This window comes from Acinetobacter sp. MF4642, assembly GCF_002018925.1.
Taxonomy (GTDB): domain Bacteria; phylum Pseudomonadota; class Gammaproteobacteria; order Pseudomonadales; family Moraxellaceae; genus Acinetobacter; species Acinetobacter johnsonii.
Map to the genome: position 1 here is coordinate 57,672 of NZ_MVON01000010.1, position 54,311 is coordinate 111,982.

The following is a 54,311-nucleotide window of genomic DNA, read 5'->3' on the forward strand; positions in this document are numbered from 1 at the left end:
TCTCCATCATGGAGTTGTATTCTTCTCCACGTAAGGTGCCTTGCTGCATGCTCTGGATAAATTGCTGCGTAAATGCTTCACTTGCTTGTGCAGACACACCACTGATTTGAATTGCTTGATTAATGGTTTTGGTTAAATCAAGGGAATTCTGTTGGGTCATTCCCAAGTCTTTGCCAACAGCATTTAATCTCGTGAACAAGTCACCTGTTGCACTCAAGCTTGAGTTTGTCATCAAAGCAACTTGGTGCACGCCAGCCATTGCTGACTTAAAGTCTCCACCATCCTTAGTTGCAATGTTGATTCTTGCAGAAAGGTTGGTGTAGGTATCAGCTACTTGGCTTAATTCACGAATACCAAGCCCAACGCCCAGTGCTGCTATAGCACTAGCAAGTGTATTTACCGCATACTTTGCACCATTCAATCCTTTCTGTGCGGTTTGTGCTGCTGAGTCTGTATCTTTCAGACTATTGTTGGCCTTACCAACCTCTCTATGAAATTCGAAAAACGCTGTTTCAGCCTGTTGAACTTCTCTCTCAAGTTGGTCTACTTGCTTCTGTGCAATCTCAATATCTGCAGGTGTAGCTTTTGTTTTTGAAAAGGCCTCAAGTCTGCTCTTCGCTCTTTCTAAATCTGATTTTAAGAATGCTAAGGATTTAACGGATTGATTGCCAGAATCAGTAAAATTCTTAGCCATATTTTTAGCATTGTCACCCGCATCACGAATGGTCTGCGTTGCGCTAGTTAGTGACTTTGTTAAAGCATCTGCTAATTCTCTACTTTTTGCAGGGACAATATTCTCTAAAGCTTTTGCAGTTTCAGCACTTGTCTGCTTCAACTGATCAGCTTCAGCTTTGATACTATCAAAAACTTTCTTGGTTACTGTTTCAGATTGCTTTGCAGCAGCGACAAGACCTTTGCTGTCACCATCCATGATGAGTTTAAAAGTTAGATTTTTTGACATTGACACCTCAAATTTCGGGCATTAAAAAACCGACCTCGTATTGGGTCGGCTTAGGATTTGATTGCTGATACTAATTCAGGGGACTTCCATGCGATTATCATCACTATGATGATAAATGTTACTTTCCAGAAACCATATTTATCCATGATTGCCTCTACAAATTTAATAATCACTGTTATACTTTCAGGCATAGATACTTTTCCTCTTTGCTTGCACTGTGAACTGGAAAAACAAAACCCCGATGCTTCCAACACCGGGGTTTTTCTTTGGGTGTAAAAAAACCACTCCGAAGAATGGTTGGTTTGGTTCTCTCTTATAAGTGTAGCTCTATTAAAAAAGCACCCTAGGGTGCTTTATTCAATCGACTCAGTAGTTTATTCAACTCATACTTATCAGAGAGTTGATCGGTTAACCCCGCTTCAACAACGTCTCTCGCTTTGGTTAAATACTTATCCTTTGTTGACTGCCTTTTAACAGTGTCACTCTTCCTGATATGCACATTAAAAATGTTTGTGTAAACACAGGTATGCGCCTTCTTAAACTCTACGATAAGCTTTGAGGTTATTGCCTCAAATGTTGTTTTATCAAAAATAAAAGCCTGCTGTCTGATTATCTCCAATTTGTTGCGCGCTAGGTCTAATCTACTTTGAGCAGTATCCAAATGGTGTGTATCCTTTACCACATCTAAACTCTCAACAATAATTTGCAACTCTCGTAAACAATAGTCCTTGATGGCATCACTATCTGAATAAAAATTTTCAGGATTATATAAGTGGTAATACGGAAATCTACCAAAAGCTAAATCGTAAGCTACCTGAATAAAAGTCTTCATATTCCGCTTCGCTTCCATTAACTCGTGGCTGAACCTTGCCCTGAGGTTTTTAGATAAAACATACTGACCTTTAGAAATCTTATCCCTAACATTTGATTCAGTTAAGCTTATTAAGCAACAACGACACCCTCGCTTTATTGTCATCCAGTGATCGACTGAGTGCTCTATAAATTCCTCATCAAGAACATGATAAATCATATTTTTATGCAGCAAACACTCCTTTGGGCAATGCATATCATCACAAGGACTCCATAAAACATATACTCTATCAAATTTAGACCCACTATTATTAAGTGCTGTTTCTTTTGCTTTTTTTTGATCCTCTAAAAAGCAATGTCTATTAAAAAACCACGCAGCATAGTAATGATCCTCTTTTAGCAACTCTCGATCTATTTGAGAGTGCAGAAACCTGGGGTTAATCTGAATGTACCTATCCACAAACTTCTCATATAAACTCGGGTATTTTTTAAGTTTATAATTTTTAATGTCAAATGCTATATCCAATATTTCAAACTTAAAAAAGTTATGATCAGCCTTGCATTCAACACCAATGCTGGATAAAAGGTTGATTTCCTCACCTGTAAATGAGCTATTAAACCAGTTTTTATAAGCAAACCTGCCGGCGCTATTGCTCATCAACCATACTTCCGCAATGTTTACACTTCCTTGCATCAAACCTAATTAATTCACGACAGTCTGGGCAATTGATTTGCTTAACTTCGTTTGAGCTATCGGCAATCGCTTTAGGCTGAAAAACATCACCCTGAACAACCTTGGTGCGCCTACCGTTGTAAGGGATGACAGCATCGCTTGAGCAAAACTTACAAACACCAATCCCACCCCGACGCCAAATCATATAAATAATGCCTGGTATCATCGCGAAGAACCAAAACAACACAAATGAGATTAAAGTGCTCCCTTTAAGTTTTGACTCTCCCACATTGTTACAATTTTTACACTCAACAACTTGCTTACCCATACCCACCTCAACGCCCACTACGAATAGTAGTAACTTTGCCATCTTCAATTACAACAGTAAAAGTTTTGCTGCCATCTACATAGTTTAGTTCACGTACTGAAACGTCTTTACCACCCACGTTTTTAACGTAGTCATAATGAGACGTTGGCTGGCCTGCGGCTGCAACGACTTCGCCATAGCTTTGACCTTTACGAACTTGTTTACCGTTAATGCTTGCCCCTGCCAAATTCGCATTTGCTAATGTAAAAACAGACATCAAAGCAGCTGTAATTATTAATTTTTTCATGAATTTACCCCTCGTTATAATTGGATAAATCATAACCTGCTAAAATTCACAGCACAATGTGAATGTTACTGGTCTTTCTCAAGACTCTTAATGAATTCATTGAACTTCTTATTGATAGCATTCTGCGCCCGAGTTGCAATCGCTAAATTACGCATCTTCATACGCTCAGCTTTTTGAGCCGCTTTGAGGTAGTGTCGGAATGAACCGTAGCTCATTTGCATGATGCTTTCATGTGAGTGTCCATTGGATACGAGAAGCTGAAATACATCAAACCAACTACTCTTTTTACGCGGATCTACATCGTCCCGGTATTTAGGTTTTGGCTCGGAAAAGAATGCGTCATTCACTTTAATGACAGCATCCAATAACAGGACATTGAGTTCATCCTGTTTCTTGAATAGATCGATGACCTGCTCAATACTGTGTTGCAAACAATGGGCTATCAATTGCGTCGATTCAAATGGATGAGTATCAAAGATCATTTGTGTGGTTTCATCTGGATGATTATTCAAAAAGTCTTTGATGACTTGCGCTGCACCCGACCACTCATCAAAGTTATGCATCTGCAGCTGGTACACCAATAGATCGCCAACTTTGACAGGTCGATTTGAAGCTATAAAAAAATCATTCATGATGAAATCTCAAAAAGTACAGGCACAAAAAAGATGCCTAATGCATCCTTATTTAAGTGCCTGTAGTGGGTTTATGCAGCTTTAGGGATTTGGGTGTAATAGCCGTATAAGCCAAGCGCACCATCTTTGTCTTTGGTCAGATCACCTAAGGCATCACCACTGATTTCGTATGAACCAAATTCTTCATGAATTAGGCCAAAGCTCGAATCGGGCGATTTAATTGTACGGTGCAAAGCTAAGAACACTTTGTCTTTGCTGATCTTATCAATGCCTTCAAAGAACAATGCATATTCAGCACCGAAATCAGATGCGATCGTAGTATGTGTCACGGCGCCAGTGGTATAACCAATCACAACTTTTGGCAAATCATCAAGAAACTCAATCGTGCCATAAACCGCATCTAGCTTATATTTCGTTGATTCAATAGGAACTGGTATTGATGCTCCATCAGTCACTGTTGGTAGAGTTAGATTAAAACCATCCAGTTTAATCTTCTGACCTTTGGTGACTGCACCTAAATCAAGATCAGCTACGGTTTTGGTCGCTACAGCTACATTTTTACCTGACAGGATATATGCCAGGTTATCAGCATCAACTTGCTCAAGTGTGCCACTGAACGAAACCGCAGTGGTGTTGTATAGCACCAAATCAGTCGTATCATCACCTGACATTGACTCGGTATGCTCAATCTTGTCAGCGGTGATTTCAAGCGTAAAGTCAGGAATGTTGCCAAGTTCACGCATGGCACCAACAACGCCTTCAACAATTGGGGCAAGGGAGAACTTACCACGCAATGAAATGTACTTCTTAGCCATTCGCAGGCACCTCTTTTGATTTTGGTTTGGCTTCTGCTTTTACGTCTGGTTTGATTGATTCAATCACACCATCTTCTAAAAGCTGTTTAATTTTTTCTTGTGGTAGATCACCCACAATTTGACCTTTCACCCATGGACCAATCGGCTTTAAGGCTTTGTATTGCATTTTCATAAGGTTCCTTAATCAGGTTCGGTTTGAATGAATAGCTCAGACTCTAAAACCACAGTTGAGTAGACACAGCTTTTAGAAATGTCTTCCTCTGTATTTATATAAATCAGTGGTTCAGCACTGGATTCAGGCTCCCAGCCACTCAGTTTTTTAATGATCTTAATGGTTAGATCACCAGCCATATCGAATGCTTTAGAACCATCTGTCACCTGAGATGCTGCATGCTTGCAACAAGCTGTCACTTCCCAGACCACCTTCAGCTTAAGTGCATCCCCCTTACTCACCACTCCTGCACTTTTGGTACGGCGGAAATTCACTTGAATGTTGGGTGTGGTTTGGGACAGTTCAGTCGTCATACCTAGATTTTTAGGGGTATAGATTTTCTTTACACCCCACTCATCCATGAATTGCTCGAGGCGCGCTACGATCTCATCTCGTACCGCATATAGATTTTCATCACTCATCTAGCACAACATCCTCAACAATGGTTAATAGATCCTGCTCGTCATCTACAGTTAAACCCAACCAAGCACGTGCAGGCATTTTCACGGTATAAGCACCAACGGTCACGTCTTGAGCAAAGTTAGATCGTGTTTGACGTACAAAACGATTACCGACAACACCGGTCTTTTGGTTCTGTCGGAAGTAAACCGTGCTTTGACGAGCCTCATGTTTGATCTCACCGCCAAAGTGATGGATCGCACCATACTCAACGTCTGTACCAACCTCAAAACCATTGCTGATGTTGTTGTTGGTGATAGAGTTCATTAGTCGCGATGTGTCACGAAGCGTGGTACCGCCTTGGCGCATCACCCTTACGGATAATGGCCACTTGCCGTATAAACCCTCTCCACGAGACCAGCGTTCGCGGATATTCTCCACCAAGGCTGCACCCATGCGCTCATAAAGTCTGGACTGACGCTCTTCAATGTCAGCATACAAACTTAAAGCCTTAGAGATCGCAGAGTCACCATCAGCGCGGATTTCAATAACTGCACCTGGCATCCATCACCTCACTTAATGCTCGGCATTTTTCCAAGGACATCGTCACCAAAAACACCACCTGTATAAGTCGTGCCTATTGGTGCTGTAGATGGTTTGTTTTTGGGTGTGTCATCTACAATCTGGTTAGTTTCCACATTTTGAATTTGCAAATGTGCTTTATTGGTAGCAACCAGCTTTAAGAAATTGACTGCTTCCTCATAAAGCTTGGTGATATGTTCAAGAGGCTCTTCAGTGTAAAGACGATAACGTGCGATATCACACACTATACGTTTTAAGTTGGAAGGTACGCTTGCAAGTGGTAAAGAATAACGGCTACCGATGTAGCCGTTAATTTCTTCCTCAGCATCCTGCAATGCGACTTGCACAACATCGACAGGATCTGCCCCACCTTCACGCCCCAACTTAAGCTCTTCAATCACCTGTGCACCAAACCGTGTTTTTAAATCAGCTTCAGTCGCGTACATAGATCACCTTACTTTTCAGCTGCAGCTTTCTTGGCTTCGGTGGTGGCTTTCTTTAAAGCAGCCTCAGAAGTAGCTAAAGCCTTTTCAAGATCAGCAACTTTTGCACTGAGCCCATCATTTACCTGATCACACTTGGCTTTCTCTTCAGTCATGATCTTGATAGTTCCTGCTTGTTCAGCATTTTCCTTTTCAAGTTCAGCTAAATGTTCAGCAGTACCATCGGCCTTAGGTTGTTCTGGAGCTTTTTCTTCTTCAATTGCTCCAGATGCTAAAAGGGCCTGAAGTTGTTTGTCTTCAAGCCCTTTAACTTCTTGCCCTGGTCGGAAGTGACCGAGGGACTGTTTTGCAATGTACTTTGGCATGATTTATTCCTTATACAAATCCACGACCACCAACAAGACCGTTCTTGTTGTTAGGGACTGCGAGCGGTGATGATTCAGCTAGCATTTGAATGCTAGATGGGTTCTTTTCCTGCCATTGGCTTAGGTAAAATTCTAAAGCTTGGCCAAACGCTTCTACGTTCTGCAATGCACAATGTGCAATCCAACCATTCGCATCTGAGATTAAGCCAAAGAAGTCTTCAGGAATGAATCGCTCTGATTGACCACCACCAATGCTGTGCTTAACGTCATACGTCCAGAATTCAATATTATCAACAGTGCCACGGAACTGAGGTTTATCAATCTGATCAAATGTTGGTGTGAGTGGTACGTTAATACCAGCATACGGTGCAATAAACTTTTCTTTAAACTCTGGGTCTTTAATCAAGGTGTTGTACACCTTCGATGTCGTCAGAGCCATACTTGGTGATGTGCCTGAATGCTCCACAGACAAATCAATCATAGATTGAATATCTTTGACTGGTGTAGCACCAGCTTGCCCCCACTTGATTAATGGAGCGAAATTACAAGCAGCGTTGCGCTCGTAATCTACTTCATACATTGGAAAGTCTGCAGAAGCGAAAGTTGTCTTGCCATAAAGCAAAACATCACGCGCAATCAGCAATTTACGGTTTTCAATAGACTGACGCAGATATACAGCCTTTTGTGCTTGGTCAATCAAAAGAAGATCAGCGTCACTTAAACGATTTGAACCAGTTGCAATGACACCGAATTTTCGCAATTGACTAATCAAAGCAGTGTTTTGTACTTCACTCGGCATAACCGTCATCATTGGCTTTAAGTATGCAGGTTTAACGAAGTTCACTTTGCCTGATTCCCCAACTTTAATCTGTCGACCTGCAGCCGTCGGGGTCACAAATGGTGCTAATGGAGTAGCTGTATTTAATTCACCAACTGGCACTTCTTGTTTCGTGTACGAAACACGTTGTGGGAAGAAGCGATCCATTAGCCATGTATCAACTTTCTGGGTTGTATCAGTAAGAAGTACCAACTGTGGTACATCCAACAATTCCACAGGTGCATTTTGAAATGTAAATGTCTGACTCATGAATTAATTCCCTGATACTTTACGAAGTTCGATTTTGTTGACCAACGCCTGTGCACGCACAGCATCGTACTGACCAACTGTTAATGGGGTACCGTTTACAGTCACTACAGCAATATCAAATGCACCTTGCACATAGATCGGCATTTCTAGACCATTCGCTGCATGGTAGGTTGCTTGCTCTACAGTCATATCTGTATTTGCAATCGCATTCCAATCACCTACCGATCCTTCTGTGACTGTAGGGTGATCCGCTAAGTTATTTGTTCCAATCTTGAGCAGATCACCGCGCTTATACGCTGTGCCCGTTTTTACTTTTGCATTTTCTGTGCGAACACCATCCCCAACTACAAGTTGTGTTGTGGTGATTGTTTGAGTAATTGTGCTCATTAATTTTTTGCTCCTTGTTGAGCTGCAGCAAATTGGTTAAATGCCTGATCTAGTGCTGAACCTTGATCGCCACCACCTTGCCCTTGCCCACCCTGACCACCTGTGGCTTGGTGAGTGAATAAATGCTGAAAGTGTGATGGAATTTGTTGCTGCTGCTGTTGACCAGCTGGTGGCTGAGTACCTGCTGAAAATTGACGAAGTTGTTTAGCTGAAAATGCAAATGCAGAATCATCTAGCGCTTTCATTTCAGTAATATCTTCCGCACTAAACTCTTTACCAAGGTCTTTACCTAAAGCGGTAATTTCTGCTTCACGCTTTGCTGCTGCAAACTGCTTGTTTTGGGTTTCAAGCTCAGAGTTTTTAGTCTCCAGCTCTTGAATACGGGCTTGCGCCTTTTCTAATTCGGTCACGTCTGTGTCCTCTGGTTGATTAAAGTTTTTAGGTGCGTGACTTGCTGCCACGGCGTTTGTATTGTCATCTGCACCCAAGGCACAAAAAGACACTTCACGGATGCGGCCGCCACGGAATACAGTGATTGGCCCTTGATGACTTTTCCCATTTACCGAGACTGATGAGCCCGCTTGAATTTCTTCAATGGCTGAGGGGTCGATACGCACCGACATTTGCCATGGAAAACCATCATCGGAGTCTTGAGCAACCTGAGTACCAAATTCATTACTCATCAAGTCACCTGAAACCGTTAAACCAGTTTGATGACTAATTGAATGCGTATTGATTGCACCTGCTCGTTGGCTTGATCGATGTTCGAGTAAAGCAGGTATACGACCTTTCAATTGCATTGAGTCCAAATCAAAAATAATTCGATCCCAATACCAGTGATCAGTAATGACCTCACCGCTATACGCAGTTCCTGAAAATGTGCGTTTCTTTTTACCCTCTTGTTCTGCATCAACACTTAGTTGCCCAAGCTGAAAACAGTACTGATTAGGATTATTGTCCTCTTCTGGCATTTTCATGCTCCATAAAAAAACCACCTACTAAGGTGGTTTTAAATGCTTTGAATTAAGGCTAAAAGTTTTCCTTCAGCCTCTTTTGTGTGTGGGTATATCATTGGCTCATTCCGTTGAATCGTGCTTGATAGTGTTTCGATAATTCGTAACTTCTCTTCGACAGAATAATCTAGCTTAAGGATGCCTTGTGAAGTATCGCCATCCGCTAATGAGTTACTCCCATTGGGCTTCATACCCAAAGCCACATTTCCATTTGACACATCTGGATTTTGACTCAAAGCATTTGAGCCAAAGTCATGACCTAATGCATGACAACCACGCTCATCTACTTTTAATGCACTCGTTAAAAGCATTCGAAGTTCTGCCCGATCTTCTTTAGATTCCGCGACAATTGAACCGATGTTCATTCCAGTTAATGACATGCCATTTTTATATAAGACACTCATTCCATTTTTTAAAATAAGCTTCATCTAATTCACCAATGCTTTAAGTGTGTAAATCATCTTGCCATTCAGTGTTTCAATCGAAACCACTTCACACGACAAGCCTATTGGCATTAATACGCCAAGACCAGCATTCAACTCGTTTAGATTAATGCCTAGACCTTTCGCATTCTCAATTTGCAACACCACATCGGAAGCATTCTCAGCTAACAGTAACGGCGAATTAAATTGAATCGTTTGTCCAATTTCATAAGCCACCACATGCTGCAAGGTCACACCGCCTGTCACGATTGCAGCAGAATTACTTGCCACGGCGTTTAAGGCTTGCATGTCCTGCCTGAGCCACTGCTTTAAAACATCGTCCGCTTTCGAGCTCACAGACGCATTTAGGTAGTTCGTGATTGCTGCATCATTTCCCTGCACGTAATCCAAGAAAGTCTTAATCGCACTTGGCCTAATGGATGGATCTAGTGGAATAACCGTATTAGCCACCGTGTTAAATAAATCTCTCGATCTATCATCCATCGGGGCTAAAAGACTGATGAGCTTTTTAGATGCAGTCCATTCAGCTTTGATCGCTTCTTTCTGCTCCAGTAGATACTCCTTATCCAGTAATGACTTAGAAATCTTCTGATCCACCAATGCCTCAAACTCTCCAAATTGCAAAGGATGTGAGCTCCAATCCAATGCCTCTGCAACTTCGGGCAACTTATCATCAGGTGTAATGCCGTATTTAAGCGCCTGTTTCTCTGTGAGTGCGATGACAGTACAACGACAACGAAAACCCAATGGAGGGTAATGTGTTAACCAAAACGGATGATCAATCGGTAATACAATTCGATTCAATGCCAAATGTGCAGGACGCACACGTGAGTCATTGATAGCCGAATACATCAGATACTGACGTTTGTCTTTATTCCGTTGCTGTTGCTGCCAACGTCCATGACCATATGCGCTTTGGATATTGGTCCGAAATACATTGTCTAGATAATGCTTGGGTAAAATGATTTCAGACTCAGCTACAAGCTTCTGAAAATCGTTAAAGGTGCCACCTGATGCTAAGGTTTTGTTAAGTGACTTAATCACTGACTCAGCTTGTTCAAGACTCGACAGAAAACTAACTGTAGTCGCCATTTGCCGTGTCTTAAGATCCATTGAATAAAACTCATCAGGCAGCACCACTTTCTTACTATGCGCATACTGCAGCGCTTCAAGAAACGTGACTGGTTGCATCTATTTCCCCTTAGCAGCTGTTGCGTACCCAAATACATCGGCGGCATATAAAGCCTGATCCAAATGCGCTGTAAATTGCGACTGTGTTGCACCAGGTATTAATCGAGACAAATTGAATAGCAAAGCCTCCGGTGTCTCAGACTCAGCTGCCAATTGTCTAATCTGCTCATTGGTCAATAGCTCAAGTTGATCTTGGGCATCGGTCAGTTCATCCACCTCTTGCTGCTCAGGTGACGGCTTTTGCACTGATGCCTTAAAGCTGAATGCTTGATAAGGTAATGCCGAAAATTGCTTAGGTGGGATCTGAGCAGATTCAGCAATATCACCTTCCTCCAAACCATATTCACGCTGGAAGTATTGAGGGGTGAAGTTTGCACCGGCATTCTTTAACTTTACATCTCGATCTGCCTTAGGGCCTTCTAGTGACTTTTCCTCACCAATAATGATTCGATGGCGTTCCCATCTATTTAAGTCACACAAAGCATTTAGAATTGCTTGAATGGTCGGTAGGATCATGCGGATATCAGCTTTATATTTGCTGTTTTGCACTTCCATATGCACATCGCCTAGTGCACGACTACCCGCTCCATCCGTCCCACTGGTCAATGTTTGCCCTAAGACAACCTTTTGAATGCGACGTTCTAAGTTCTTGTCGAACGTGTCGTATGTCCCGCTTGCATTACCCGAGTTGACACCTGATGCAGTCACTTCGATGGTATCCGATGCACTCACTGCCAAAACTCGACTTGCATGAGCACGTAATAATGCATCTCGCATATCATCATTCTTACCAATTGATGACTTACCTACGAGCATAGGCATACCAAACTGCTCTACGAACTTGGCCCACATCTTGAAGCCATTGTTCTTAAAGAACCAAACCCAATAAAGTCGGCTCAGTAAAGCCTCTCCATATGGGTTTTCGTATGTAGGTTTGCAGCGCGTTAAAAAGTGCTTGAAATGCTGATTACACTCCTCATCAAGCCGAGACTTACTGAAGTTCCGCAATAAAATTAAACGGCCGTCATTTTTAGGCTCATACCACTGCATTGGCTTTTCACCAATCCACTCAAGACCTATAAACGGAGTAATGGTATCGCCATTCACGTGGAGTGCATTCTCGTTATAAACAGCCTCCAATACTGAATAACCATACCAACGAGCATTTTGAGCACCTAGAACGATATCTGACCACCATTCTCGCAAATGATCATTCAGGATCTGAGCTGCAGTTGTATCGGCTGGCTCCAATCGCCACGGCGCTGATTCAAGCTTATCCTGTCGCTTTTCAACACACTGATAAATTTCATCGTCATACATCATGACTTTAAGGCGGTGACGGGTTATTCCTGCTTTGCGCAGTACTTCATCACCATCAGGCATCTTGGTCAAATAATTAATCAGCGCCAATTCAGCTTCATGTAAAAACAATCCACCAGATTCAGGCTTACTTTCAGATTTAGATTTGTTTTGTTTCTTCTTGGCCATAAATTTACCTATGCAGCTGGAGGGCTGTAATTTGCGATCAGAACTGCCTCTTCAATGGCATCAATTAAGGTATCAACCTGGTCATCATGATCGTGTGTCATCTGTGCTGTGAAGGCCTCACACTCATCTAAAAATTCCTGTTTCCAGATGGCTTCACGTGGCAACATCACAAATCGATTTTGATTCTCCGGGTAGACTTCAAAGTTGTTCTCAATATGTGGTGCAACGTCCATAAAGCGTGTGAGCTTATCTTTCTCACGCTGTACGGGAATGATTGGGATACCGCCATACTTCTGCCAACCTTGGACCAGTTGGGTACCATGCGCCTTGTCTTCAACTTTCATGTATCGAATAGGCTTGGTTCTCCAGTCATAAGCTTTATGCTTATCAATAAACTGTTTGGCCATTTCATTCATTTTTGGCGCTTCCCATTTCCCGCGCAAAATATCAATGACATACAACTTCCCATCTACCCCCATTCCCACAAGTGTGAATACAGTAAAGTCGTTTTGCTCTTTGATCTTTTGGGCCGTATCAACAAAGACAGCACGCCACAATAGATCTGGTAATTCGTGATATTCACCAAACCACTCAGCCTTGATCAGATCACCACCGAGCTTTTTAGGCTCCTGCTGATACTGGCTGCTGAATGTGTAACGCGATACCGTAGCACCGTCTTTGTCCTGTCCACCTTTCTCTAACTGCAGCAGTGACTGCAGTGATTCTTTCAGTGGCCAATAGCTTTGACGGCCCTTTTCATCACGCTCGACATCTAATGGCACTTTCTTGCGGATATGCTCAGGCAGACGCTCGATATAATCGTCATCTATCAATGCTGGTATAGAGATTTGATGCCATTTACCAGGCACGTTGCCCGTCATCACAAAGTTAGTCGGATCCTCAACGTGTAAGCGCTGCATGATCAAAATAATTGGTGTTGATGACTTAGCCTTACGTGAGTTGACCGTGTTTAAGATTTTACGATTAGCCTTGTTACGTGCCGTCTTACTAAATGCATCCTCAGGCTTGAGCGGATCGTCTAGGATGATTGCACCTGTGAACCCATTATCAGCCAATGTACCTGCACGGCGGCCCGTAACCTGACCACCCATCGAAGCAGAATAAACATGCCCTGCTTCATAGCCATCTACAGTCGTTTTCCAACTGGCCTTAGCATCGGTATTGGTTGAGATCTTCACTGGCCATAAGCCTTGAAAATCTGCCGATTTAACGATGTTTCGTGCTGTAGATGACACATCCTCAACAAGCGATTGAGAGAATGATAAATATAAGAATCTTGAACGCTGGTTCCGTGCGATACCTCGCGGGATTAAGTTGGTCAGCAGTTCGGTTTTACCTGAACCAGGAGGAACGTTAATTACGAGGTTTTCAATCCGCCCAGCAATAACCTCATCAATCGCCCAAGCCATATACTCATGGTGCCAATTGACTGAGAACTTAAATCCCATACGGGGCTTAAAGAATGCACGTGTAAAAAACAGGTGCTCATCCTCACACTTCATGCGCTTTGCTTTGAGTTTTACAGGATCAATATTCACTCTCGAGTTCATTTATTGCCTGCCTTATTTGCTCATTAGTAGCGGTCACAGGAGTAACGTTTTCACTCTGCAATGGGCCACCATCTGCTCCAGTAATTTCTTTACGGTTGGTATAGAGTCCACCCACTTCTTTTGCAGCTTGCTCCAATAGATCAGGAACAATAACGGCGTTATCTTTGTAGCGATCATGATCGATAAAGTTTTGAAGACGTCTTAAGCGATAGGCAATATTTGCAATTGGAATTGAATTAACGTTCTTATTCATATCCTCTCGGATTCGATAAAATTCTTTTTTGAATTCTTCGCTTAAATCCTGCCCTGTCTTTTTGGTTGGGTCGTATGCTTCACACTGTTGTTTCGTTACCGTAATGCCAAATTCTTCTTGGACGCCCTTAGCGGTTTCAGTGGGTGTCTCATAGGTTGCTAATGACCGAACTATATAGAGTTTCACCCGTTTATTAAGTCTTGCCATTTATCTAAATCCGTCCAAGTACGTCCAAGTAAAATGGCAAAAAAAATTAAGCCAATTTTAAAAGACAGGTACCACAAGCGTGTGAAATTTTAGCTTTTCCAATTGTTGGCCCATCATTAGCAAGGTCTACCATCTTCTGTACATCATCTGATGCACCATAGCGTTGAACCACACCATGAAACTCTTCTACATCATGTGGTCGTAAATAATATTTATATTCACCTGTTGAGGGGCTTATTAGATAATTCCCATCTTCGTCCCGCTTGGCACCCAAGTGATACAACTCGTGCTCGATCAATGCACAAAATTCTATATCACTTGCCTGTGAGGCAAACTTTGCATCGATGGTGATAACGAAATCAGGCACACAGCCAAACCAATCAATCATTTGTTTTTCTTGTCGTAACTTTCTCCAGCCACCCGCCATAGGCGAAAACTTCTCAGTTTGACCCAATACAACTCTGTCAGCTTTGATGAATGCAGAAGATGCCCATAAAACTTTAAATAAGGTGCTAGACCACGGCGATATATGTGCATGATCAGGGTTGTAGAGCTTTCCATCACTGGAAATGAAAGTATCGATAATCCACTCTTCAAGCTCTTTTGCTGGCTCAAAATCAACATTATCTAAAAGGTCGGTATTTAGAAGTTGTTCTGGTGGTTGTGGCCTTTTCATATATTTCGCCCATTAAAAAACCACCCGAAGGTGGCTTAATTTTTTGAATATATCAATTTTTTGGTTTTAAGACTCTAAAAATTGCTATTGGGGTTATTCCATATGCAGTTTCAGGTCTACCTACAAATTCCTTCATTAATTTTATTAGCATACCTATACCCTCTCTGAATTCATTTTGATTACTATTAAAAGTAAATCCATCATAAGGAAGGGCATCCAATACTCCTAAAACATACCATTCTCCAGCCAAATACTCGCCATGCTTAAAATTAATATCATGGGGGCTGCCTACCATTTCATCCCTATTTAATGTCATCCAAACTTCATCAGCGATATCTACACCATCAGGACCTGTTTCACCATTTTTCACCAATACTTTTGCTTCTAGACCAAAAGGTATGGCTTTGCAGAAAGTCACTATATCTGCTTTATTTTTTTTTAGTTCAGCAGCCTCTTTTTTGGTTTTATTATCTTGCTCTAAATCCTTGATGTGTAAATTTAATGCTGGCTCAAGTAGTTCTTTAGATACACCAATATCAATAACTCCCAGTTTGCCACTTAATAGAACTAAACTACCCAACATATCCTGATTCAGCTCTCTGCTTATGAAGCCGAGCTCATCTAGACGATTAATCATTTCTCTCGGCATGGTAGGCATACCATCATACAAATGCTCTGAGGTAGTATTTACAGTATGATCATTCGCCATTTTGCCACCAGTTACAGTTGGAATACCAACGGTAGCCTCCATTTTTCTCGTATCACCAATTTGACTTGTACTTTTCAAGGAGTTGAGCGCACCCAATCCATTAAGTTGAGCATAAAAAGATTTAATTTTAGGATTATCTAAATAAAAAAAATCAAAGATTGATTCTATGTTTTGTAAGTCTTGCGCCACGGTCTATTTGCTCCTCAGCTTTTTTTCTATGATCATTATACTGAGTAACACTTTCCTGCATAGCTTTTTTATAAGATTCAACAGCTTCTGATATAGCCTTTGCAGAATTATCAAAATGATCTTTTTGTTTTGTGCTGTTAAACCTAAATGAGAAATTCATAAGGAAACTCCTTAGATAAAAATACCCTAACTATCAAACGACATTAGGGTTATCCACAAATATATTGACTATTTACACGTACGTCAATACGGCGTAACTACGATACTTGCAGTTTTTAAGGTAGCGGTTCGTATGAAACTACGTCACACCGTGCGTTACAAGCGATGACGGTTTCGATGAAGTAATTTAACTTTTTTACATAAGCATACATTCATACACTCATATAACTACGCAAACATCGATGCACTGTACTCAAGTACTTTAAGATCTCCCCTAGTAACGATACTTTCTTTGCACTAACTTAGCGTGAAGCTCGTCTGCGTGGCACCATCCTAACAATAAGATTAGTATCGGCGAGACAACTACCCCCCAACGCAACCAACTAAAGTTTTCAACAATTACCTGAAATAGCGGACGCGTCCCTAAAATATTAAGGTTAGCGAAACCGTTCAAAATTGGAAAGTAGCTAAAAATAGCTATAAGTGCTAATACTATGTAAAACACAATGCACCAAAATACTCTGGGGTACTCATCAAATACATCGTTTAATTGCCACAGCTTTTCTTTTAACCACTCCATACACACCCTCACGATAATTTATTATTTATCTTGGATATATATGGATGAGCGCTTAAATTTCAAGCGCAAATCGCAAATTCTTAATCCGATCCTTCAACCGAATCATCACACTATCAATAGCAATCAACTCACTATGCCTTAAGCCTGAACGACTCAAATTCTGATATTTACTCAGTTCATCACAACAGAACTGCAAATCTTTTTTCGCTTGTACTTTGTCTGTCATAACACTACCCAATAAGAAAATAAAAACCCCGCCAATAATGCATATTGAGCAGGGTTTTATGTGCCGTAATCCGTTCGGCAAAAAGGAAATGTAAATTACTCAATAAAAAACCCGCTTACCTCTCCCAAAGTAAGCGGGTTAAATTTGCGCTTTATTACTAATTCTTTAATTCATCTTTATTTTTCACAGAATATAATCCCATTGTTTCACTATGATGAATAAATCACTCAATTTCTTAAATATCACTTAATTTCTTTCAAGCAATCCCGACACACTTTGATTTCTTCATCATCAACCGTGTAGTCGATCTCAGTCGCACCATGCAGGCCGAATAAGCACATCAGTAATCTAAGCATGATTTTACTCCTGGACAATCAAGCAATCATGTCGCAAGAAATGTCAGTTACTTTTACTTATAAAACATAAATTTATGATATTTATTTCCAAAATAATGTCAGTAATTTTGTCGAACGTCGAACTAAACAAGATCCCTTCCTAGCTAATCAAGCAATGATCAACCATTTTAACTTGGTGTGATTACACTAATATTTCTCAGGGCAATAAAAAAAGGATGTGGTGATCTGCCACACCCTTGCCTATAATTCGATATTAATCAGCTCGGCAACTGAACTACCGCTACTCACAATCACATCAACCTTACATGCACGGTCAATTTCACTTGCTTTCGTTCTCTTTAAGGTCGGGTTGCCAAGCCCTAGCTGGAATTGCCTAAATGATCTAGGCATTTACTCAAGGCATGTACTGCAAGCTGGCACACTCACAGGATATGATTGCCATATTTCAGGCAACAAAAAAGCCCGATTATTTGACAGGGCTTCGATGTATGTAAATATCTGGGTGGCGGCATTAAAATTTAAACCACTACGAATAAAGTCAAGCCGCCATAAAAAAAGCCTAATCCACGGGGACTAGGCTATAAACTTTGAATCTTTTTTCGTTGGTAGCGGGAGCTGGATTTGAACCAACGACCTTCGGGTTATGAGCCCGACGAGCTACCAGACTGCTCCATCCCGCATCAACGAGTTAGCTTTATACGCCCTAAGCAACCACAAAGCAAACTTTATTTGAAATATAAGCACTTATAGTATTAACGAAATTCAAAATATCTTAAGCCTACCCTAAAATTGCTTCAGTTATAAATGCTGGATGAGATGCTCGATAGAGGCTCAATCTTCTCTTTTCACCCTCTAAAAACAACTTGGGTTCTTCTGACCATATTGATTTTCTCGAATCAAGCCCGGATAGACCTAATGCCCAATCAGAAACAGCCCCATAAACAAAAGTATTATCAGCGAAAATTAATTTGGTCTTGTTATGTGTAATATTTATAAGAACTTTATGTGTTGGTAATGAACCGAATACACTAAACTGAGTGTAAATGTATTTATAGATTTCAGGCATATAAAGGAGCACTTAAAAGAGAGCGTCACTATACCATCTTAGTTGTTTAAAAAGCCCATCAAAGCCCATGCAATTTGTATACAGCAATAAAAAAGCCCTACATCTCTGTAAGGCTTTTCCCCTTGGTCATTTGCGCTGATACAAGGAATCGTTGTTTTTATTTACAACAAAATAATTAAATCATTAATCGAATAAAAAATGAAGCAAAAAAAACCTGCAACTTGGGGAAGGTGCAGGTATAAACTGATATTAACTATCATGGAGAACTTAATACCACTAATATACTTGGTTTATATTGAGATCTCATTCACATTTTATTCCAAATTATTTAGGAATAAAAAAAAGCCCACCATTTGGCGAGCTTTCCTTGATGCTTAAACCTATTCTTTTGAACACTTCACTTCAAACTGGTATTCGTCTTGGGTAACCTTAATTTTAATATTTTTATATTTTCGTTTGTTTGGATCCATTGCCGACCCTGCTACTTCCTCAAAAAAGCTACGATCATTCATTAGCTCGCCATACGCTTTATAACCCAACAAAATCTTTTCAGGTTTTTTGCCGTTAACTACTAATTCACTAAGAGTATCATCTAATTTCTTGACAGTTAGAATTGCCATTTCAGTTAAAGCTCAAAACAAAAATTCATTATTGCTTATTTTCATGAATAAACTATGTCAAAAAAAGCCCATCGTTTGATGAGCTTTTAAAGCTTGGTCTCGGATAAACCGTAATACGACCAGTATAGTGAAACTATAGCTTAGTCTTCGCAAAAACGAAATACCTATGCCTTTAATTCTTTGTAAGTATTTTTCTTATACAACTCTATTGATTTTGATGCTTCATTAATTGCTGACTCGATCGCCATGACCATTAGCTTTTCGTATTGCTTCCATGTCATCCGATAATTATCAACATTCATTTGCATGGTATTAATCCCCGCATAGTACAAACGTCCTTGCGCTGTAAAATTCCCCTCCAACTCGGGGTTTAATGAGAAATCAATTACCATACGTGCAATCAAGTATGCCAAGTGATTCATGGTGATATGCTCAGGCTCGCGCTTTTTATCATCCTTAGCATTCACCAACATGATCTTAACTAGATGATTACGCACATACTCATAATCGCTTTCACACTTCCCATCAAATACAATAAGCGCTGTAACCGACTTCGCCAGTTGCGTATCCATTGTAGCAATGGCACCTAAACGATCTTCGTAGTTCAAAGGCTTCTCTCCAGTGCCATGAGCTTGTGGCTCAAAATTTGGTGACTTCGCAGTAATGCCATGAGTCAACCATTCAAATTGTTCAAATTTATCTGCCATAACTGCATTCATCCCTATCCCCCTCAAATCAAACTCAAATCTAAAATAGTCATTGTTCCCCAGTGAACCGCACCAGTATCAATCCAGTAGCAGTTATCGCGCTTGCATGGCTTTTGAGTGACCGTATGCCCCATGATTACCGCATCAATGCCTAACACATGGGTGTATTGCTGATTCTCATCATTAAGACGCTCACGACCCCACATGGCTAATTCAGATGGATCTCGAGATGCTCTTGGTTCTTGAGTGAAAGTCTCTTTAAATTCATCCCAATTGTTCTGCTCAATATGCCCATGAACAAAACCAAACTTTTTACCGTTGTGACTGATTTCCAAAACCACTGGCAACTCGGCGAAGGTTTTCGCAATGTTGTACATCGCCTGCCCATCCAGCATGTAAAACCACTCACCACCATTCGCCACATGACAGCGCTTATAGGATTCATTGTGCAGTCCACCAATACATAAATCCTCATGATTGCCGCGCACTGACGTAAACCATGGCTTAGACAGCAATTCGATGCACTGGATGTTTTGTGTTCCTCGATCCACCAGATCACCTACTGCAACCAACAAATCATTTTCAAAGTCGAAGCTAATTTCTTTAAGTCGAGTCATAAGCAAGTTGTAGCAGCCGTGAATATCACCAACAGCCCACAATTTCCCTTTAATTTCTTTATCCCAAATTTTTACTAAAGCCATCCCATCCACCCTCAAACCCTTAACTTTTCAACTTGAATAATCAACTTCCCGCCTTTTTCTGATGGCAACCGCTTCACAAGCAATTCATCCACCTGAGAATCATCCAAAATCAATCCACCTTTCGATAAAGCATCAAAGCAAGGCTTCACGATGTTGTCGATGTCACGTATTTTCGCGTCAGGTGGCGCGTATTCGATCTTTACTCGAACTCTGCCCTGATACCCTGCCGGCTCAATAAAACGCTTCATAACGTCAATAAAGTGGATTGCACGCTTACTTAGTCGATTGGTCTTGTTCGCCCCACGTATCCAGTAGTGATTCACCGAAGGAGGTGTGATTAAAACTTCACACCAGAGCAATTCATCATTCATCACACCAAATCCTTTTCCCTCGACCAGATGGGCCGGAACCTTTGGCATAGGATCTGGATTGGATTTCTTTTTCCCCGACTTGGCTGTTACGCCAAATCGAGGGCCAATACCAGCTTTTCGTGCCTGTGCTGCGGTGATACGGAGATTAGTCATTAGCACCTCGCAGGGCTTTTTCTGCCCAAGTCAGCCATTCCAGAAATAAACACCCCTCTTTTCCAAACTGACGAATCTTTTCAAGTCCAGCATCAATCCGTTTCTGCTGGTCCTCAACCTGCTTCTTCTTCTCGATATAACAAGCCTCCATGTTGTTGAGTTGGGCTTTTAGGTTGTCGATGATGGTTTGTTGGTGCTTAACACCCTCCATAAACCCCTTAAACCTTGCTGCATAATTACTTGCATAAGGATCAATCAACATGTATTCCGTTTGGGCGTAATGGTCACCACAGCGAGTAATGCCTTTAGGGATAGGATTGCTTTGCTCAAACAAATCTTGTAATTCACTCATGCTCAATCACCTTCGTATTTGGGCTGATATGGTTTTTGATGTCACTGCAATGGTCGGTGCGGTCGTGGTCAGCGATGGCTGCGCGGAGGTCTGCAATAGATACATATTCAAAATCACATTCAGCTAATGACTTGTATTCCAAAAATTGCTGCTCCTTATCGTGATAAAAACAAACCACCCCATCCACCACACAGAAATACTGTTTCGGATCCAAGCAAAAATATTCAGGGCTCTTAGCTGTTGTTAGTAAGCATGAAGCTATCGCCTCAGCCATAGGCAATCCCAATTTTTCGATTAAGTTCATGCCACTCTCTCCCGTTGTTCGATCGCTTTCATTGCCAACTTAATTTGCTCATAACGCTCTTTTGAGCATGGTCTATTTTGTTGGGTTATTTGCGATATGAATGAATGAGCTACTTTCAACTCTCGACATAGATCACCACCACGGCCCTTACGTTCTTTGCACCACCGATCCAAAGCTTTAATCTCTGCAAGCGTTGCCTGATCCTCCTTTTGTCGAGCACGCTTCTTATGAGTTTCTGATACAGCACTCGCCATCACTTCACGCATAGTCTTTTGAGATTTTGGTTTTGAGCCATTCCACCCTTTGCTGCATTCACCCGAAAAGCCTTGAGGTAATTACTCAACAGCTCCACCATTTTTTAAGAAAGCCTCAAGGTCGCTATCAAGCTGCTCACGTAGACTGCGTTTAGCCTCAATCTGAGCATGAGTTATGTTTTTGCCAGCTTGTACCGACTCAATTCTTTGTTGAAGGATTTCGTTCATGCGGCACCACCTAAGTATTCAAATGCGCCTTTCGCCACGACTGGAACCTGTCCATTTCCAATGGCTTTAAGTCTGTCCACCCGATTGGCCACCCCATTAGCCACTCGACCCAATCTGGATTCAATGCCCCAGATGTGTCCGACACGCTCATAGAAAGCCCGATCTGCTTGCCCTTCGTGATCCTCCGCTGGATCACAGGAGAACCAAGATTGCCTCGATCTCGACAATCCGATGCCTGAGGTGTGGGCCATGTTTTTACTATCGACACCAGGCTGGGGCTTTTTCGCCTTCTCTCCGAAGGGCAATCCTTTCGTGTTGAGTCTGATGCTCTTGGTGTGGGCAACAATCCAGATTCGATCACGCTGATGGGGCGCTCCAAAATTGGATGCTGAAAAACGCGCCCATTGAGTGTCATACCCCATTTTGGCAAGGTCACTAATGACTCGGGCAAGTCCTCTGGAAACAAGCATTGGTGAGTTTTCCACGAACACGTATAGAGGTCGTACTTCACCAATAATTCGTGCCATTTCTGACCAAAGGCCGGAGCGCTCCCCATTAATGCCTGCGCCTTTACCTGCAGAGCTGATGTCTTGGCATGGAAATCCGCCAGATATAACATCAATAATTCCTCGCCAAGGCCTTCCGTCAAAACTGCACACGTCAGACCAAATTGGGAAAGGCGGGAGAATTCCATCGTTTTGTCGTTGCGCCAAAACTTGTGCTGCGTAGGCATCACGCTCAACTGCGCAGACTGTATTCCATCCCATAAGATGCGATCCGAGTATTCCACCACCAGCGCCTGCGAAAAGAGCCAACTCATTTAAACCACCTCTATTTTTGTTTTGCTTAAGCCAATCAATCGCAAGGCTGTCATGTTGATCCTTCACACCCCACCTCCAACACGCTCATCTGCCCAATTACACTCAACCACATCCAAACCATCATGCTGAAAACGAGACCAGAGACGATCACCAAGGTCTTGTTCCAATTCATGTGCTGTCATGTTTGAAATCAACATGGTTGGCTTGCCAGCGTCATAACGTGAGTAAAGAACTTTGTGCACCAGCTGGAGACGGTTTTCATGGCGGTCATGCAATCCATATTCATCAAGAATCAATAGATCGTATTCAGTGAAGCGATGAACTGCGTTTACCTCACTGTCATCAGCTTTGGTCCATGCATTCGCAATTTCATTCGCCATGTCTTCAGAAGTCACATAGCGGGCATACTTTTGGGTCTCAAGGATGTTTCGAGCCACGGCGCAAGCTAAGTGTGTTTTCCCAGTACCGGTGCGACCAATCATGATTAAGTTGCGCTTGATCCCCTTCGTGAAATCTTTCACAAATGTGACGCATTGAGTTTTTGCATTTTGCTGACCGCTATTCGCTACCAAGTATTCTTTGAACCCACTGTTCGCATGACGGGTTGGAAGTTTTGCGCCTTGGAAGTGTTTTTCACGAACCATCGCATTCACGGCGTTGTGATGTTCTGCTTGAGCCTTGTTAAGCGCTTCCGTTGAACATTGCTTACAGAACGATTTACCACGGAAAGAAACCATTTGTGCCTGGTGCAGCTGGCAAAACTCTGTTGATTGCTGAATATCAAAACTAAGCGGTGCGATTGCGTTCATAGGAGCCCCCTTGTATCCACATCACCTGTTGCTGGTTCATAGTTCTGAACTTCACCCCAAGGATCGTTCACATTGCGGTTGTTTGGTTTTTCAGAAGATTGTTTGCGTGTTGGTTTTTTTGCCTCGCGCTCAGCCTTGGTCACTTGTTTCTCAAATTCCTGCACCAACCAAGCTGCGAACTTTCTCGTTTTTTGGTTTTCGGTAAGATGGATTTTGTTTTCCCAGTGCGCATTGAAACTACCCAAGTGAAATTGGAAATCAGGCATGGTTAAAATTTCATTTACCCGATGACTGAATTTTGTTTGAAGTAAAATTGTGCTTAGGAAATTTTGATCAGGTTTCCATGAATTATCTGGAGCCGAATTTTTAGGCGATTCCTGTTGTGTGTTTATATCTGTAGTAATCTCTGTAGTAGTCTCTGTATTTGTCCCCTTTTTGAAATGGGGAGGGTCTGCCTTTTCAAATGGGGAGCCTCCCCCTTTTGAAAGTGGGAGGGTGGTCATTTCAAAAAGCACAGGTATAATGAGCTCAATAAACAAAACATTGTTGTATTTCTGATTGTTAGCTTCGATTGTGCGAAAATGACGTTTTAGCACTCCACACTTCTCAAGACGATCAAAAGCCTCTTTGACTTGCTGTTTTGAGAAGCCATATTGATCAGAAAAACTCTGGTAAGAACGCTGCAAAAGATCAGATTTAAACTTCTTTTTAACGCGCACAACTTGGCCAGAATATTCATCACGCACCACTGTAGGTCGATGCCAATAAACGATTTCTGAAAGCACAACGATAGCGTTTAAATCGGGTTTTCCACTCTCTAAAACGAAGGTACTAAACCAACTGGTTGGTAAGATGTTACCCTCAAGGTGAACACTACCAACCTGATCCACGACATCATGGCCAGTGCTGAATAAACTCATGCAGCATCCCCTTTTTCGATATTTTTAATAAAGCGGCCAAACATAAAAATATGACCTGCTCGATGTAGGCTTGAAATAATTTCACCTGCATACCAAACTGAAACATGATGTTCATTGATCAGCGTTTCCATAAACTCGTCACGGGTGACGGCAGCATTCTTTTCATCACCTTTGATTTTGCGTAGATTCGCCCTACGTATCTCCAGCAATCCATCTAATGTGCGAAGCGCTGGCTCGTACCATGATTGAAGCTGCATCATCTGCTTATGCTCAGGCTTCTTTTGAACGGCCTTATTTGTAATCATGGAACCTCCGCTAAGGCTTGTTCAGCCTCTGATAAACGGCGTTTGGCTTGTAGTTCTGCTGTAGTGGCAGTACGAACATCATCTTGATGTACCAGTTCACCACCTTCGATCCAGTAGTACTGGCTTGGCTGAAATGCTGAGATTGTTAGGAGTTGTGGATCTGAATTTGGATTCTTTAAAACAACGACATCCCCAATTAGGAAATCTGTATTGTCTTCAAATACTTGTTGTGATACATTCGCGTCGTTCATGAAAGTGTACCCTCTGAATTGAATACTAAAGCCCGATCTCAACTCTCGGGCTTTTTTTTGCCCGTTCGGTGTGCTAGATTCGGATACATGTTCAATTCCACTAGAATGTTTTTGAACTAAAAGTCTGGGCTCACTCTCAGGCTTTTTTTTGATTAATAGATGTGCTAAGTTTGTTTGCATATATTCACTCCGCAAGTGTTGAATATTGGAAAAGCCTGATCCACGAAATCAGGCTTTTTCTTTTTGAGCATTTGCCGTGTACTTCTGCATTTGCTTAAGTGCTGCCTGATCCACGGCGGTAATCAACTCGATCAAGCCCTGGGTAATTTGGTGAATCTCTTCATATTCCGCTGGTGTAATCACCCCATCCTCATAAGCCTCATACACAACTCGGTTTGCCTTTCCGCTTTTAATGTTGTGCTGCATCATTGCTTCAAAGATCGAAAGCTCATGATGTTTGCTGGCATCGCAATCCACTGGCACTAATGCATATCCCATCTGATGCGCCCACACCTTTAAGATTTCAGGGTTCTGCGTATACAACATGATGGTTTCAAGCTTCTTTAAGCTCGGTAAATGGTTCGGCATCCCTACGTTGCCGTAGTTGCAAATTGTGTTATGCGAATCACCAGTAACCTGAGCAATTTCCTTTGGCGAAATCCCCTGCGTCTGGTTAATCATTTTAAAAATTGCCGTTTGAGCTTCACGGCTTAGTGTTATTTCTTGCATTTGTGAAATCCTTGATTTTTTTCACGTTTCTATAAGGCTTCGACTAAGTAATAATTGGTTATGCAATAAGCACAGCCATGTTCGCCTTTACTTCACCATTGGTTAAAATCTGAAGACGTGCTTGTGTGTCCAAGGGAATTCCACGATGTCGCCATTTACATATAGCTCCTCGTGTATGTTTTAGCTTTCTAGCCAGTTCAGCATCAGATTTGACACCATAGTGATTTTTTAAATCATCAACAGTCATGGTTTACTCTAATAAACTAATAGTTTCCGTTAGTAAACCATAAGTTTCTCCGTTAATCAACATGCATGTTTACTATAGGAAACATTAAAAGAGGATTTGTTTTATGGACACTATTAGCGATCGAATAATTAAAAGAATGAAAGAAATGAATGTTCGCCAAGTAGATATTGTTGAAGCAACAGGTGCGACAAAAGGGGCTGTATCAAAATGGGTTGCAGGAACAAATATTCCTAAGGCTGAGTTCCTACCTTCACTTGCAACTGTTTTGAAAACATCTCAAAACTGGCTATTGACAGGAAATCAAGAAAAACCTCTAAGTAATTTCAATATGCAAGACTTTATGGATAAACATGGTCTTGATAAAAAAGAGGAAGCATCTTTCGATGCAAATGATGTACACAAACCAACTGTTGTTGAATATGAAACTGAAAATGGATTTATTTGGATTGATGTTGTGGAAGCTAATTTTTCTTGTGGTACGGGTGAATCTATAGAATTCCATTTTGATGTGATAAACGGGAAATTCCCATTCCCCCCTTCATTCTTTCAGAAAAAATACGTTGACCCTAGCTGCATGCGAATAATCAAAGCTAAAGGCGATAGCATGGCTGACTTTATCCATGATGGTGATTTAGTCGGTATTGATATTTCTCAAACAGAAATTGTGGACGGCGGTATATATGCAGTTTATTTCGAAGGTGAAGGAATGATTAAGCAAATATTTAAGGAGGAGGGAGGAAAATTAAGCCTTCATAGCCTTAATCCTAAGTATCGCGATAGAGAAGTCTCAGAACAGAATGGATTGAATTTCCGTGTAATGGGTCGCCAGTTCTGGCGTGCTGGATAAACATGCAAAGAATTGAAGTAAATTCTCGCAATATCAGCTACGTGCTTTATCAGCACTTTTTGTTGACCGTGGTTCTTAGGACTGGTGAGAGATTTATTTATAGACTTCTTGAAGCCAGTACCTTTAACGATTTTATTGAAGCCATTGATAAAGATAAATTCTATAAAAGCCAAATTGATATGAATAAAAAATTTAAACGAATTCAACTTTTTGTGTAGTTGAGATGCTGAAGTTAAAGAAACTAAATTTTATTTTTGTGAGAGGATTTGGTTCTGTAATATAATGTAAATTGTATAAGGTGGAATGTGGTGCGTTTTATGGGTTTTGATGTAGATACTTTGGAGATTTTAAACCCCAAATTAAAGCCAATGAAAAAAGGCAAGCAGTCTAACTCAGCCTTATTTTCTTACTATGCTGGGTTTTCAGAAGAATTTACATTAAATTTACTGGAACAGTTGACCTATAAAAATAAACAATCAACAATTTTTGATCCTTGGAATGGCAGTGGCACTACAACATTTTCAGCGTATAAATTAGGTCAAAATGCAATTGGTAATGACCTAAATCCTGTAATGCTAATTATCGCAAAAGCTAGATTAATTAATATCTTAGACTTAAGCAGCTTAGATGCTATATGTAATACTATTTTTCATAATTCCAGTAGAGATAAAAACCATATACCTTACGAAAGCGACCCTCTTAAAACCTGGTTTTCAGAAAAAAGTTGTACATTAATAAGAAAAATCGAGAATTCAATAAATAAAAACTTTATTTCTTTTAACTCATATTCATCTTTAACAGAAAACAGTTCATTAAATAAATTAAGTACAATTGGTGCTTTTGTATATGTAGTTTTATTTAAAACTATCAAAACTTTATTAAAAGCTTTTATTCCATCTAACCCAACATGGGTAAAAAAACCAAAAAATGAAGAAGAAAAGTTAGAAGTAAGTTATAGCTATATAAAAAATACTTTTTTTAGCCTTCTTGACGATACAGTTAAATCACATGTCTTTAACGATTCCCTCAACACAGATGCAAACGTAAATTTCCATTTAAATAGCTCCACATCTCTGTCACAAACCAATCAAAGCGTAGATATTATACTAACTTCACCTCCATACTGCACCCGTATAGATTACGCTATTGCTACATCTATCGAACTTGCAACTATACGTGTTACGGACATTCGATCATTAAGAGAAAAATTAATAGGAACCTCTACTGTAAAAAAGAAAATTATGACCCCGAACCCTTTATGGGGCGAAACTTGTAATACTTTCCTAAGGAATGTCCAAGATCATACATCAATAGCGTCTTCAACCTATTATTATAAAAATCATTTGCAATATTTCGATGATATTTATAAGTCAATTGAACAAATATCACGAATATTAAAATTAAATGGGTTGTTTATATCTGTAGTTCAAAATTCTTTTTATAAAGAGATTAATAACGATCTCGCTAAAACTCTTAGTGAAATGTCTAAAAATTGCGGGCTAGACTTAATTAGAGAAGATCATTTTGAAACTAAAACAAACATGTCATATATTAATTCAAAATCAAATCGCTACATCTCTAAAAAACAAATCTCTGAATCAGTTTTAATCTTTAAAAATATTGGAAATATACAATGAGTGATAATACCGTTCCTGCTCTTATTAGTGAAATTGATGAGAATCTTAAAAATGTGCATACACAAAGCTTAGATATCTCATTTAATGAGTTATTAGATATGGTCACAAGTTCTGAATTAGATATTTCCCCAGACTACCAAAGAATATTTCGCTGGTCTGCCGGAGCGCAATCTCGTTTCATTGAATCACTTTTATTAGAAATGCCTGTACCCCCAATATATGTTGTTGAAATTGAAGATAATAAAAAGCTACTTATTGATGGTTTACAACGACTCTCCTCTTATCTTCATTTTAGAGGTGAGTTGAATGCCCCTGAAGAACCTGTGTGTATAAATAAGGGGGAAAAACTAACTCTCACCGATTGTGACATTATTGAGTCTCTTAATGGTAAAACGTATGATGATCTAGGAACTGCACTTCAAATTAAATTAAAACGGAGTTTTGTGCGGGTTGAGGTGGTTAGAAAATCTAGTAATCATAAATTCAAATACCATATGTTTAAACGCTTAAATACTGGTGGAACCTTACTCACCGACCAACAAATGAGAAATTGTACAATTAGGCTCCTAGATAATAAATTTAATGATTTTATAATTGCTCTCTCTAAAAATGAAAATTTCAAAATCACTACTGAAAATCTAACACAAGAACAAATTTTCGGTGCTTATGATCAAGAACTTGTTTTACGCTTTTTTACATTTTTAAATAATAGAGATGCCTTTAAGCACGATATACGGGATTTCATGACGGAATATATGGAGCAAGTTTCAGATCCAGATCATAATCGTGAATTTGATTTCATTGCGCAAGAGCAGATTTTTAATAAGACATTTGAAATTCTAGCAAAAGTATTAGGTAATCAAAGCTTTAGTCGGGCAAATATTAATCGTACAAAATTAGCCAGCATGTTTATTGTCTATCAATTTGAATCATTTGCATTAGGAATTCAAGATCATTTAGAGGCAATAGACATTTCTACTGAAAAAAAGTGTGAGAAACTAAAATCTTTTTTTACTGAAATAAAACTTGATGAGGACTATATAAATTTGACTACTGGCGGGGGGAAAAATACTCCAAATGCTTTAAATGCTCGAGTTAATTTTGTCTCTGATAAAATTCGAGGATTTTTGACAAATGGATATTAATGCTTTTAGGACTGAGCTGGAGGAAGATTGGGAATGGCGCTTAGACGAGTTGAGGCTTCTTAAAAATTTAAGTGCACCTTTGGATGATAATAAGGCAAATACTTATAGACGATCTCTTGTTGTATTCCTATATGCACATTTCGAGGGTTTTTTTCAATTTGCACTAAGTCACTATATAAAAACCGTTAATGATCAAAGTATTCCTTGTGCTCAAGCAAATACTCACCTTGTTAGTGCAACAATTCATGATGTGTTCAAAGCGCTGAGAGATGACTCAGCGAAGTGTTCATATTTTAAAGCTCATGCACCAGAAGATACGAAATTACATCGATTCTTTCGAGAAATTCAGTTTGTTGAGAATTCAACAGAGATTTACTCCACTAAAGTTCAAATTAAAATAACTAGTGTCGATTTAGAGTCCAACTTAAGCCCACTGGTTTTTAAGAAGAACCTATATAAATTAGGACTTCCACATGAAATCGACAGGGATATAGAAGTAAACCTAAATAAGTTATTAGGTATTAGAAATAAGATTGTACATGGTGAAAGGCGGGATGGGGTTAATCGAAATGATTATGAAGGCTTTGAGTTATCTGTTGCACAAACTGTGTCTCAAACTATGATCAATCTTACCAAATCATGTGTAGAAAAATTGTTTTTAAAAGAAGAGTTTCGATAAGATTTTAATTGGTTTGTCTGGTATTGTTTTCATCCACCTCAGCGGCGGGTTTCTCATTTCTGCAACATGCCTTTGCTATTATTTAATCAAGGTCACGTCGAAGGATGACCTGTAATAACAAAGAATGGCCTATCTAGCCTCGCATACGCGGGGTTTTCTTTTTACTAAATTTGACTATAATCCAACTTCACATAAAAATAAGTACCTAAATATGAAAAGAATTATATTTGTTTCCGTTTTCTTAGCCATTTCTGTTACAGCCTGTCAAAAACAACCAGACTCAACCGATCCTGCTGAGCTAAAACAAGATCCAGCAACCATCAAGCAATTTGACGAAGCGGATACCAAGATCGGTAAATTTATAGATCAGCTAGATAGCCCAAACACATCACTTGAAGTTAAAAAGCAAATTTTATGTGTTGATTACCCAAATGTGTACATTCAGCAGTATGCCCCTGCTCTACTCAAGCTTTCACCAAATGACTACACGCCAGACAAGTTGGATCGTGATTTAGCAATTGCGCTGGATTACTACAAAGATAAATTTAATATCCAATGTCAAAAGTAGTCTTCTAACGCTCAACTAGCCCACCCCAGCGGTGGGTTTTCTTTTGTCTATTAAAACACATAAGTTTCCTTTAATGATTTTAATGTTTCCCTTGATAAACTTTTAATTGACATAAAAGTTTCCTTTGGTAAACTAAATCTCGTAAACAACAAAAAAGCCCAGCTACTTTAGACGGGAACTGGGCTTTGCAAACTTTGCGAGATCAATTATGAACAAAACCTTATCCCCTTTCAATACCATCAAGATATCTCTTGGTGTAGCTGCTGTAACAATAGGCATGCTTAGCTGCGGGTTTAAGACCTCACCGCAGGCTGCTCAACCTATCGTTGCCAACGTAGCACCTTCTGAATATCAACTTCTTGCATTACGTATGACTGGTGATAACCACGGCGAAGCTGTTATTCGTTTAGATGGTTTCCGCGTTACAGCACGTTTTGAAGTTGAGGCATTTCCTGACAGCTACGGCGTACCAGGTAGTGAATTCACCGCTGTAGACGTAACCAGCCTTGATGAAGTGATCGTTTCAGATGCCCTAGGCAATCCATACAACGACTTCACAAACCACATCGACCATCAGAACTTCAATGCTCTTATCAAAGGCTATATCGAAAAACATCGTTTAGTGGAGGCAGGCTAATGACGAATTTTGACAAACTAATTTTCGCACCTCGTTGGGTGAAAATCTGTAAAGAAACGATGGTCGATTTCACCGCTGAAAAAGTTGTGGTACTTGGGTTCAATAAAGGTTGTTTCTCAATCCTTAGCTTCCCTGAGTATGTTTTTGATGCAGCAGATCTTACGGCTTTAAGACACCGTGGCACTTCCAGCTATTTCATGCCTTTCCATCAGTTTGATGAATTGTATGAAGATGTATTTGGGGTAAGTTTTGTTGCTGAGTGTGATGAGCTTGACCTGGGTGGTAAACATGGATTCATTCGCAACGGAATAGGCTTAAGAAAAGAGTTTTTCTTTGGAGGGAAAGTCAAAACATTTTTAATTCAAGATGAATTAGACCTAGTGGCCCTAAGCAAGCTGGAGAGTATCTTATGGCGCTAAACAATCAAACTCCTGAAGTGATCAACTTCGGTAAGCATAAAGGCACTGCCCTTATTGATTTGGATCGTGCATACGTACGCTGGTTACTTAAGTTGGAAAACCTAAATGGTGATTTACGCAAAAGCTTAGAAGCTTTGCCTTGGGTTCAAGAAGAGCTAGGACGTGAGCAGGCTTTCCAGCAAAGAAAAACTATGGCTATTCGTCTTCAGAAGTCACTTACACGCACTTATCCAAAATCATTTAAACGAGCTAAAGGCTCACTGTTCTGGGCATAAGGGGAAATAATCATGGCTATACCTATTATTCCAGCAGACCAAGCATTAAACGTAAGCGCGATTATTACTTACATCTATGCAGATCCGGGTCTTGGTAAAACGTCTTTAGGATTCACCGCAGATAAAGCTATTTCATTTGACTTTGACCGTGGTGCACACCGTACTGGTGAACTTCGTCGCGGAGCTGTTGTTCCAGTTCAGCAGTGGTCAGATATTGAAAACATTACTGAACAAGACTTAGCACCTTTCAATACGGTTGTTATTGATACCGTGGGCGCAATGCTTGAATCCATCAAGACACATTTGCTCAAAACAGCGAATAACCGTCAGCAAGATGGTGCACTCAAATTAAAAGCCCAAGGCTTAGCAAACATGAAGTTTAAGCAGTACATCAATACGCTTTTAAGTTTTGGTAAGGATGTCGTCTTTATTGCCCATGCCTCAGAAGACCAAAGCGGTGATCAAATCATCTACCGTCCTGAGCTTGGTGGTAAGAACCGAAATGAACTTTACCGTATTGCAGACATCATGGGTTATTTGACCACTGTAACTACTGGTGAAGGTAAAAATGCGAGAGTCATTAACTTCAAGCCATCCCCAACACACCATGCGAAAAATTCAGGTGCTTTAGGTGGTGAGACGGGTGAGGTTTGGGTACCTGATCTTAAATTACACCCTACTTTTCTTGCAGACTTAATTGCAGATGCGAAGGCTCATATCAACACGCTTACCCCTGCTCAAATTGCATTAAATAAAGCACTTGAGGATTTGGATAACTGGAAACAAAGCTGCGAAGAAGCAGTTTATGCAAGCGACTTAAATCACCTGACCGAAACCCTAAAGTTGGACAAAGAACACACTTATTACCAAAACATGCGTCAAGCGATGCTTGCTCGAGCGAAAGTACTCGGCTGCACATTCGATATACCCCGCGATACATGGATAGAACCTCCTGAATTTAATGGGATATCAGAAGCTCAACGTGATGAGTTGCAAGACCTCCTTGCGCAAGTCGGCATTGATGTTATGACTTATTGTGAAGATCAAGGAATTGATAGCCTATTAGGCATTGAAGCTCAGCATTTTGAGAATGTAAAAGCTCACATCATCAACACCACCCAAGGACAAGGGAGAGCGATTGCATGAGCTACACCTACTCATCTATCACCCGCGTGCTGTCAATTCAGCACAAAGGGCGGGTAAAAACTTACAGCGACATCAACCTGTTTGGTATTGAAGCTTGCATTAAAGATTTTGTGAATACGTGGGGTTATCGTCATGACTGAGCATATCAATACAATTTCTCGTTTACCTAACGAGCTATGCCCTGCATTTATGGAGTGGTGTGTGCGTGGTGGGCATGAAATCAAAGTTAAAAAAGACCGTGTCGTTATCCGAAAAGGCACAAAAACTGGTGAGATATTTGCAAAGCGCGGTCAGATTCAGCCGAGCTATTTTATGAGTGGCTACATGATTGAGCGCTTCAAATTGTTCAGCCTGCAGTGGCTTAAATATGGCAAATCTTTTGTGAATGATCTGGACAGTTCGATGATGTCTAAATTTGTGGAAGTGCATCGTCAGATTAACTTGGCGAAGGTGGCGTGATGGATATTCAAAAAGAAAAGAAAGCTATTAAAAATTTAAAGGCCTTCTATATGGAAGATTGGAACCTAACAGAAGAAGAACGTGACGATCTTGATAATCTAGTCAGTCGTATTGTGGCTGTTGTTAAGGCTGAAGCCCAAGCGGTGCCTGAAGGTTTTGTTTTAGCTCCTGTTAAAGAAATTAAAACCTGGTATTTGGATGATGCCGAAAGTATCTATCGCGAAGATCCCGACTGGCTTTGTGATATCTCTATTGGTGAGGTCGTAGAGGTTGAGCATCGGGTTTCATATGAATTGGATCAAGACCCTGTTTTTGCGGCTATCCAATGGGATGAAGAAAACGGTGATGTCGGATATTACGAAACATTCAAAAGTAAGGCTGAGGCTGAAAAAGTAGCTGCGCACTGTAAAGCAATGGTAGAAGCACAGGAGCCAGCCAATGACTGATAAATGCGTAAATACAGGGAATTGGCTAAATATGTGCGATGCCTTAAGTGAAGTCACTCGCAATGAATATGGTGATATTCAAGCACAGCGCATGAGTCACCGTGAAATAAACTCTGCCCGACTTCAAATTGTTGCAGGTCGATTTAAGAAGAACCGTGTGGTTTTGAATCACTGCCCTTTCTGTGGTGTTGACATTCGCACTGAGCATAAGGAGCCAGCCGATGACTGAAATTCAACAAACAAACATTGCAGTAGCCAATTTCATCATTGGTGAGCTGCACAAAGAGAAGCCGTTTAATTTGGTGTTAGACGCAGGTCAAACAGGCGCTTTATACAACATTGCAAGCGAGTCACATCACTTGCATAGCAACTTTGTTCGTAAGCTAGAAGCAACTTTAAGGCAGCGCGTAAATAATGGGACTGGTGTGATTCTTGAAATTAATTGCAATGCTGATTTGTATTACCACGTGCTGAGTAGTTATATCGCAGAGCATGACAAGTTTGGTGTGGTGGAGAGTTTGGGAGAGGTTTCATGAATCTAGTTGAACGGTTGGGCGGGTATGAAGCTGCAAAAGCCGAGGGAGAGAAATGGGGTTTTGATGACTTCCTGAATAATCAGCTTCTCGAATACCGCCGCCAGCACAATATTTTTGAGGTTGGGGATAAGGTTGTGTCTACCTTAAATGGTGATGATTTTTGGATGAATATCATTTGCGTTATTGATGGATTTCACAAAAGTATGATCATAACTAAAGGTGGCGGACACGTTATTCATCATTATGATTTTAGGCATGCGACAGATGAAGAAATCAAAGCAGGTAAAAGATTGGGGGTGAAATGATGGGTATTGATCGTCGTGTACGAGCGAAAGAATTTATGCAGCTCCTTTCAATTAAGAAGGATGCATTTTACAATAAAGTGAAATTGGGTGAGATTGAGCAACCAGTACGGATCAATAAGAAAGATGTCTTTTGGCATGAGTCTTATGTGAAGCGAAAAGTTGAAGAATTTAAACCGAAGGATTTAGCCTGCTCTTAGCAGGCTTTATTTTATATATAGATGTTAAAAAAACGGGTAACTTAGCGGGTAACATTATCAATAAAATAAATACAACTTAATACAATCAACAACTTAAATAACAAATGTGCATTAGCTATTAAAATATTCACTGATGGATCTTCTTAAATCTATATGAGTCGGTAAAAGCCTTATACATCTATTTTGCACTCGTCTTCGTCTTTTTAATCTGCAATTCATACAGGTAGATTTGGGGGTAGCTTTAAAAAAAACTAAATCTTTAAAGCGAAAAGAAAAGCTATAGAGTCCTCGATGCAGAACGACTATACATTGAGATCAGGCAATCTGAAAAGATGAAATCATTGATCTGGGTGAGTACTTTACTTTTGCATGAACAGAGTGCAAAAAAGGAGAGCCTAAAAACAGAAGAAGCTAAGCATAGGTTTAAAGTGTTTACTGGAGAATACGTCTTCAAAAATATAGATCTCTTGATCCTATAAAAACACTTTCCCTTTGTTTAAAAAAGAATTATAAAGCAATGAGTTAAACAATTAAGAGAGCGAGTCTAGCTATGACTCATTATTACAGAAAATACTTTTAAGTATTTGGATATTAAGCCAATTTATTCGCGTTTTTTACTCATTTCGGATAACAAATCCAGTTGTATTTCTTGTATTTGGGCTAACCTATTCCTCTGATGCATCAACAAATGATCTAGTTTTTCATTTAAATGTTGAATTTCTAACTCTGCCTTTAAATTAATTTTATAATCGTTTTGCGAACGCAATCTGTCTTTAGCTTCCTGTCTATTTTGGCTCATCATAATCACGGGAGCTTGAACCGCAGCAATACAGGATAAAATTAAATTTAATAAAATAAAGGGATAAGGATCGGCAGGATGCGTAACCATGACCACTGTATTGACAACAATCCAAATGGCTAAGAAAGTCGCAAAGCACATGAGAAAAGCCCAACTACCGCCAAAGGTCGCAATTTTATCTGCCAGCCTTTCCCCTAAAGTCCAATTTTGATCCAACTGATTTTCAACATTTTTGGTGATCACTTCATGTTTTTGCAAACTTTTAATCACCTCATATTCAAGATCAGTCACTTCCCCCTTTTCAGACTTTAGCAGTGAATGAACATACTGAATTCGATATTTGGTTAAGTCTGCTTGGCATATATAACTTTGAGGCGACCATTCTGGAAAATCATGTGAAATTTCTTCGGAAATAGATTTTCGTATTGCCCCCATAGGAATGAGGTTTTTAATGAGGAATTTCTGCCCACAGACTAAACATTCATGACTTTGATTTTTTTCGCTCATGCTCGTTCTCTTTTATAATCATTATTGGTTTTGGGGGAGATAAACATCTTCGAACAAATTTTAAACCAATGTCAAATTTTCAGCACCTCTGAGATTAGCTCCTCATTAAGTTTTTTCTAGACAGTAGCCATGAATAAAAAATGCCACAGATATAATCATAATTCTGTGTCTTAAATAAGACTAAACAAGTCCATATCATCAGGCTAAAAATTAAAAAAATCCAGCTTTAGAGCAAGGAGACAATCAATGCCTAACTCCGCAAGGCCTATGCGTTTAGGTCTACTTTTTCATGCCATATTACTCACAGGTATCACCGCTAACGTAGAAGCGAATACACCACCTGTAATGTTGACTTCTCCTAAAGATTTTATATACCCAGATGTAGATCATGGTCTAGGTGAAAGTCTTTATCCGAATGAGACCACCACTGCTAAAGAAATCGCGAACATCATTGAAATGACGATCCGAAAACAATATGCCACAGATATCGCACTACGTGATGCGCACCCTAAAGCACATGGTTGCGTACGCGCAGAATTTAAGATAAACGAAACATTGCCTCAAAACATGGCTTATGGTGTTTTTATTCCGGGAAAAACTTATCAAGCATGGATTCGTTTTTCGAATGGATCGAGTAATGCAAAACAGGCGGATATAAAAAAAGATGCACGCGGCATGGCGATCAAACTTTTAGCCGTGCCAGAGAAAAACCTTTTAGATGAACCTGCGGCTACGCAAGACTTCATTATGATCAATCACCCTGTATTCTTTGCCAATGACCCCGCTCGTTATCTATCATTTATGCAAGATATCAATAGCGATAGATTGCTAAAAAAACTGCATGTCCCTTTTGCATTAGGGGCCAAAGGAACTTGGATTGCCTTAAACACTAGAAATAAAATTTCAAATCCACTGCAAACCAGATACTGGTCTATGGTGCCCTATCAGTTAGGAGTCGGCGATCATCGTCAAGCAGTAAAGTATTCTGCTCGCGCATGTTCAAGCGTTGTTAGCCCGATTCCAGCTACTCCTCAAAAGGACTTTTTAAGAGCGGCACTTCGAACGACCTTACAAGATCGTGATGCCTGCATGGAATTTCTAGTACAACCTCGGACATCCAGCTCAATGTCTGTTGAAGACTCAATGACGGAATGGAAAGAAGACCAAGCTCCCTTCTATAAGGTGGCCACTATTCGTATTCCTCAGCAAATTTTTGATACCACTGAGCAAAATAAGTTTTGTGAAAATCTATCCTTTACACCATGGCATGCATTAGCCGAACATAAGCCACTGGGTGCGATAAACCGAATGCGCAAAGTCATATATGACCAGATTAGTCGCGTCAGACATGAGATGAATTCTGCTAAAAAAACCAACGCTAACAATGTCGGAGATCAATAAGGAGTCCTATGGTTAAACTCAATGGCCTATTAATCTGTGTGTCTAAAGAAGAAGTCCGTCTGGTGATAGAACTCCTTCCAGAACATATTGAGTTAACTCATCAAGAAGAAGGCTGCGTTTCTTTTGAGGTCAAGCAAAGCCTCGACCCTTTTATCTGGGAGGTGCAAGAAGTGTTTGATAGCATGAAAAGTTTTAAACATCACCAAAGTAGAACGGCCTCGTCCATTTGGGGAGTGAAAACACAAAATATTAAACGGCAGTATAAAATATCTGAGGGCGATTAACAGTTATTCGGTTCACAACTTGCCTACACGTATACGCGTTTTTTATCCTAAATATTATTCCCGCACCAACAAGCAGATCATCCTAAAGACCACCAAAACTGAAGATTAGAAGTCGTTAGGATGATCATTGGCGATTAAAAGGTTCAACACAAAAATCTTTATTCAAAAAATGACTGGTCAGAACTTTTCATTGAATTCTAATTGAAAATATATATATTGAGTCTCCGCATCCACCATAAATATGTGATTTTAAAAATGATTAAAAGCTTAACATTACGTAATTTCTTCGGATTAGGCATGGCTATCATGATTTCTCAATCTGCTTTTGCACTAGAGGGATTAAGCACAGAAGAAGCCAACACCATCGTAAAAGAAGATATTGCAGCAGCGCAAGTCATGACCGAATTTTGCCCTGCTTTGGTGGGTCAAGGCCCTAAAATTGAAAGCAACATTCAAACTTTAATTCAAACCTATTTACAAGACTACTCAGATAAGTCGATGACCTATGCAAAATTACAGTCAGACAGCGAATACCAATCGATTCTGAAAGAAGCTCGTACAGATGCAAAGAGTACTGATAAAGCAGAACAAAAGTCAGTATGTGATGACGTTGTAAACTTTGAAGGTTAATTCAAGTTCTACATCTATATCGCAAAGAAAGGATGAATAATGGGATTATTCATCCTTTTTTATTGGACTGAAAAATGTAAAAACGATGAAGCGACTTCAACAGCTTCTATACATTTTTTCGCTTACATTTACTTAAAATTTGTTTAAGCTCATCCTATTATGGCAACAACATGTATGCACTTAGGGTTTAGAATGAATTTGAATGTAATGAAAAAAGTGATTTTGGCAGTTTGTGGTTCTTCTTTGATTGCCATCGGTTCGGCTCATGCAGCCAATAAAGACGAAAATATTGAAGTAACTCCACTGCAACAAGTGACGCAGCAAGAGTTGGCTGCAATTTATGTCCTATCAGAAGTTTGTCCAAGTCTCGTTTCAGACCAGAGTCAGTTTGAAAATGGCTACAACGCTTTGGCTAAAGAGTATCTACCGCAACAGAAAAATCCGACTGAATACCTTAAAAGCCTTAGCAAAGAGAAAAAATTCAAGCCTATTTTAGCCGAAGCTCAATCCGATGCGAAAAAAGCAGGCAAAGCAAAAAACCAAGAAATTTGTAAAGAATTGAGCACTTACAGCAAATAATACCAATTGGTTACAATATCTTTGAAATAAGCCGATTTCTACCGTAGAAGTCGGCAGAACTTTGTCCTAAAATGCAAAGCTCTCGTGCTTATACTAAAGAAATCGGAACCCCTTAGAATGATTCAAAAAAGCGCCCTTGCTGCGGCATTACTCGTACCAAGCATTTCATTTGCAGCAACTGTCTTATCCTCACCACCAGAACTAAATAATAAATCATATGTGCTGATGGATTATGAGACTGGGCAAATCCTCGCATCTAAAAATGAAAATGAAAAATTAGCACCAGCATCAATGACAAAAATGATGACGAGTTTCATTATTGAGCAAAAGTTGTTGGCGGGCGAGCTAACCGAAGATGAAAAAGTTCGGATGAACGAGTCTGCTTGGTGTCGTGGTAGTAGTTCGGAATCATGTATGTATGTGCCATTAAATGGTACTGCGACTGCATTAGAGATGTTACGCGGCATTATCATCCAATCGGGTAATGATGCATCTAAGGCCATGGCTGAGCACATTGCTGGGAACGAAGGTACTTTCGTTCACATGATGAACACAGAAGCAAAACGTATCGGCATGACCAATACCAGCTTCATGAACTCAACAGGTATGCCTGCTGAAGATCACTACTCGACCGCTAAAGACATGGCAACGCTTGCACAGCACATCATTCACGACAGTTCAAAATATTATCCGATTTATTCTGAAAAAGAATTTACTTTTAACGGTATCAAACAAGGCAACCGTAATGCCCTGCTTTATACTGACCCAAGTGTCGATGGTTTAAAAACTGGTCATACTGACGAAGCGGGTTACTGCTTAACAACTTCGGCTAAACGTGGCCCAATGCGTTTGATTTCTGTGATTTTTGGTGCGCCAAGCATGCAAGAACGCGCAACGCAAACACGTGAAATTTTAGCGTGGGGTTATGCAAACTTTGAAACTAAAAATGTTCAAGCTGCGAACCAAGTTTTAGCAAAATCAAAAGTATGGTTTGGTAAAGAAAATGACGTACAAATTGGTTTAGCTGAAACCTTTAACGTGACTATGCCTAAAGGCCAAGCCAACGCAATCAAAACACAACTGGTGGTTCAACCGAAACTGACTGCACCGTTGAAAAAAGGTCAAGTGGTTGGTAAGTATGTAGCAAGCCTTGATGGTAAAGTGATTGCTGAAAAACCACTTGTTGCGCTAAAAGATGTTGAAGAAGCAGGTTTCTTTGCACGTATGCTTGACCACATCAAACAATTCTTCTCAAACTTATTCTAAGCAACACTTAGACTTAAGTTAAAGCATCCACACCTCGGTCTGGGTGCTTTTTTATTTTATAATGGGCACCTACGCAAAGGCAGTACACCAATATGGCTAAAAATATTCGCCCCTATTTGAACAGCACTCCACAGCTTGGCAACAACTGTTATATCGATGAAATGTCGGTAGTGATTGGTGATGTTATATTGGCTGAAAATGTTTCTGTATGGCCTTTTGCCGTGATTCGTGGTGATGTAAACCATATTCGGATTGGTAAAAATTCGAATGTACAAGACCATGCAATGCTGCATGTTAGTCATAAAAAAGTAGATAAACCAAATGGCTCGCCTTTAATTATTGGTGATGATGTCACCATTGGTCACCATGTCACCTTACATGGCTGTACCATCGGCAACCGTGTTTTGATTGGTATCAATAGCATTATTTTGGATGATGTCATCATTCCTGACGATGTCATGATTGGCGCAGCAACACTTGTTCCGCCAGGGAAAGTGCTTGAAAGTGGCTATTTGTATGTCGGTAGTCCTGCCAAAAAAGTTCGTCCTCTAACAGAAAAAGAGTTGGCATTCTTACCGTATTCAGCACAAAACTATGTCAAAGTATCGGGGCATTATTTAGAGTCATAATCATGGGGTGTATTTCACCTGCATTTCACAGATACAATAATGTTTTTAGAATTTTCTGCAAGGCCTTGAGTTTTTTTGTCCGCATATCATATTGCCTGACGATGCTGTGAATATAAACACCGAAAATTCAAACAAGAAAACTATTTAATTTTTAGCCTCTTAATAGCACTTGATAAACCTTGTGCAATCTGACTAAAATTTCAACAACTATTATTAATTATTAAAACGATGCCATCTATCTATCAATTAAAACCAGCATTTCAAAATCTATTACGACCTTTTGTACAACTGTTATACAAATCTGGAATTACAGCAAATCAAGTCACTTTATTGGCGATGTTGATTTCGACTTGCTTAGGCTATTTTCTATATCAACATTATTTAGCCCATCCTATTTCTGGGCTTTTATTGTTATTTCCATTGTGGATGCTCATTCGTATGGCCTTCAATGCAATTGATGGCATGTTAGCGCGTGAGTTTAAACAGCAGTCCAACTTGGGCGCTTTTTATAATGAATTGTGTGACATTATTTCCGATACTGCACTCTATCTTTGTTTTATTGCCTTTGGTTTTATTAATGCAAAACTATTATTGCTTGTCGTTTTTCTTGCCCTGCTCAGCGAATATACAGGTGTAATGGCACCACTTATTGGCAAAGAACGGCGTTACGATGGCCCAATGGGTAAAAGTGATCGCGCTTTTTGGCTCAGTTTAATTGCTGTTATTATTGTGATATTTCCGTATATCAGTACAAATCTACAACTTCTCAGTAGAATTTGTAATGGCATTCTTATTCTCATTGCTCTACTGCTTCTGCTCACCATATTTAACCGAATTAAAAATTGTTTAAAGACAACTTCTTCATAATTTTATTATTCAGAGTAAAAATAGATGTATAACAATAGTCAACACACTTTTACCAGTCATGATGGGACCGCACTGTTTTACCAACACTGGGCAACGGCTACACCATCTACAACAAAAAAAGCCATTATTCTCTTTCACCGTGGCCATGAACACTCGGGGCGTATGGCGCATTTAGTTAACGAACTTAATCTACCAGATTTCGATTTCTTTGCATGGGATGCACGCGGCCATGGTCATTCGCCCGGTGAGCGTGGTGATGCGCCAAGCTTTTCTGCATGCGTCAAAGACATTCAAGCTTTCGTACAACATATTGAACAGCAATATGCCATTTCTGCGGAAAATATTGCCGTAGTCGCTCAAAGTGTTGGTGCTGTTTTAGCTGCAACTTGGGTGCATGATTATGCACCTAGAATTCGTGCGCTCTGCTTAGCCTCTCCTGCTTTTGATATTAAATTATATGTGCCCTTTGCTGAACCAAGCTTAAGGGTGATGGCAAAGTTGCGTGGCAATTTCTTTATACAAAGTTATGTCAAAGCCAATATGCTCACGCATGATAAACAACGCGCGCAGAGTTATGATACCGACCCTAAAATTGCCAAAGCCATTTCAGTGAGAATGTTATTGGGACTGTATGATGCATCAAAGCGTATTGTTGCAGATGCACAAAATATCTTTGTTCCAACACAAGTTTTATGTTCAGGCTCAGATTTTGTGGTCTTCCAAAAACCGCAGCAACAGTTTTATCAAAAACTACCGCATCCCAAAAAAGAATTTCATATATTAGATGGCTTCTTTCACGATACTTTGGGTGAAAAAGACCGTCATATAGCGACTGAAAAAATCCGTCGTTTTATTCAGCAATGTTTTGCTGTGGAATATCAAGCACCTGATCTTTTAAATGCAGATAAAATTGGTTCAAGTTGTGCCATTGCTGAAAACTTAAGTTCTCCATTGCCTGTGAAATCCATGAAGAATGCATTTTGGGAGTTGACTAAAAAGAATTTGAAAATAGGAAGTCATTTATCTAAAGGCTTAAAAATTGGCGAAGATACAGGGTATGACTCCGGTAGCACTTTAGACTTCGTTTATCGCAATCAAACAGAAAGTGCTAATCCGATTGGTAAAATCATTGACCGACAATATCTCAATGCGATTGGTTGGCGTGGTATTCGTATCCGTAAACAAAACATTGAACATCTGGTACAGAAATACGCTGACATTCTCATCAAAAAGCGTAAACCACTCAGAATTATGGATATTGCTTCAGGACACGGTCGTTATATTTTAGATGCAGTTACACAACTTCCGAAACGCCCAGACTCGATTTTATTGCGCGATTATAGTGATATTAATGTCCAAGCTGGGCAACAAATGATTGCAGAACGAGGCTTAAGTGATGTCGCTGAATTTGTTCAAGCCGATGCATTTGATACACAATCCCTTGCATCTGTTAAACCGAAACCGACGTTGGCTGTGGTTTCTGGCTTATATGAATTGTTTAGTGATAATGACCTGCTGCGACAATCACTGGAAGGTTTAAGCAAAGCCATCCTCAAAGATGGTTATTTAATTTACACAGGTCAAATTTGGCATCCTCAGCAAGAATTTATTGCACGCGCCCTAACCTCACATCGTGAAGGTGATGCATGGGTCATGCGTTTACGTTCTCAGGCTGAAATGGATGCCCTTGTAGAAGCAGCAGGCTTTAAAAAAGTAGATCAATGTATTGATGAGTTTGGAATATTTACCGTGTCCGTTGCCCAAAAGCTTTAAAATCACAGGATGACATGATCAGTCTTTGGATCATGTCATCCATGTAAAACTTAAAAATAATAATCTGTGGACGTTTTATGCAAATACTGAACAAAGAAACAGGCACTTGGAAATGGGGAATCCTGTGTTTGATTTTCCTTGCACCGTTTTTCTTTCTCACTTATGGATTTGCAAATCACTATGCATCGCAACTGCCCAATGTGCCGAGTATTGTCTATGACTGGGAAAAACACATCCCGCTTTGGTCATGGAGCATCGTGCCATATTGGTCCATTGATCTTTTTTACGGTCTATCTTTGCTGTTATGTTGGAATAAATTTGAGCTGAAACAGCATGCACTTCGGCTATTTAGCGCACAGCTGATCTCGATCAGTTGCTTTCTTCTTTTTCCACTCAAATTTAGTTTTGAACGACCACCTTTAGATGGCTTTTTTGGCCTATGGTTTGATGTTTTGATGGGTTTTGATAAACCTTTTAACCAAGCACCTTCTCTCCATATCGTTTTATTGGTCATCCTTTGGGACTTCTTCCGCAGACACAGCTCAGGTCAGTGGAGATACTTTGTCGACCTTTGGTCATTTTTAATTGGCATATCGGTACTCACCACATGGCAACATCATTTTATAGATATTCCAACAGGTTTATTGGCAGGTGCATTATGTTTGTGGTTATTTCCAATTACGGCAAAATCACCCTTTAAAAAAGATGGTTTGCAGACTTTAACGCCGAAGCATTTAAAGTTAGGAAGTTATTACCTATGCGCCGCACTACTTTTCCTAATCTTGGCCTATCTGTTCCAACCTTGGGGATTATGGTTACTTTATCCAGCAATCAGTCTATTTGGCGTTGCTTTAAGCTACTATTTAGTTCGCCCTCATTTCTTCCAAAAGCAAGCAGATGGAAGTTTGAGCATTGCCGCTACAATGTTATTTACCCCTTACCTAATCTTTGCGTGGTTGAACAGTCGAATCTGGACAAAGAAACATCCCGAAGACTCCCAAATTTTAAAAATTGAAAACACAACTATTTTTTTAGGGCGCATCCCAACACGTTCTACAATACAAAAATATCAGGCCGTTTTTGATTGTGTTGCAGAGTTGCCAGTGAATTCAAAAAATTCATATTTTCAATACTCAAGTTTAGACTTAATTCCTTTACAGGCCGACCAACTTGAACGTGCGGTTGAAGTGTTCAACCAATTAATGGCAGCAGCTTCAAGCCAGAGCACACAACAGCATGTATTAATTTACTGTGCGCTGGGTTATTCCAGAAGTAGTGCTATTCTCTGCGCTTGGCTTATGCAACAGCAGCATGCAACACAGGTAAATGAGGCCATTCAAATAGTTCAATCCGCTAGACCATGGGTTAGACTGAACGACGTACAAATCAAAAATCTCAATACTTATCAGTTAAAACTCAAAGGATCAGCCCCATGAAAATGCAATTTTATGTGGCGGCAAAACTTTTATCTACAACGTATGGTTTGTTATTTTCAGGCTATGTCGCGTTTGTCTTAACCATTTTGGCTATACTACTTAAAAGCTGGCAATCTCTTGAGTTTTGGATATTAATTTTTATATGTTTCGGTTTGATGGCGATACAGCATTACCTAGCACTCAGGTTGAAATTTGATGCTGAACTCATTGAAGTGATTGCGCAACAATCTGATACAGTGGCCATCGAAGACTTAACGCAACAGTTTGATCAATCATTACTGCAATTTAAGCTCATACCAAAATCGAAAGTGGGTCGAGATTGGTCTTTGCGCTTTGCAGGCTGTTTCCGTTTGTTTAAACTGCAAATAACTGTATTGTTTATACAATATATAGTTCTAATGATTCTAATTTATAAATTATTGGCACAATAAACCTCTTTCTACTGGCTAAAAGTCCATTGAAATTATTGATAAAATGGTTTATACAATGAATAAAACTCCGCTTCAAAACAAGAAAAAAACAGCTTTAGAGCAACCTCAAAGTCATTTTGTGACTCATTCTATTGCCCGTTTAATTGCATTTTTTACACGGCGTGGAGCGCGTCTGCTAACGGGTACACGTAGTTTATGGATCGGTTGTCAGCCTGTGCCCAAACAGCGTATTTATTACGCCAACCACAATAGCCATATCGACTTTATACTGCTGTGGTCATCTTTGCCGACAATCATGCGACGGAAAACCAAGCCTGTGGCTGCTTCTGATTATTGGCTGAAAGATGGCTTTCGCCAATTCCTTATTAAAGATACCTTCAATGGTATAACGATTCAGCGTAACCGAGATGATCATACTGATCCATTACAACCCGTTAAAGATGCACTTGAACAAGGCTACTCGATTATCTTTTTCCCTGAAGGTACGCGCAATCTAAATGATGATATTGAATTACTCCCCTTCAAAAGTGGCTTATATAATTTGCACAAACAGTTTCCAGACATTGAAATTGTTCCCGTTTGGATTTCAAATTTAAGACGGGTTATGCCCAAAGGTGCATTTATCCCTCTACCGTTACTTTCTACAGTTTGTTTTGGTTGCCCTTTAGAACAACATTTAGACATGGATAAGGACATCTTTATAGATTATGCGCAAAAACAATTATTAAAATTAAAAGAGGTTGAAAATCAATGATGTTAGACAACCTTAATAAAACCTATGTCCTATTTGCTATTTTTGCAGGCATTTTAGTTTTTGCTTCAACTGTTGGTTTTATTCTCAAACAAAAAGCAGGCTCTCAATCTTCACCAGTTATCGATAACTTAAATGCACGAATCAATGCATGGTGGGTCATGCTCATCGTGATTGCTGCTGCAATTTTACTCGGAAAAACCGCATTTATTGTATTATTTGGAATTATCTCTTTGTTTGCCCTACGTGAGTTCATTAGCTTACTGCCGACCAGACGGGGCGATTATTTTCCATTACTGATTGCATTCTATTTTGTTATTCCCTATCAATATTATTTGATTTATACCGACTGGTATGGCCTGTATTCAATCTTTATTCCGCTCTATGTATTTTTATTAATTCCTATTGCCAGCTTAAAACAAGAAGACACCACCCATTTTCTAGAACGTAGTTCAAAAATTCAATGGGGACTCATGGTCAGCGTATTCTGTATTTCACATGTTCCAGCATTGTTGAATTTGAAACTCCCAGAGTTTAAAGGTGAACCAATTTGGCTAGCCATTTGGTTAATTATGGTGGTTCAAGCCTCTGACGTGTTGCAGTATGTGTGTGGAAAATTATTTGGTAAACACAAAGTTGCACCCGTTTTATCCCCATCAAAAACAGTCGAAGGCCTACTCGGTGGTATTTTCTTAGCCACAGCTTTAGGGACTGCAATGGCTTGGTTAACACCGTTTAGCTATGTTCAAGCTGCTTGTATTGGATTGGTTGTTTGTATCTTTGGCTTTTTTGGCGGCCTCGTTATGTCTGCGATTAAACGTGATCGTGGTGTTAAGGATTGGGGACAACTCATTCATGGCCATGGCGGAATGCTAGACCGCATTGATTCTATTTGCTTTTCTGCACCTATTTTCTTTCATATACTTAGATATTGGTGGAGTTAATTGGCAAATTGGGTTAGACAAATATTTAAACGATAAATTTTCCCCAGACCAACCCAGTTTCAGCACTCGCTTGGCTTGCATTCTGCCTCATGATATTTTGTCGATGCTGCCTAATGTCTATGTGGTATTACCTTACAAGCGTCCTTTTGTAATTTTCTTAACCGCTGCCCAACACGTCTCAAACCAAAGCAAATCTCCATAGCCATGCACTGCTAAATTTTGTAGAATACTCCTTTTACCCCATGGTGCTTTTATATGACCGCTTGGACAGCTCACGTCACCGTCGCAACTGTTGTTGAAAAAGACGGAAAATTTCTATTTGTAGAAGAGCATACTGCGGGTGTGACACACACTGTATTTAACCAGCCTGCTGGCCATGTTGAATCAGGTGAAACACTCATCGAAGCTGCCATTCGTGAAACTATGGAAGAAACTGGACATGAAGTGTCTATAGATGCGTTATTGGGCATTTATACCTATACACCACCCATGTTTCCAGACCGCACGTATTATCGTTTCTGCTTTTTAGCGCAGTCACTTCATCACAGTCCAACCGCTGAACTCGATACAGGTATCGTGGGTGCAGTATGGATGACTTTGGATGAACTACTCGAAACGGCCCGTGCACGTAGTCCATTGGTGATTAAAGCGGTTCAAGACGCACTCGCGGGGCAAAAATATCCTTTATCGCTCGTTTATGAGCACCAAAATTCTCCCCTTATTTCAAGTTTGGATGCCTAGTCCTATGCAACAACGTGTCATCGTCGGTATGTCGGGTGGTGTAGATTCATCTGTTTCTGCTGCTCTTCTTCTTCTTCAAGGTTATCAAGTTGAAGGTCTTTTCATGAAGAACTGGGAAGAAGATGACGGTACGGAATACTGCACAGCGATGGAAGACTTAGCCGATGCTCAAGCGGTCTGTGACAAACTAGGAATTAAGCTACACACCGCCAATTTTGCTATGGAATATTGGGATCGGGTATTTGAGCATTTCTTAGCGGAGTATGCTGCGGGCCGTACACCAAACCCAGATATTTTATGTAATAAAGAAATCAAATTCCGTGCGTTCTTAGATCATGCCATGCAACTGGGCGCAGACTTTATTGCGACTGGCCACTATGCACGTCGCGGCGAAACTATGACCAACTCTAAAGGTGAGGAATACGCACCTTTACTGCGTGGTTTAGATAAAAACAAAGACCAGACCTATTTCTTACATGCTGTACATGGCCGTGAAATTAATAAGACGCTGTTCCCTGTAGGGGAAATTGAAAAGCCTGAAGTACGTAAAATTGCGGAACAATATGACTTAGTCACGGCGAAGAAAAAAGACTCAACAGGCATCTGTTTTATTGGTGAACGTCGTTTTAATGACTTCTTAAAACAATACTTACCGGCACAAGCTGGAAAAATCGTCTTAGATGATGGCAAAGAGGTTGGTGAACATCACGGCTTAATGTACTATACGCTCGGTCAACGCGGTGGTATTGGTATTGGTGGTTTGAAAGGTGTGGCTGAAGGCGCATGGTTCGTTCTACATAAAGATATTGAAAACAACCGTTTGGTGATTGGTCAAGGTCATGAACATCCACTGATGCAAAGTACTACACTTTGGAGTGAAACGATTGACTGGGTCGCAGGTGAAATGCAGATTCCTGAAACAGGTTTCCGTTGTACCTCACGGACGCGCTATCGCCAAGATGACCAAGATTGTGTGATCTTTAATGATCCGACTACCCCAGGTGGCGTACGTGTTGAGTTCGATGAACCCCAACGTGCCGTGACTCCGGGTCAGAGTGTCGTATTCTACTCAGGTGAAGTTTGTTTAGGCGGTGGCGTGATTCATCATACCAATGCTCCTAAACCTGATTTTATTTAAAGGATTTTAAGACATGGCTGAGTTACCGTTTCAACAGCCTCAAACTTTGAACGAACGCCAAAACCGAGCTTTGGCGTTGGCGGCTGTTTTTCAGTCCGCGCAACTGACGCATATGACCGCGTTGACGGGTACGCAAAGTATTGGTGAAAGCGGTAATTTTTATTTTGAACATCTCATCAAAGCCAGTTTGAATATCCGTCCTAAATCCAATCAGTCCAATCAAACGCTCGATTTTTTTGATAAATTGGCGGATATTTCTCTCGGTTTAAAAACTTTAGAAAGCAGCATTACCCAACCATTTAACACTTCCCCAAAATCTAGATTGCCTAAACTTGCAAATACTAAACTTCCAATGACCTATGCAATGACTTTATTGCAATTAGAAAAAAAAGTGTATAGCAATCCGAAGTTCGTTGAAATTATTGAACAATCCCAACAAAAAATTCTTAGACAACTCTCCTTTTTCGATAATAATTATTTACATCCAAGTATCATTGCCAACCTTGCTCAAACTTATATTGAAACTGCGGGTTCGATCAATCCTCGCATTATGGTTCGAGGCAACGCTGAAGCATTTAAAGATACAGCACATACCAACCGCATTCGCGCGACATTATTCACAGGCTTACAAATGGCTCACTTGTGGCGTCAGCTCGGCGGTAGCTCGTGGGGTATGATTTTCAGCAAGCGTAAGCTGCTCCAAGATATTCAAGATCTCGCTCGTTTACAGTATCAGGTGGTTTAACTGATGGCTGTGATGAACTTTGTTTTACGTTTTAATTCCAATGTTTAAGGAATCGCTATGAACGCTTTAACCGCACTTTCTCCATTAGATGGACGCTACGCTAGCAAATGTGATGCTCTACGTCCTTTCCTCTCTGAGTTTGGTTTAATCCATGCTCGTGTGACTGTTGAAGTGCGTTGGTTACAAGCGCTTGCGAACCGTCCAGAAATCACAGAAGTTCCAGCATTCAGTGCTGAAACGAATGCTGCACTTGACGCAATTGTTGCGAACTTCTCTGAAGAAAATGCTAACCGCATTAAAGAAATTGAACGTACGACAAACCATGACGTTAAAGCGGTTGAGTATTTCCTGAAAGAACAAATTGCACATATTGATGAGCTTAAAAATGCGGGTGAATTCATTCACTTTGCATGTACGTCTGAAGACATCAACAACTTGTCTCATGCTTTAATGCTTAAAAATGGCCGTGAAGTTTTAGTTGCCGCTATGCAACAAATCATCGATTCAATTGTGGCTTTAGCTGAAACGCATGCTGAACAACCAATGTTGTCACGTACACACGGTCAAACTGCTAGCCCAACAACTTTGGGTAAAGAAATGGCGAACGTAGCTTACCGTTTAGCGCGTCAAATCAAGCAATTCAAACAAGTTGAACTTCTAGGTAAAATTAACGGTGCTGTAGGTAACTACAACGCTCATTACTCTGCTTACCCTGAAATTAACTGGCCTGCTCATTCTCAAGCTTTTGTAGAGTCTTTAGGTTTAACCTTCAACCCGTACACGACCCAGATTGAACCGCATGACTACATGGCGGAATTGTTTGATGCTTTACGTCGTTTCAATACGATTTTGATCGACTTTAACCGTGACGTTTGGGGTTATATCTCGCTTGGTTTCTTCAAGCAAAAACTCAAAGATGGTGAAGTTGGTTCTTCAACGATGCCACACAAAGTAAACCCTATTGACTTCGAAAACTCAGAAGGCAACTTAGGCTTAGCCAATGCTGTACTTGCGCACCTTGGCGAAAAACTTCCAATTTCTCGCTGGCAGCGTGACCTAACGGACTCAACTGTACTACGTAACATGGGTGTTGGTTTTGCACAAAGCTTGATTGCTTTTGAAGCTTGTTCAAAAGGCATTGGTAAACTTGAACTGAATGCTGCACGTATTGATGAAGACTTGAACAATGCGCAAGAAGTTCTAGCTGAACCAATTCAAACTGTCATGCGTCGTTACAACGTTGAAAAACCATATGAAAAACTAAAAGCATTAACTCGTGGTCAAGCCATGACACGTGACATGATGGTTGACTTCGTCAATGGTAATGAACTTGAAGCTGTCCCTGCTGCTGACCGCGCACGTTTAGCGGAAATGACACCTGCAACCTATACAGGTAACGCAGCTGAACAAGCAAAACAAGTTGCTGACTTAATTTCTAAAATCTAATTTTAGAAATTGAAAAAAAGCGAAGCTTAGGCTTCGCTTATTTATCTATAATGCAAACAAGAATCTCCTATATGCATAATTGAAAAACCAATAAAAATGATGACAATCCTTAAAAGTACAACAACGAAAGCTCACTTTGACTATCAACTGAAAAAACCGCATTGGGTTGCGCTCATTGTACTCGCTGTCGCCATTGCTTTCGCATCGATCCACCCCCTTGAAGTCAGCTCTTATATTCTGCATCAGGTCGGAACCGTGTTCATGTTGGTGACGCTGATCATTTGTCTTTATAAAATGGGGCTCAGCTTAATCAGTTTTATGCTATATATTGGGTTTTTGCTGATTCATATACTCGGTGCGCATTATCTATATTCTTATGTGCCCTATAATGAATGGTCTATGCAGTATTTAAATCTAGACCTCAACCAGAGTTTCGGTTGGACGCGGAATATGTATGATCGCTTTGTACATTTAGCGTACGGTTTGCTGCTCTACCCGTTTTTCTACCGTCTGTTTCAAGTGTGGCTGCCTCAACTTTCTAAACTCACCCTATTCTTGCTGGTCATTCAATTTGTGATGGCAAGTAGCCTCATTTACGAATGGATTGAATGGTTTATTGCGATGGGCTTATCGCCTGAAGATGCTGAAAACTACAATGGGCAACAAGGTGATATTTGGGACGCACACCAAGACATGCTTTTAGCCACAGTTGGCGCGATCATCACAGGCATAGCCTGTCTATTGAAAAAGTAGTCATTTTGCCTACCATTCGTCTAGCACAACAACTAACTACGATACAGTACTCATTCAAGCACAAGTGATTTGTATATCAGTTTTAAAAAACAAAAAAAAACACCACGTCAAGCGTGGTGTTTTTTAACTCTCTTAGTCTTTCGCAGACTCATCTGTTGGCACTTCAGTAATTCGGCCACCGCGAGCAAGGAATGCCGCAACTTCGTCTTCAAGTGCTTGGCGTTGTTTTAATTTTGCAGTCACCGTAAGTGTTTCAGCTTCGGCAACATCACCATCACTTGCAGCATTATCAGAAGAATCTGATGCGCCTTTTTCCGCTGCTTGAGCTTCGTCTTCGTCGACTGCTGAGTCTTCTACATCATCATAATCATTTGAATCAGTCATCTTAATCTCCCCACAAATGACATTTTAGGTTCCCATGAATTACTGGTTTCCAATTATGTTGAAATTTAACAAGCTCTCAGCCTTTCGCATAGTCTTATTCAACGGAAAATCGTATCTTTTTTAATCAAAATCGTAATCTTATTTTACGACTGGCTAAAAAATAACACTTCCGTTCTTAGACAGCATAACGCGTCTCTTTGAGCAACCCTAAACCATTGGCCTGTGCCATAAAAGCATCTTTTAATACAGGCAGTTTTTCAACCTGTTTCAAACCAAAGTTTCGCGCCCATACCACAGGAAAGAATTGTGTGGTTTCCATCCAACCGATGGCAGACATGCTATGCATCATGGCATCATTTTGTCCTTTACGGCGGTGTTCATAGCGTTTCAGTGTTTGCTCATGTGCCCACACGCCACGTGCTAGATCATGTAGTAATACATCACACAGTACAGCCGCATCAAGACAACCAATATTCACACCTTGCCCCGCCAACGGATGAATCACATGAGCCGCATCACCAATTAAAGCCAAGCCCGCTTTAACATATTGCTGTGCAGCACGTGCTTTGAGTGGGAAAGTGGCACGCGGTGTCGCTTCCAACACTTCGCCTAACATGTGATGACTTTCTTGCGTTAACAGCTGGGTAAATTCAGCATCTGAAAGTGCAGCATATTCTTCTGCATAATCATCGGGGAGCGTCCATACGATAGACTGCCAATGCCCTGCTTGCTCTGGTTTTAAACTCGCCATTGGTAAAAATGCCAAAGGCCCCGTTTCTAAAAAAATCTGACGTGCAACGTGTTGATGAGGCTGAGCTGTACGAATGGCACAGCTTAGACCTGCTTGTTTATAATCCAGCACATCGATATCGATAAACGCTTGTTCCCGTACAAAAGAGTTTGCACCATCTGCACCAATCACCAGTTTGGTTTTCAACACCGTAGCATCGGCCAAATGGATATACCACAGCCCAACACCTTCTTCGACACGGGCAACTTTAACTTGGGTGCGGTAATCGTTGAGTACAGTAAGCATCTGCTGTTGAATCGCTAAATTAAGCAAACTTGGCTCAACCATAGAACCAAGGGCTTGTTCGCCATGTGGTTCCTGCTTGGACTCATGACCAAAGTTAATTTCACCATAGCCATTTTTATTCCACACCTGCATGCCGCTATACGGCATCTGGCGGGCAATTTTATCCCAAACTTCAACGGTTTTAAGTAGGTGTATCGTCGCTTGACTGAGTGCCAAAACACGTGGGTTTGCAACACTTAAGTTTTTTTGTTCATCTAAAATAGGTGCAGCATCCAGTACGGTAGCCTGCACACCGCCTTGCGCCAAAAGCAAAGCTGTCAGCCCACCGACCAAACCACCGCCAATGATCACGACATCTAAAACATCAGTTTGAACTTGACTCATGCTTTTAGCCCCATGGCATAGTTGGCAACGAGTGGTTTAATGCCTGGAATCGTATCAAATGCGACCAGACCAGTATTCCGAATAAACTTTAAGATTGGATTGCTATTACTAAAGCCTCGTACCACCGAATCACAGAACTTAATTACGCGTTGTTGATCGGTCAAACGTGAAGTCTCATAGGCTTGCAGCATTGCGGCATCGCCCAAGTCGGCA

General features: G+C 40.4%; 77 protein-coding genes and 1 tRNA gene (2 of these 78 cut by a window edge). 34 read left to right on the forward strand and 44 right to left on the reverse strand.

What is annotated here, in order from left to right:
* The 40 genes from MF4642_RS07560 to MF4642_RS07750 all read right to left on the reverse strand — a co-directional run.
* Positions 1-961, reverse strand: partial view of a tape measure protein gene (locus MF4642_RS07560; RefSeq protein ID WP_078425813.1) — the start only. It extends 2,432 nt beyond the left edge of the window; the window shows 961 of its 3,393 coding nt (coding positions 1-961); it begins with the start codon at positions 959-961; its stop codon lies off the left edge, out of view.
* Positions 962-1,304: 343 nt separating this feature from the next.
* A complete protein-coding gene (locus MF4642_RS17050) occupies positions 1,305-2,429 on the reverse strand; it encodes a hypothetical protein (RefSeq protein WP_193791711.1) in 1,125 nt (374 codons plus the stop codon).
* The gene (locus MF4642_RS07570; protein WP_078425814.1) at positions 2,419-2,772 is read right to left on the reverse strand and encodes a hypothetical protein; all 354 of its coding nucleotides are present in this window, start codon (positions 2,770-2,772) and stop codon (positions 2,419-2,421) included. The genes MF4642_RS17050 and MF4642_RS07570 overlap by 11 nt, the downstream gene beginning before the upstream one ends.
* 7 nt (positions 2,773-2,779) lie before the next feature.
* Complete coding sequence (locus MF4642_RS07575) at positions 2,780-3,058, reverse strand: DUF2845 domain-containing protein (RefSeq protein WP_078425815.1); 279 nt, start codon at positions 3,056-3,058, stop codon at positions 2,780-2,782.
* Positions 3,059-3,123: 65 nt separating this feature from the next.
* Positions 3,124-3,690: a hypothetical protein gene (locus MF4642_RS07580; protein ID WP_078425816.1), complete on the reverse strand. Its 567-nt coding sequence runs from the start codon at positions 3,688-3,690 to the stop codon at positions 3,124-3,126.
* A gap of 71 nt (positions 3,691-3,761) precedes the next feature.
* Entirely contained in the window at positions 3,762-4,505 is a 744-nt protein-coding gene (locus MF4642_RS07585; protein WP_078425817.1) for a hypothetical protein, read from the reverse strand.
* Positions 4,498-4,677 (reverse strand): hypothetical protein, encoded by a 180-nt coding sequence (locus MF4642_RS07590; RefSeq protein WP_078425818.1) that lies wholly within the window; start codon positions 4,675-4,677, stop codon positions 4,498-4,500. The genes MF4642_RS07585 and MF4642_RS07590 overlap by 8 nt, the downstream gene beginning before the upstream one ends.
* Before the next feature lie 8 nt (positions 4,678-4,685).
* Positions 4,686-5,138, reverse strand: coding sequence for a hypothetical protein (locus MF4642_RS07595; RefSeq protein WP_078425819.1), 453 nt, complete (start codon positions 5,136-5,138; stop codon positions 4,686-4,688).
* Complete coding sequence (locus MF4642_RS07600) at positions 5,131-5,679, reverse strand: phage virion morphogenesis protein (protein ID WP_078425820.1); 549 nt, start codon at positions 5,677-5,679, stop codon at positions 5,131-5,133. The genes MF4642_RS07595 and MF4642_RS07600 overlap by 8 nt, the downstream gene beginning before the upstream one ends.
* An 8-nt stretch (positions 5,680-5,687) precedes the next feature.
* Positions 5,688-6,143 carry a gp436 family protein gene (locus MF4642_RS07605; protein ID WP_078425821.1) on the reverse strand — a complete coding sequence of 152 codons (456 nt, stop codon included), beginning with the start codon at positions 6,141-6,143 and terminating at the stop codon, positions 5,688-5,690.
* Between the two features lie 8 nt (positions 6,144-6,151).
* Positions 6,152-6,505, reverse strand: coding sequence for a hypothetical protein (locus MF4642_RS07610; RefSeq protein ID WP_078425822.1), 354 nt, complete (start codon positions 6,503-6,505; stop codon positions 6,152-6,154).
* Between the two features lie 10 nt (positions 6,506-6,515).
* Positions 6,516-7,592 (reverse strand): major capsid protein, encoded by a 1,077-nt coding sequence (locus MF4642_RS07615; protein WP_062034622.1) that lies wholly within the window; start codon positions 7,590-7,592, stop codon positions 6,516-6,518.
* A gap of 3 nt (positions 7,593-7,595) precedes the next feature.
* Positions 7,596-7,979: a hypothetical protein gene (locus tag MF4642_RS07620; RefSeq protein ID WP_078425823.1), complete on the reverse strand. Its 384-nt coding sequence runs from the start codon at positions 7,977-7,979 to the stop codon at positions 7,596-7,598.
* Positions 7,979-8,950: a hypothetical protein gene (locus tag MF4642_RS07625; RefSeq protein ID WP_078425824.1), complete on the reverse strand. Its 972-nt coding sequence runs from the start codon at positions 8,948-8,950 to the stop codon at positions 7,979-7,981. Before MF4642_RS07625 ends, MF4642_RS07620 begins: the two co-directional genes overlap by 1 nt.
* Before the next feature lie 38 nt (positions 8,951-8,988).
* A complete protein-coding gene (locus MF4642_RS07630) occupies positions 8,989-9,420 on the reverse strand; it encodes a hypothetical protein (protein ID WP_078425825.1) in 432 nt (143 codons plus the stop codon).
* On the reverse strand, positions 9,421-10,626 hold the full coding sequence (locus MF4642_RS07635; protein ID WP_078425826.1) for a phage minor head protein: 1,206 nt from the start codon (positions 10,624-10,626) through the stop codon (positions 9,421-9,423).
* Positions 10,627-12,114, reverse strand: a complete 1,488-nt coding sequence (locus MF4642_RS07640) for a DUF935 family protein (RefSeq protein ID WP_078425827.1) — start codon at positions 12,112-12,114, stop codon at positions 10,627-10,629.
* An 8-nt stretch (positions 12,115-12,122) separates the two neighbouring features.
* Positions 12,123-13,685, reverse strand: coding sequence for a phage terminase large subunit (gene terL, locus MF4642_RS07645; protein ID WP_078425828.1), 1,563 nt, complete (start codon positions 13,683-13,685; stop codon positions 12,123-12,125).
* Positions 13,663-14,145 (reverse strand): DUF2280 domain-containing protein, encoded by a 483-nt coding sequence (locus MF4642_RS07650; RefSeq protein ID WP_078425829.1) that lies wholly within the window; start codon positions 14,143-14,145, stop codon positions 13,663-13,665. Before MF4642_RS07650 ends, terL begins: the two co-directional genes overlap by 23 nt.
* Positions 14,146-14,191: 46 nt before the next feature.
* The gene (locus MF4642_RS07655) at positions 14,192-14,821 is read right to left on the reverse strand and encodes a putative metallopeptidase (RefSeq protein WP_078425830.1); all 630 of its coding nucleotides are present in this window, start codon (positions 14,819-14,821) and stop codon (positions 14,192-14,194) included.
* A gap of 52 nt (positions 14,822-14,873) precedes the next feature.
* A complete protein-coding gene (locus MF4642_RS07660; protein WP_078425831.1) occupies positions 14,874-15,719 on the reverse strand; it encodes a hypothetical protein in 846 nt (281 codons plus the stop codon).
* Positions 15,682-15,879, reverse strand: coding sequence for a hypothetical protein (locus tag MF4642_RS07665; protein ID WP_078425832.1), 198 nt, complete (start codon positions 15,877-15,879; stop codon positions 15,682-15,684). Before MF4642_RS07665 ends, MF4642_RS07660 begins: the two co-directional genes overlap by 38 nt.
* A 631-nt stretch (positions 15,880-16,510) precedes the next feature.
* Positions 16,511-16,684, reverse strand: a complete 174-nt coding sequence (locus tag MF4642_RS16960; RefSeq protein ID WP_162841306.1) for a hypothetical protein — start codon at positions 16,682-16,684, stop codon at positions 16,511-16,513.
* Between the two features lie 959 nt (positions 16,685-17,643).
* A tRNA-Met gene (locus MF4642_RS07675) sits at positions 17,644-17,720 on the reverse strand.
* Between the two features lie 98 nt (positions 17,721-17,818).
* Positions 17,819-18,106 carry a hypothetical protein gene (locus MF4642_RS07680; protein WP_078425834.1) on the reverse strand — a complete coding sequence of 96 codons (288 nt, stop codon included), beginning with the start codon at positions 18,104-18,106 and terminating at the stop codon, positions 17,819-17,821.
* 380 nt (positions 18,107-18,486) lie between these two features.
* Positions 18,487-18,726 carry a hypothetical protein gene (locus MF4642_RS07685; protein WP_004693409.1) on the reverse strand — a complete coding sequence of 80 codons (240 nt, stop codon included), beginning with the start codon at positions 18,724-18,726 and terminating at the stop codon, positions 18,487-18,489.
* Positions 18,727-18,890: 164 nt separating this feature from the next.
* Complete coding sequence (locus MF4642_RS07690) at positions 18,891-19,445, reverse strand: hypothetical protein (protein WP_078425835.1); 555 nt, start codon at positions 19,443-19,445, stop codon at positions 18,891-18,893.
* An 11-nt stretch (positions 19,446-19,456) separates the two neighbouring features.
* Positions 19,457-20,134 carry a metallophosphoesterase gene (locus MF4642_RS07695; protein ID WP_078425872.1) on the reverse strand — a complete coding sequence of 226 codons (678 nt, stop codon included), beginning with the start codon at positions 20,132-20,134 and terminating at the stop codon, positions 19,457-19,459.
* An 11-nt stretch (positions 20,135-20,145) separates the two neighbouring features.
* Complete coding sequence (locus tag MF4642_RS07700) at positions 20,146-20,658, reverse strand: RusA family crossover junction endodeoxyribonuclease (protein WP_004645338.1); 513 nt, start codon at positions 20,656-20,658, stop codon at positions 20,146-20,148.
* Positions 20,651-21,010 (reverse strand): hypothetical protein, encoded by a 360-nt coding sequence (locus MF4642_RS07705; RefSeq protein WP_078425836.1) that lies wholly within the window; start codon positions 21,008-21,010, stop codon positions 20,651-20,653. The genes MF4642_RS07700 and MF4642_RS07705 overlap by 8 nt, the downstream gene beginning before the upstream one ends.
* The gene (locus tag MF4642_RS07710) at positions 21,003-21,314 is read right to left on the reverse strand and encodes a hypothetical protein (protein ID WP_078425837.1); all 312 of its coding nucleotides are present in this window, start codon (positions 21,312-21,314) and stop codon (positions 21,003-21,005) included. Before MF4642_RS07710 ends, MF4642_RS07705 begins: the two co-directional genes overlap by 8 nt.
* Positions 21,311-21,568, reverse strand: coding sequence for a hypothetical protein (locus MF4642_RS17150; protein ID WP_227518525.1), 258 nt, complete (start codon positions 21,566-21,568; stop codon positions 21,311-21,313). Before MF4642_RS17150 ends, MF4642_RS07710 begins: the two co-directional genes overlap by 4 nt.
* Positions 21,569-21,649: 81 nt before the next feature.
* Positions 21,650-21,796 (reverse strand): hypothetical protein, encoded by a 147-nt coding sequence (locus MF4642_RS17155; protein ID WP_227518526.1) that lies wholly within the window; start codon positions 21,794-21,796, stop codon positions 21,650-21,652.
* The gene (locus MF4642_RS07720) at positions 21,793-22,563 is read right to left on the reverse strand and encodes a DNA cytosine methyltransferase (RefSeq protein ID WP_193791712.1); all 771 of its coding nucleotides are present in this window, start codon (positions 22,561-22,563) and stop codon (positions 21,793-21,795) included. The genes MF4642_RS17155 and MF4642_RS07720 overlap by 4 nt, the downstream gene beginning before the upstream one ends.
* A 116-nt stretch (positions 22,564-22,679) precedes the next feature.
* Positions 22,680-23,426, reverse strand: coding sequence for an ATP-binding protein (locus tag MF4642_RS07725; protein ID WP_078425839.1), 747 nt, complete (start codon positions 23,424-23,426; stop codon positions 22,680-22,682).
* On the reverse strand, positions 23,423-24,346 hold the full coding sequence (locus MF4642_RS07730) for a hypothetical protein (protein ID WP_078425840.1): 924 nt from the start codon (positions 24,344-24,346) through the stop codon (positions 23,423-23,425). The genes MF4642_RS07725 and MF4642_RS07730 overlap by 4 nt, the downstream gene beginning before the upstream one ends.
* Positions 24,343-24,651 (reverse strand): hypothetical protein, encoded by a 309-nt coding sequence (locus tag MF4642_RS07735; RefSeq protein ID WP_078425841.1) that lies wholly within the window; start codon positions 24,649-24,651, stop codon positions 24,343-24,345. The genes MF4642_RS07730 and MF4642_RS07735 overlap by 4 nt, the downstream gene beginning before the upstream one ends.
* Entirely contained in the window at positions 24,648-24,902 is a 255-nt protein-coding gene (locus tag MF4642_RS07740) for a hypothetical protein (RefSeq protein ID WP_078425842.1), read from the reverse strand. Before MF4642_RS07740 ends, MF4642_RS07735 begins: the two co-directional genes overlap by 4 nt.
* Positions 24,903-25,130: 228 nt before the next feature.
* Entirely contained in the window at positions 25,131-25,631 is a 501-nt protein-coding gene (locus MF4642_RS07745) for a phage regulatory CII family protein (RefSeq protein ID WP_078425843.1), read from the reverse strand.
* Positions 25,632-25,689: 58 nt separating this feature from the next.
* Positions 25,690-25,878 (reverse strand): hypothetical protein, encoded by a 189-nt coding sequence (locus tag MF4642_RS07750; protein WP_078425844.1) that lies wholly within the window; start codon positions 25,876-25,878, stop codon positions 25,690-25,692.
* A gap of 94 nt (positions 25,879-25,972) precedes the next feature.
* Here MF4642_RS07750 and MF4642_RS07755 point away from each other — a divergent pair, with 94 nt between their 5' ends.
* The 17 genes from MF4642_RS07755 (at position 25,973) to MF4642_RS07830 (ending at position 35,174) form a co-directional block, all read left to right on the forward strand.
* Positions 25,973-26,725, forward strand: coding sequence for a S24 family peptidase (locus MF4642_RS07755; RefSeq protein ID WP_413772802.1), 753 nt, complete (start codon positions 25,973-25,975; stop codon positions 26,723-26,725).
* 2 nt (positions 26,726-26,727) lie between these two features.
* Entirely contained in the window at positions 26,728-26,943 is a 216-nt protein-coding gene (locus MF4642_RS17160; RefSeq protein ID WP_004693775.1) for a hypothetical protein, read from the forward strand.
* A 99-nt stretch (positions 26,944-27,042) separates the two neighbouring features.
* Positions 27,043-28,362, forward strand: coding sequence for a site-specific DNA-methyltransferase (locus MF4642_RS07765; protein WP_078425846.1), 1,320 nt, complete (start codon positions 27,043-27,045; stop codon positions 28,360-28,362).
* Positions 28,359-29,507, forward strand: a complete 1,149-nt coding sequence (locus tag MF4642_RS07770; protein WP_078425847.1) for a DUF262 domain-containing protein — start codon at positions 28,359-28,361, stop codon at positions 29,505-29,507. Before MF4642_RS07765 ends, MF4642_RS07770 begins: the two co-directional genes overlap by 4 nt.
* Entirely contained in the window at positions 29,497-30,186 is a 690-nt protein-coding gene (locus MF4642_RS07775; RefSeq protein WP_078425848.1) for an MAE_28990/MAE_18760 family HEPN-like nuclease, read from the forward strand. Before MF4642_RS07770 ends, MF4642_RS07775 begins: the two co-directional genes overlap by 11 nt.
* Positions 30,187-30,397: 211 nt before the next feature.
* Positions 30,398-30,754, forward strand: coding sequence for a hypothetical protein (locus tag MF4642_RS07780; protein ID WP_078425873.1), 357 nt, complete (start codon positions 30,398-30,400; stop codon positions 30,752-30,754).
* Between the two features lie 277 nt (positions 30,755-31,031).
* Positions 31,032-31,391: a hypothetical protein gene (locus tag MF4642_RS07785; RefSeq protein ID WP_227518527.1), complete on the forward strand. Its 360-nt coding sequence runs from the start codon at positions 31,032-31,034 to the stop codon at positions 31,389-31,391.
* The gene (locus tag MF4642_RS07790) at positions 31,391-31,810 is read left to right on the forward strand and encodes a hypothetical protein (protein ID WP_078425850.1); all 420 of its coding nucleotides are present in this window, start codon (positions 31,391-31,393) and stop codon (positions 31,808-31,810) included. The genes MF4642_RS07785 and MF4642_RS07790 overlap by 1 nt, the downstream gene beginning before the upstream one ends.
* Positions 31,801-32,085, forward strand: a complete 285-nt coding sequence (locus MF4642_RS07795) for a hypothetical protein (protein WP_078425851.1) — start codon at positions 31,801-31,803, stop codon at positions 32,083-32,085. Before MF4642_RS07790 ends, MF4642_RS07795 begins: the two co-directional genes overlap by 10 nt.
* Before the next feature lie 12 nt (positions 32,086-32,097).
* On the forward strand, positions 32,098-33,231 hold the full coding sequence (locus MF4642_RS07800; protein WP_078425852.1) for an ATP-binding protein: 1,134 nt from the start codon (positions 32,098-32,100) through the stop codon (positions 33,229-33,231).
* Positions 33,228-33,371, forward strand: a complete 144-nt coding sequence (locus MF4642_RS16965) for a hypothetical protein (protein ID WP_162841307.1) — start codon at positions 33,228-33,230, stop codon at positions 33,369-33,371. Before MF4642_RS07800 ends, MF4642_RS16965 begins: the two co-directional genes overlap by 4 nt.
* Positions 33,364-33,690 (forward strand): hypothetical protein, encoded by a 327-nt coding sequence (locus MF4642_RS07805; RefSeq protein WP_078425853.1) that lies wholly within the window; start codon positions 33,364-33,366, stop codon positions 33,688-33,690. The genes MF4642_RS16965 and MF4642_RS07805 overlap by 8 nt, the downstream gene beginning before the upstream one ends.
* The gene (locus tag MF4642_RS07810; protein ID WP_078425854.1) at positions 33,690-34,136 is read left to right on the forward strand and encodes a hypothetical protein; all 447 of its coding nucleotides are present in this window, start codon (positions 33,690-33,692) and stop codon (positions 34,134-34,136) included. The genes MF4642_RS07805 and MF4642_RS07810 overlap by 1 nt, the downstream gene beginning before the upstream one ends.
* Positions 34,129-34,365 carry a hypothetical protein gene (locus MF4642_RS07815; protein WP_078425855.1) on the forward strand — a complete coding sequence of 79 codons (237 nt, stop codon included), beginning with the start codon at positions 34,129-34,131 and terminating at the stop codon, positions 34,363-34,365. The genes MF4642_RS07810 and MF4642_RS07815 overlap by 8 nt, the downstream gene beginning before the upstream one ends.
* Complete coding sequence (locus tag MF4642_RS07820) at positions 34,358-34,672, forward strand: hypothetical protein (protein WP_078425856.1); 315 nt, start codon at positions 34,358-34,360, stop codon at positions 34,670-34,672. The genes MF4642_RS07815 and MF4642_RS07820 overlap by 8 nt, the downstream gene beginning before the upstream one ends.
* The gene (locus MF4642_RS07825; protein ID WP_078425857.1) at positions 34,669-34,977 is read left to right on the forward strand and encodes a hypothetical protein; all 309 of its coding nucleotides are present in this window, start codon (positions 34,669-34,671) and stop codon (positions 34,975-34,977) included. The genes MF4642_RS07820 and MF4642_RS07825 overlap by 4 nt, the downstream gene beginning before the upstream one ends.
* Entirely contained in the window at positions 34,977-35,174 is a 198-nt protein-coding gene (locus MF4642_RS07830; RefSeq protein ID WP_004694187.1) for a helix-turn-helix transcriptional regulator, read from the forward strand. Before MF4642_RS07825 ends, MF4642_RS07830 begins: the two co-directional genes overlap by 1 nt.
* Before the next feature lie 601 nt (positions 35,175-35,775).
* Here the strand turns inward: MF4642_RS07830 and MF4642_RS07835 are convergent.
* Positions 35,776-36,480: a DUF1003 domain-containing protein gene (locus tag MF4642_RS07835; protein ID WP_078425858.1), complete on the reverse strand. Its 705-nt coding sequence runs from the start codon at positions 36,478-36,480 to the stop codon at positions 35,776-35,778.
* A gap of 246 nt (positions 36,481-36,726) precedes the next feature.
* Here MF4642_RS07835 and MF4642_RS07840 point away from each other — a divergent pair, with 246 nt between their 5' ends.
* The 17 genes from MF4642_RS07840 (at position 36,727) to MF4642_RS07920 (ending at position 52,294) form a co-directional block, all read left to right on the forward strand.
* Positions 36,727-37,881: a catalase family protein gene (locus MF4642_RS07840; protein WP_078425859.1), complete on the forward strand. Its 1,155-nt coding sequence runs from the start codon at positions 36,727-36,729 to the stop codon at positions 37,879-37,881.
* A gap of 8 nt (positions 37,882-37,889) precedes the next feature.
* Positions 37,890-38,165 carry a putative quinol monooxygenase gene (locus tag MF4642_RS07845; RefSeq protein WP_058869280.1) on the forward strand — a complete coding sequence of 92 codons (276 nt, stop codon included), beginning with the start codon at positions 37,890-37,892 and terminating at the stop codon, positions 38,163-38,165.
* Positions 38,166-38,420: 255 nt separating this feature from the next.
* Positions 38,421-38,795: an MCR_0457 family protein gene (locus tag MF4642_RS07850; protein ID WP_058869309.1), complete on the forward strand. Its 375-nt coding sequence runs from the start codon at positions 38,421-38,423 to the stop codon at positions 38,793-38,795.
* Positions 38,796-38,987: 192 nt separating this feature from the next.
* Positions 38,988-39,374: an MCR_0457 family protein gene (locus tag MF4642_RS07855; protein ID WP_010326343.1), complete on the forward strand. Its 387-nt coding sequence runs from the start codon at positions 38,988-38,990 to the stop codon at positions 39,372-39,374.
* A 117-nt stretch (positions 39,375-39,491) separates the two neighbouring features.
* The gene (dacC, locus tag MF4642_RS07860; protein WP_078425860.1) at positions 39,492-40,640 is read left to right on the forward strand and encodes a D-alanyl-D-alanine carboxypeptidase PBP5/6; all 1,149 of its coding nucleotides are present in this window, start codon (positions 39,492-39,494) and stop codon (positions 40,638-40,640) included.
* A 92-nt stretch (positions 40,641-40,732) separates the two neighbouring features.
* A complete protein-coding gene (locus MF4642_RS07865; protein ID WP_078425861.1) occupies positions 40,733-41,269 on the forward strand; it encodes a gamma carbonic anhydrase family protein in 537 nt (178 codons plus the stop codon).
* Positions 41,270-41,497: 228 nt separating this feature from the next.
* Entirely contained in the window at positions 41,498-42,136 is a 639-nt protein-coding gene (locus tag MF4642_RS07870) for a CDP-alcohol phosphatidyltransferase family protein (RefSeq protein ID WP_078425862.1), read from the forward strand.
* A 24-nt stretch (positions 42,137-42,160) separates the two neighbouring features.
* Entirely contained in the window at positions 42,161-43,909 is a 1,749-nt protein-coding gene (locus MF4642_RS07875; RefSeq protein ID WP_078425863.1) for a bifunctional alpha/beta hydrolase/class I SAM-dependent methyltransferase, read from the forward strand.
* 77 nt (positions 43,910-43,986) lie between these two features.
* Positions 43,987-45,345: a phosphatase PAP2/dual specificity phosphatase family protein gene (locus MF4642_RS07880; protein ID WP_078425864.1), complete on the forward strand. Its 1,359-nt coding sequence runs from the start codon at positions 43,987-43,989 to the stop codon at positions 45,343-45,345.
* Complete coding sequence (locus tag MF4642_RS07885; RefSeq protein ID WP_078389647.1) at positions 45,342-45,776, forward strand: hypothetical protein; 435 nt, start codon at positions 45,342-45,344, stop codon at positions 45,774-45,776. The genes MF4642_RS07880 and MF4642_RS07885 overlap by 4 nt, the downstream gene beginning before the upstream one ends.
* Positions 45,777-45,831: 55 nt before the next feature.
* The gene (locus MF4642_RS07890; protein WP_078425865.1) at positions 45,832-46,530 is read left to right on the forward strand and encodes a lysophospholipid acyltransferase family protein; all 699 of its coding nucleotides are present in this window, start codon (positions 45,832-45,834) and stop codon (positions 46,528-46,530) included.
* A complete protein-coding gene (locus MF4642_RS07895) occupies positions 46,527-47,471 on the forward strand; it encodes a phosphatidate cytidylyltransferase (RefSeq protein WP_039889734.1) in 945 nt (314 codons plus the stop codon). The genes MF4642_RS07890 and MF4642_RS07895 overlap by 4 nt, the downstream gene beginning before the upstream one ends.
* 255 nt (positions 47,472-47,726) lie before the next feature.
* Entirely contained in the window at positions 47,727-48,212 is a 486-nt protein-coding gene (locus tag MF4642_RS07900; RefSeq protein ID WP_005399799.1) for an NUDIX hydrolase, read from the forward strand.
* A gap of 4 nt (positions 48,213-48,216) precedes the next feature.
* Positions 48,217-49,350 carry a tRNA 2-thiouridine(34) synthase MnmA gene (gene mnmA / locus MF4642_RS07905; protein ID WP_078425866.1) on the forward strand — a complete coding sequence of 378 codons (1,134 nt, stop codon included), beginning with the start codon at positions 48,217-48,219 and terminating at the stop codon, positions 49,348-49,350.
* A gap of 13 nt (positions 49,351-49,363) precedes the next feature.
* Positions 49,364-50,095 (forward strand): high frequency lysogenization protein HflD, encoded by a 732-nt coding sequence (gene hflD, locus MF4642_RS07910; protein ID WP_078425867.1) that lies wholly within the window; start codon positions 49,364-49,366, stop codon positions 50,093-50,095.
* Between the two features lie 57 nt (positions 50,096-50,152).
* Entirely contained in the window at positions 50,153-51,541 is a 1,389-nt protein-coding gene (gene purB / locus MF4642_RS07915) for an adenylosuccinate lyase (protein ID WP_078425868.1), read from the forward strand.
* 96 nt (positions 51,542-51,637) lie between these two features.
* Positions 51,638-52,294, forward strand: a complete 657-nt coding sequence (locus MF4642_RS07920) for a DUF2238 domain-containing protein (protein ID WP_050764484.1) — start codon at positions 51,638-51,640, stop codon at positions 52,292-52,294.
* A 132-nt stretch (positions 52,295-52,426) separates the two neighbouring features.
* Here the strand turns inward: MF4642_RS07920 and MF4642_RS07925 are convergent, their stop codons facing one another.
* From MF4642_RS07925 to ubiH, 3 genes are all read right to left on the reverse strand, one after another.
* Entirely contained in the window at positions 52,427-52,678 is a 252-nt protein-coding gene (locus MF4642_RS07925) for a hypothetical protein (RefSeq protein ID WP_004694228.1), read from the reverse strand.
* A 175-nt stretch (positions 52,679-52,853) separates the two neighbouring features.
* Positions 52,854-54,098, reverse strand: coding sequence for an FAD-dependent monooxygenase (locus MF4642_RS07930; protein WP_078425869.1), 1,245 nt, complete (start codon positions 54,096-54,098; stop codon positions 52,854-52,856).
* Positions 54,095-54,311: the 3' portion of a 2-octaprenyl-6-methoxyphenyl hydroxylase gene (ubiH, locus tag MF4642_RS07935; protein WP_078425870.1), read on the reverse strand. Its footprint extends 992 nt past the window's final position; only the last 217 of its 1,209 coding nucleotides appear in the window; the start codon falls outside the window, past its right edge; it ends in the stop codon at positions 54,095-54,097. Before ubiH ends, MF4642_RS07930 begins: the two co-directional genes overlap by 4 nt.

Coding starts and splice junctions, on each gene's coding strand:
- MF4642_RS07710 (WP_078425837.1), bottom strand. CDS start 21,314: ATGAACTTAATCGAAAAATTGGGATTGCCTATGGCTGAGGCGATAGCT.
- MF4642_RS07605 (WP_078425821.1), bottom strand. CDS start 6,143: ATGTACGCGACTGAAGCTGATTTAAAAACACGGTTTGGTGCACAGGTG.
- MF4642_RS07920 (WP_050764484.1), top strand. CDS start 51,638: ATGATGACAATCCTTAAAAGTACAACAACGAAAGCTCACTTTGACTAT.
- MF4642_RS07775 (WP_078425848.1), top strand. CDS start 29,497: ATGGATATTAATGCTTTTAGGACTGAGCTGGAGGAAGATTGGGAATGG.
- MF4642_RS07590 (WP_078425818.1), bottom strand. CDS start 4,677: ATGAAAATGCAATACAAAGCCTTAAAGCCGATTGGTCCATGGGTGAAA.
- MF4642_RS07930 (WP_078425869.1), bottom strand. CDS start 54,098: ATGAGTCAAGTTCAAACTGATGTTTTAGATGTCGTGATCATTGGCGGT.
- MF4642_RS07745 (WP_078425843.1), bottom strand. CDS start 25,631: ATGCAAGAAATAACACTAAGCCGTGAAGCTCAAACGGCAATTTTTAAA.
- MF4642_RS07815 (WP_078425855.1), top strand. CDS start 34,129: ATGACTGATAAATGCGTAAATACAGGGAATTGGCTAAATATGTGCGAT.
- MF4642_RS07695 (WP_078425872.1), bottom strand. CDS start 20,134: ATGGCTTTAGTAAAAATTTGGGATAAAGAAATTAAAGGGAAATTGTGG.
- MF4642_RS07850 (WP_058869309.1), top strand. CDS start 38,421: ATGATTAAAAGCTTAACATTACGTAATTTCTTCGGATTAGGCATGGCT.
- MF4642_RS07725 (WP_078425839.1), bottom strand. CDS start 23,426: ATGAACGCAATCGCACCGCTTAGTTTTGATATTCAGCAATCAACAGAG.
- MF4642_RS07800 (WP_078425852.1), top strand. CDS start 32,098: ATGGCTATACCTATTATTCCAGCAGACCAAGCATTAAACGTAAGCGCG.
- MF4642_RS07780 (WP_078425873.1), top strand. CDS start 30,398: ATGAAAAGAATTATATTTGTTTCCGTTTTCTTAGCCATTTCTGTTACA.
- MF4642_RS07630 (WP_078425825.1), bottom strand. CDS start 9,420: ATGAAGCTTATTTTAAAAAATGGAATGAGTGTCTTATATAAAAATGGC.
- MF4642_RS07785 (WP_227518527.1), top strand. CDS start 31,032: ATGCTTAGCTGCGGGTTTAAGACCTCACCGCAGGCTGCTCAACCTATC.
- hflD (WP_078425867.1), top strand. CDS start 49,364: ATGGCTGAGTTACCGTTTCAACAGCCTCAAACTTTGAACGAACGCCAA.
- MF4642_RS07750 (WP_078425844.1), bottom strand. CDS start 25,878: ATGACTGTTGATGATTTAAAAAATCACTATGGTGTCAAATCTGATGCT.
- MF4642_RS07730 (WP_078425840.1), bottom strand. CDS start 24,346: ATGAGTTTATTCAGCACTGGCCATGATGTCGTGGATCAGGTTGGTAGT.
- MF4642_RS07665 (WP_078425832.1), bottom strand. CDS start 15,879: ATGAATTTCTCATTTAGGTTTAACAGCACAAAACAAAAAGATCATTTT.
- MF4642_RS07865 (WP_078425861.1), top strand. CDS start 40,733: ATGGCTAAAAATATTCGCCCCTATTTGAACAGCACTCCACAGCTTGGC.
- MF4642_RS07575 (WP_078425815.1), bottom strand. CDS start 3,058: ATGAAAAAATTAATAATTACAGCTGCTTTGATGTCTGTTTTTACATTA.
- MF4642_RS07765 (WP_078425846.1), top strand. CDS start 27,043: ATGGGTTTTGATGTAGATACTTTGGAGATTTTAAACCCCAAATTAAAG.
- MF4642_RS07685 (WP_004693409.1), bottom strand. CDS start 18,726: ATGGCAATTCTAACTGTCAAGAAATTAGATGATACTCTTAGTGAATTA.
- MF4642_RS07610 (WP_078425822.1), bottom strand. CDS start 6,505: ATGCCAAAGTACATTGCAAAACAGTCCCTCGGTCACTTCCGACCAGGG.
- MF4642_RS07680 (WP_078425834.1), bottom strand. CDS start 18,106: ATGCCTGAAATCTATAAATACATTTACACTCAGTTTAGTGTATTCGGT.
- MF4642_RS07870 (WP_078425862.1), top strand. CDS start 41,498: ATGCCATCTATCTATCAATTAAAACCAGCATTTCAAAATCTATTACGA.
- MF4642_RS07640 (WP_078425827.1), bottom strand. CDS start 12,114: ATGGCCAAGAAGAAACAAAACAAATCTAAATCTGAAAGTAAGCCTGAA.
- MF4642_RS07585 (WP_078425817.1), bottom strand. CDS start 4,505: ATGGCTAAGAAGTACATTTCATTGCGTGGTAAGTTCTCCCTTGCCCCA.
- MF4642_RS17150 (WP_227518525.1), bottom strand. CDS start 21,568: ATGGCGAGTGCTGTATCAGAAACTCATAAGAAGCGTGCTCGACAAAAG.
- MF4642_RS07700 (WP_004645338.1), bottom strand. CDS start 20,658: ATGACTAATCTCCGTATCACCGCAGCACAGGCACGAAAAGCTGGTATT.
- MF4642_RS07900 (WP_005399799.1), top strand. CDS start 47,727: ATGACCGCTTGGACAGCTCACGTCACCGTCGCAACTGTTGTTGAAAAA.
- MF4642_RS07770 (WP_078425847.1), top strand. CDS start 28,359: ATGAGTGATAATACCGTTCCTGCTCTTATTAGTGAAATTGATGAGAAT.
- MF4642_RS07635 (WP_078425826.1), bottom strand. CDS start 10,626: ATGCAACCAGTCACGTTTCTTGAAGCGCTGCAGTATGCGCATAGTAAG.
- MF4642_RS07620 (WP_078425823.1), bottom strand. CDS start 7,979: ATGAGCACAATTACTCAAACAATCACCACAACACAACTTGTAGTTGGG.
- purB (WP_078425868.1), top strand. CDS start 50,153: ATGAACGCTTTAACCGCACTTTCTCCATTAGATGGACGCTACGCTAGC.
- MF4642_RS07830 (WP_004694187.1), top strand. CDS start 34,977: ATGGGTATTGATCGTCGTGTACGAGCGAAAGAATTTATGCAGCTCCTT.
- MF4642_RS07805 (WP_078425853.1), top strand. CDS start 33,364: ATGACTGAGCATATCAATACAATTTCTCGTTTACCTAACGAGCTATGC.
- MF4642_RS07825 (WP_078425857.1), top strand. CDS start 34,669: ATGAATCTAGTTGAACGGTTGGGCGGGTATGAAGCTGCAAAAGCCGAG.
- MF4642_RS16960 (WP_162841306.1), bottom strand. CDS start 16,684: ATGACAGACAAAGTACAAGCGAAAAAAGATTTGCAGTTCTGTTGTGAT.
- mnmA (WP_078425866.1), top strand. CDS start 48,217: ATGCAACAACGTGTCATCGTCGGTATGTCGGGTGGTGTAGATTCATCT.
- MF4642_RS07735 (WP_078425841.1), bottom strand. CDS start 24,651: ATGATTACAAATAAGGCCGTTCAAAAGAAGCCTGAGCATAAGCAGATG.
- MF4642_RS07845 (WP_058869280.1), top strand. CDS start 37,890: ATGGTTAAACTCAATGGCCTATTAATCTGTGTGTCTAAAGAAGAAGTC.
- MF4642_RS07875 (WP_078425863.1), top strand. CDS start 42,161: ATGTATAACAATAGTCAACACACTTTTACCAGTCATGATGGGACCGCA.
- MF4642_RS07655 (WP_078425830.1), bottom strand. CDS start 14,821: ATGAAAAGGCCACAACCACCAGAACAACTTCTAAATACCGACCTTTTA.
- MF4642_RS07570 (WP_078425814.1), bottom strand. CDS start 2,772: ATGGGTAAGCAAGTTGTTGAGTGTAAAAATTGTAACAATGTGGGAGAG.
- MF4642_RS07790 (WP_078425850.1), top strand. CDS start 31,391: ATGACGAATTTTGACAAACTAATTTTCGCACCTCGTTGGGTGAAAATC.
- MF4642_RS07820 (WP_078425856.1), top strand. CDS start 34,358: ATGACTGAAATTCAACAAACAAACATTGCAGTAGCCAATTTCATCATT.
- MF4642_RS07895 (WP_039889734.1), top strand. CDS start 46,527: ATGATGTTAGACAACCTTAATAAAACCTATGTCCTATTTGCTATTTTT.
- MF4642_RS07705 (WP_078425836.1), bottom strand. CDS start 21,010: ATGAGTGAATTACAAGATTTGTTTGAGCAAAGCAATCCTATCCCTAAA.
- MF4642_RS07600 (WP_078425820.1), bottom strand. CDS start 5,679: ATGCCAGGTGCAGTTATTGAAATCCGCGCTGATGGTGACTCTGCGATC.
- dacC (WP_078425860.1), top strand. CDS start 39,492: ATGATTCAAAAAAGCGCCCTTGCTGCGGCATTACTCGTACCAAGCATT.
- MF4642_RS07835 (WP_078425858.1), bottom strand. CDS start 36,480: ATGAGCGAAAAAAATCAAAGTCATGAATGTTTAGTCTGTGGGCAGAAA.
- MF4642_RS07840 (WP_078425859.1), top strand. CDS start 36,727: ATGCCTAACTCCGCAAGGCCTATGCGTTTAGGTCTACTTTTTCATGCC.
- MF4642_RS07880 (WP_078425864.1), top strand. CDS start 43,987: ATGCAAATACTGAACAAAGAAACAGGCACTTGGAAATGGGGAATCCTG.
- MF4642_RS07885 (WP_078389647.1), top strand. CDS start 45,342: ATGAAAATGCAATTTTATGTGGCGGCAAAACTTTTATCTACAACGTAT.
- MF4642_RS07925 (WP_004694228.1), bottom strand. CDS start 52,678: ATGACTGATTCAAATGATTATGATGATGTAGAAGACTCAGCAGTCGAC.
- MF4642_RS07720 (WP_193791712.1), bottom strand. CDS start 22,563: ATGGGATGGAATACAGTCTGCGCAGTTGAGCGTGATGCCTACGCAGCA.
- MF4642_RS07890 (WP_078425865.1), top strand. CDS start 45,832: ATGAATAAAACTCCGCTTCAAAACAAGAAAAAAACAGCTTTAGAGCAA.
- MF4642_RS07650 (WP_078425829.1), bottom strand. CDS start 14,145: ATGGCAAGACTTAATAAACGGGTGAAACTCTATATAGTTCGGTCATTA.
- MF4642_RS07740 (WP_078425842.1), bottom strand. CDS start 24,902: ATGAACGACGCGAATGTATCACAACAAGTATTTGAAGACAATACAGAT.
- MF4642_RS17155 (WP_227518526.1), bottom strand. CDS start 21,796: ATGAACGAAATCCTTCAACAAAGAATTGAGTCGGTACAAGCTGGCAAA.
- MF4642_RS07625 (WP_078425824.1), bottom strand. CDS start 8,950: ATGCCAGAAGAGGACAATAATCCTAATCAGTACTGTTTTCAGCTTGGG.
- MF4642_RS16965 (WP_162841307.1), top strand. CDS start 33,228: ATGAGCTACACCTACTCATCTATCACCCGCGTGCTGTCAATTCAGCAC.
- MF4642_RS07810 (WP_078425854.1), top strand. CDS start 33,690: ATGGATATTCAAAAAGAAAAGAAAGCTATTAAAAATTTAAAGGCCTTC.
- MF4642_RS17050 (WP_193791711.1), bottom strand. CDS start 2,429: ATGAGCAATAGCGCCGGCAGGTTTGCTTATAAAAACTGGTTTAATAGC.
- MF4642_RS07690 (WP_078425835.1), bottom strand. CDS start 19,445: ATGAATGCAGTTATGGCAGATAAATTTGAACAATTTGAATGGTTGACT.
- MF4642_RS07580 (WP_078425816.1), bottom strand. CDS start 3,690: ATGAATGATTTTTTTATAGCTTCAAATCGACCTGTCAAAGTTGGCGAT.
- terL (WP_078425828.1), bottom strand. CDS start 13,685: ATGAACTCGAGAGTGAATATTGATCCTGTAAAACTCAAAGCAAAGCGC.
- MF4642_RS07795 (WP_078425851.1), top strand. CDS start 31,801: ATGGCGCTAAACAATCAAACTCCTGAAGTGATCAACTTCGGTAAGCAT.
- MF4642_RS17160 (WP_004693775.1), top strand. CDS start 26,728: ATGCAAAGAATTGAAGTAAATTCTCGCAATATCAGCTACGTGCTTTAT.
- MF4642_RS07615 (WP_062034622.1), bottom strand. CDS start 7,592: ATGAGTCAGACATTTACATTTCAAAATGCACCTGTGGAATTGTTGGAT.
- MF4642_RS07595 (WP_078425819.1), bottom strand. CDS start 5,138: ATGAGTGATGAAAATCTATATGCGGTACGAGATGAGATCGTAGCGCGC.
- MF4642_RS07855 (WP_010326343.1), top strand. CDS start 38,988: ATGAATTTGAATGTAATGAAAAAAGTGATTTTGGCAGTTTGTGGTTCT.